At 73.0% G+C, this 56,289-nt stretch carries 51 protein-coding genes and 2 pseudogenes (1 of these 53 only partly in view); 27 read left to right on the top strand and 26 right to left on the bottom strand.

Annotated features, from left to right (window positions below; translation table 11 throughout):
• Window positions 1–397 carry the 3' portion of a glycerophosphodiester phosphodiesterase gene (locus ACF1CT_RS35920; RefSeq protein ID WP_391788221.1) on the top strand. 287 nt of this gene lie to the left of the window's left edge, so the window shows 397 of its 684 coding nt (coding positions 288–684); the start codon falls outside the window, past its left edge; its stop codon occupies window positions 395–397.
• Window positions 398–409: 12 nt separating this feature from the next.
• Here ACF1CT_RS35920 and ACF1CT_RS35915 read toward each other — a convergent pair whose 3' ends face one another.
• Window positions 410–973, bottom strand: coding sequence for a GNAT family N-acetyltransferase (locus ACF1CT_RS35915; protein ID WP_391788220.1), 564 nt, complete (start codon window positions 971–973; stop codon window positions 410–412).
• A gap of 265 nt (window positions 974–1,238) precedes the next feature.
• Between ACF1CT_RS35915 and ACF1CT_RS35910 the strand changes: the two genes are divergently transcribed.
• Window positions 1,239–1,625, top strand: coding sequence for a VOC family protein (locus ACF1CT_RS35910; RefSeq protein WP_391788219.1), 387 nt, complete (start codon window positions 1,239–1,241; stop codon window positions 1,623–1,625).
• A 274-nt stretch (window positions 1,626–1,899) separates the two neighbouring features.
• Here the strand turns inward: ACF1CT_RS35910 and ACF1CT_RS35905 are convergent, their stop codons facing one another.
• The gene (locus ACF1CT_RS35905; protein ID WP_391788218.1) at window positions 1,900–3,318 is read right to left on the bottom strand and encodes a PLP-dependent aminotransferase family protein; all 1,419 of its coding nucleotides are present in this window, start codon (window positions 3,316–3,318) and stop codon (window positions 1,900–1,902) included.
• 105 nt (window positions 3,319–3,423) lie between these two features.
• On the opposite strand from ACF1CT_RS35905, the gene ACF1CT_RS35900 reads away from it, so the two are divergent.
• From ACF1CT_RS35900 to ACF1CT_RS35870, 7 genes are all read left to right on the top strand, one after another.
• Window positions 3,424–4,677 (top strand): Tm-1-like ATP-binding domain-containing protein, encoded by a 1,254-nt coding sequence (locus ACF1CT_RS35900; protein ID WP_391788217.1) that lies wholly within the window; start codon window positions 3,424–3,426, stop codon window positions 4,675–4,677.
• Between the two features lie 139 nt (window positions 4,678–4,816).
• The gene (locus ACF1CT_RS35895; protein ID WP_391788216.1) at window positions 4,817–5,641 is read left to right on the top strand and encodes a phosphoenolpyruvate hydrolase family protein; all 825 of its coding nucleotides are present in this window, start codon (window positions 4,817–4,819) and stop codon (window positions 5,639–5,641) included.
• 161 nt (window positions 5,642–5,802) lie between these two features.
• On the top strand, window positions 5,803–6,387 hold the full coding sequence (locus ACF1CT_RS35890; protein WP_391788215.1) for a DUF5134 domain-containing protein: 585 nt from the start codon (window positions 5,803–5,805) through the stop codon (window positions 6,385–6,387).
• An 86-nt stretch (window positions 6,388–6,473) separates the two neighbouring features.
• On the top strand, window positions 6,474–7,409 hold the full coding sequence (locus tag ACF1CT_RS35885; RefSeq protein WP_391788214.1) for a M56 family metallopeptidase: 936 nt from the start codon (window positions 6,474–6,476) through the stop codon (window positions 7,407–7,409).
• Window positions 7,410–7,442: 33 nt separating this feature from the next.
• Window positions 7,443–8,141: a phosphatase PAP2 family protein gene (locus ACF1CT_RS35880; protein ID WP_391788213.1), complete on the top strand. Its 699-nt coding sequence runs from the start codon at window positions 7,443–7,445 to the stop codon at window positions 8,139–8,141.
• Between the two features lie 19 nt (window positions 8,142–8,160).
• Window positions 8,161–8,862: an HAD family hydrolase gene (locus tag ACF1CT_RS35875; RefSeq protein ID WP_391788212.1), complete on the top strand. Its 702-nt coding sequence runs from the start codon at window positions 8,161–8,163 to the stop codon at window positions 8,860–8,862.
• A gap of 69 nt (window positions 8,863–8,931) precedes the next feature.
• On the top strand, window positions 8,932–9,111 hold the full coding sequence (locus ACF1CT_RS35870; protein ID WP_391788211.1) for a hypothetical protein: 180 nt from the start codon (window positions 8,932–8,934) through the stop codon (window positions 9,109–9,111).
• An 839-nt stretch (window positions 9,112–9,950) separates the two neighbouring features.
• Here the strand turns inward: ACF1CT_RS35870 and ACF1CT_RS35865 are convergent.
• Entirely contained in the window at window positions 9,951–10,334 is a 384-nt protein-coding gene (locus ACF1CT_RS35865) for a hypothetical protein (RefSeq protein WP_391788210.1), read from the bottom strand.
• A gap of 252 nt (window positions 10,335–10,586) precedes the next feature.
• Here ACF1CT_RS35865 and ACF1CT_RS35860 point away from each other — a divergent pair, with 252 nt between their 5' ends.
• Window positions 10,587–11,150 carry a GNAT family N-acetyltransferase gene (locus ACF1CT_RS35860; RefSeq protein ID WP_391788209.1) on the top strand — a complete coding sequence of 188 codons (564 nt, stop codon included), beginning with the start codon at window positions 10,587–10,589 and terminating at the stop codon, window positions 11,148–11,150.
• On the opposite strand, the gene ACF1CT_RS35855 is transcribed toward ACF1CT_RS35860, so the two are convergent.
• Window positions 11,138–11,854 (bottom strand): cupin domain-containing protein, encoded by a 717-nt coding sequence (locus tag ACF1CT_RS35855; RefSeq protein ID WP_391788208.1) that lies wholly within the window; start codon window positions 11,852–11,854, stop codon window positions 11,138–11,140. The two genes, ACF1CT_RS35860 and ACF1CT_RS35855, sit on opposite strands and share 13 nt — an antisense overlap.
• Before the next feature lie 190 nt (window positions 11,855–12,044).
• Here ACF1CT_RS35855 and ACF1CT_RS35850 point away from each other — a divergent pair, with 190 nt between their 5' ends.
• Window positions 12,045–13,133, top strand: coding sequence for a WD40/YVTN/BNR-like repeat-containing protein (locus tag ACF1CT_RS35850; protein ID WP_391788207.1), 1,089 nt, complete (start codon window positions 12,045–12,047; stop codon window positions 13,131–13,133).
• Between the two features lie 50 nt (window positions 13,134–13,183).
• Here ACF1CT_RS35850 and ACF1CT_RS35845 read toward each other — a convergent pair whose 3' ends face one another.
• Window positions 13,184–13,861, bottom strand: coding sequence for a uracil-DNA glycosylase (locus ACF1CT_RS35845; RefSeq protein ID WP_391788206.1), 678 nt, complete (start codon window positions 13,859–13,861; stop codon window positions 13,184–13,186).
• A 319-nt stretch (window positions 13,862–14,180) separates the two neighbouring features.
• Here ACF1CT_RS35845 and ACF1CT_RS35840 point away from each other — a divergent pair, with 319 nt between their 5' ends.
• Both ACF1CT_RS35840 and ACF1CT_RS35835 read left to right on the top strand, forming a co-directional pair.
• Window positions 14,181–15,188, top strand: a complete 1,008-nt coding sequence (locus ACF1CT_RS35840) for an N-acetylglucosamine kinase (RefSeq protein ID WP_391788235.1) — start codon at window positions 14,181–14,183, stop codon at window positions 15,186–15,188.
• A 99-nt stretch (window positions 15,189–15,287) separates the two neighbouring features.
• Complete coding sequence (locus ACF1CT_RS35835) at window positions 15,288–16,211, top strand: sirohydrochlorin chelatase (protein WP_391788205.1); 924 nt, start codon at window positions 15,288–15,290, stop codon at window positions 16,209–16,211.
• A gap of 105 nt (window positions 16,212–16,316) precedes the next feature.
• Here the strand turns inward: ACF1CT_RS35835 and ACF1CT_RS35830 are convergent, their stop codons facing one another.
• The 4 genes from ACF1CT_RS35830 to ACF1CT_RS35815 form a co-directional block, all read right to left on the bottom strand.
• Window positions 16,317–17,402: a lactonase family protein gene (locus tag ACF1CT_RS35830; RefSeq protein WP_391788204.1), complete on the bottom strand. Its 1,086-nt coding sequence runs from the start codon at window positions 17,400–17,402 to the stop codon at window positions 16,317–16,319.
• 304 nt (window positions 17,403–17,706) lie between these two features.
• Entirely contained in the window at window positions 17,707–19,212 is a 1,506-nt protein-coding gene (locus ACF1CT_RS35825) for an FUSC family protein (protein WP_391788203.1), read from the bottom strand.
• A gap of 477 nt (window positions 19,213–19,689) precedes the next feature.
• Entirely contained in the window at window positions 19,690–20,862 is a 1,173-nt protein-coding gene (locus ACF1CT_RS35820) for an acyltransferase (protein WP_391788202.1), read from the bottom strand.
• Window positions 20,855–21,832 carry an alpha/beta hydrolase gene (locus ACF1CT_RS35815; protein ID WP_391788201.1) on the bottom strand — a complete coding sequence of 326 codons (978 nt, stop codon included), beginning with the start codon at window positions 21,830–21,832 and terminating at the stop codon, window positions 20,855–20,857. Before ACF1CT_RS35815 ends, ACF1CT_RS35820 begins: the two co-directional genes overlap by 8 nt.
• 318 nt (window positions 21,833–22,150) lie before the next feature.
• On the opposite strand from ACF1CT_RS35815, the gene ACF1CT_RS35810 reads away from it, so the two are divergent.
• From ACF1CT_RS35810 to ACF1CT_RS35800, 3 genes are all read left to right on the top strand, one after another.
• The gene (locus ACF1CT_RS35810; RefSeq protein ID WP_391788200.1) at window positions 22,151–22,687 is read left to right on the top strand and encodes an Lrp/AsnC family transcriptional regulator; all 537 of its coding nucleotides are present in this window, start codon (window positions 22,151–22,153) and stop codon (window positions 22,685–22,687) included.
• A gap of 306 nt (window positions 22,688–22,993) precedes the next feature.
• On the top strand, window positions 22,994–24,190 hold the full coding sequence (locus tag ACF1CT_RS35805; protein WP_391788234.1) for a serine/threonine-protein kinase: 1,197 nt from the start codon (window positions 22,994–22,996) through the stop codon (window positions 24,188–24,190).
• Between the two features lie 263 nt (window positions 24,191–24,453).
• A complete protein-coding gene (locus ACF1CT_RS35800) occupies window positions 24,454–27,930 on the top strand; it encodes a M28 family peptidase (RefSeq protein ID WP_391788233.1) in 3,477 nt (1,158 codons plus the stop codon).
• Between the two features lie 58 nt (window positions 27,931–27,988).
• On the opposite strand, the gene ACF1CT_RS35795 is transcribed toward ACF1CT_RS35800, so the two are convergent.
• A complete protein-coding gene (locus ACF1CT_RS35795) occupies window positions 27,989–29,434 on the bottom strand; it encodes a helix-turn-helix domain-containing protein (protein ID WP_391788199.1) in 1,446 nt (481 codons plus the stop codon).
• A 500-nt stretch (window positions 29,435–29,934) separates the two neighbouring features.
• On the opposite strand from ACF1CT_RS35795, the gene ACF1CT_RS35790 reads away from it, so the two are divergent.
• Window positions 29,935–30,099, top strand: coding sequence for a hypothetical protein (locus ACF1CT_RS35790; RefSeq protein ID WP_391788198.1), 165 nt, complete (start codon window positions 29,935–29,937; stop codon window positions 30,097–30,099).
• Between the two features lie 186 nt (window positions 30,100–30,285).
• On the top strand, window positions 30,286–31,602 hold the full coding sequence (locus ACF1CT_RS35785; RefSeq protein ID WP_391788232.1) for a geranylgeranyl reductase family protein: 1,317 nt from the start codon (window positions 30,286–30,288) through the stop codon (window positions 31,600–31,602).
• Between the two features lie 30 nt (window positions 31,603–31,632).
• On the opposite strand, the gene ACF1CT_RS35780 is transcribed toward ACF1CT_RS35785, so the two are convergent.
• The gene (locus ACF1CT_RS35780) at window positions 31,633–32,448 is read right to left on the bottom strand and encodes a LysR substrate-binding domain-containing protein (protein ID WP_391788197.1); all 816 of its coding nucleotides are present in this window, start codon (window positions 32,446–32,448) and stop codon (window positions 31,633–31,635) included.
• 58 nt (window positions 32,449–32,506) lie between these two features.
• Between ACF1CT_RS35780 and ACF1CT_RS35775 the strand changes: the two genes are divergently transcribed.
• Together ACF1CT_RS35775 and ACF1CT_RS35770 are read left to right on the top strand one after the other, a co-directional pair.
• On the top strand, window positions 32,507–32,929 hold the full coding sequence (locus ACF1CT_RS35775) for a DUF5997 family protein (protein ID WP_391788196.1): 423 nt from the start codon (window positions 32,507–32,509) through the stop codon (window positions 32,927–32,929).
• 70 nt (window positions 32,930–32,999) lie between these two features.
• A complete protein-coding gene (locus tag ACF1CT_RS35770) occupies window positions 33,000–34,187 on the top strand; it encodes an amidohydrolase (RefSeq protein ID WP_391788195.1) in 1,188 nt (395 codons plus the stop codon).
• On the opposite strand, the pseudogene ACF1CT_RS35765 reads toward ACF1CT_RS35770, so the two are convergent.
• From ACF1CT_RS35765 to ACF1CT_RS35730, 8 genes and pseudogenes are all read right to left on the bottom strand, one after another.
• Window positions 34,133–34,557 (bottom strand): annotated as a pseudogene (locus tag ACF1CT_RS35765) (response regulator transcription factor); the annotation flags it as partial. The gene ACF1CT_RS35770 and the pseudogene ACF1CT_RS35765 sit on opposite strands and share 55 nt — an antisense overlap.
• Before the next feature lie 178 nt (window positions 34,558–34,735).
• Window positions 34,736–35,614 carry an urease accessory protein UreD gene (locus ACF1CT_RS35760; RefSeq protein WP_391788231.1) on the bottom strand — a complete coding sequence of 293 codons (879 nt, stop codon included), beginning with the start codon at window positions 35,612–35,614 and terminating at the stop codon, window positions 34,736–34,738.
• A 59-nt stretch (window positions 35,615–35,673) separates the two neighbouring features.
• The gene (gene ureG, locus ACF1CT_RS35755) at window positions 35,674–36,354 is read right to left on the bottom strand and encodes an urease accessory protein UreG (RefSeq protein ID WP_391788230.1); all 681 of its coding nucleotides are present in this window, start codon (window positions 36,352–36,354) and stop codon (window positions 35,674–35,676) included.
• Between the two features lie 69 nt (window positions 36,355–36,423).
• Window positions 36,424–37,122: an urease accessory protein UreF gene (locus ACF1CT_RS35750; RefSeq protein ID WP_391788194.1), complete on the bottom strand. Its 699-nt coding sequence runs from the start codon at window positions 37,120–37,122 to the stop codon at window positions 36,424–36,426.
• A 65-nt stretch (window positions 37,123–37,187) separates the two neighbouring features.
• Window positions 37,188–38,912, bottom strand: coding sequence for an urease subunit alpha (gene ureC / locus ACF1CT_RS35745; protein ID WP_391788193.1), 1,725 nt, complete (start codon window positions 38,910–38,912; stop codon window positions 37,188–37,190).
• The gene (locus ACF1CT_RS35740; protein WP_391788192.1) at window positions 38,912–39,313 is read right to left on the bottom strand and encodes an urease subunit beta; all 402 of its coding nucleotides are present in this window, start codon (window positions 39,311–39,313) and stop codon (window positions 38,912–38,914) included. Before ACF1CT_RS35740 ends, ureC begins: the two co-directional genes overlap by 1 nt.
• A gap of 18 nt (window positions 39,314–39,331) precedes the next feature.
• On the bottom strand, window positions 39,332–39,637 hold the full coding sequence (locus tag ACF1CT_RS35735) for an urease subunit gamma (RefSeq protein ID WP_391788191.1): 306 nt from the start codon (window positions 39,635–39,637) through the stop codon (window positions 39,332–39,334).
• A gap of 556 nt (window positions 39,638–40,193) precedes the next feature.
• Window positions 40,194–40,982: an SAM-dependent methyltransferase gene (locus ACF1CT_RS35730; RefSeq protein WP_391788190.1), complete on the bottom strand. Its 789-nt coding sequence runs from the start codon at window positions 40,980–40,982 to the stop codon at window positions 40,194–40,196.
• Between the two features lie 233 nt (window positions 40,983–41,215).
• Between ACF1CT_RS35730 and ACF1CT_RS35725 the strand changes: the two genes are divergently transcribed.
• Complete coding sequence (locus ACF1CT_RS35725) at window positions 41,216–41,833, top strand: helix-turn-helix domain-containing protein (RefSeq protein ID WP_391788189.1); 618 nt, start codon at window positions 41,216–41,218, stop codon at window positions 41,831–41,833.
• 68 nt (window positions 41,834–41,901) lie between these two features.
• On the opposite strand, the gene ACF1CT_RS35720 is transcribed toward ACF1CT_RS35725, so the two are convergent.
• Together ACF1CT_RS35720 and ACF1CT_RS35715 are read right to left on the bottom strand one after the other, a co-directional pair.
• Entirely contained in the window at window positions 41,902–43,779 is a 1,878-nt protein-coding gene (locus ACF1CT_RS35720; RefSeq protein ID WP_391788188.1) for a transketolase, read from the bottom strand.
• A gap of 164 nt (window positions 43,780–43,943) precedes the next feature.
• Window positions 43,944–44,714 carry a dienelactone hydrolase family protein gene (locus ACF1CT_RS35715; protein WP_391788187.1) on the bottom strand — a complete coding sequence of 257 codons (771 nt, stop codon included), beginning with the start codon at window positions 44,712–44,714 and terminating at the stop codon, window positions 43,944–43,946.
• Window positions 44,715–44,996: 282 nt separating this feature from the next.
• Here ACF1CT_RS35715 and ACF1CT_RS35710 point away from each other — a divergent pair, with 282 nt between their 5' ends.
• The 4 genes from ACF1CT_RS35710 (at window position 44,997) to ACF1CT_RS35695 (ending at window position 50,113) form a co-directional block, all read left to right on the top strand.
• The gene (locus tag ACF1CT_RS35710) at window positions 44,997–45,395 is read left to right on the top strand and encodes a DUF6221 family protein (RefSeq protein WP_391788186.1); all 399 of its coding nucleotides are present in this window, start codon (window positions 44,997–44,999) and stop codon (window positions 45,393–45,395) included.
• A 134-nt stretch (window positions 45,396–45,529) separates the two neighbouring features.
• Window positions 45,530–46,315, top strand: a complete 786-nt coding sequence (locus ACF1CT_RS35705) for a class I SAM-dependent DNA methyltransferase (RefSeq protein WP_391788185.1) — start codon at window positions 45,530–45,532, stop codon at window positions 46,313–46,315.
• A 145-nt stretch (window positions 46,316–46,460) separates the two neighbouring features.
• On the top strand, window positions 46,461–48,542 hold the full coding sequence (locus ACF1CT_RS35700) for a DUF4139 domain-containing protein (protein WP_391788184.1): 2,082 nt from the start codon (window positions 46,461–46,463) through the stop codon (window positions 48,540–48,542).
• Window positions 48,543–48,550: 8 nt separating this feature from the next.
• Window positions 48,551–50,113 carry a DUF4139 domain-containing protein gene (locus tag ACF1CT_RS35695; RefSeq protein ID WP_391788183.1) on the top strand — a complete coding sequence of 521 codons (1,563 nt, stop codon included), beginning with the start codon at window positions 48,551–48,553 and terminating at the stop codon, window positions 50,111–50,113.
• A 192-nt stretch (window positions 50,114–50,305) separates the two neighbouring features.
• Here the strand turns inward: ACF1CT_RS35695 and dpgD are convergent, their stop codons facing one another.
• Entirely contained in the window at window positions 50,306–51,139 is an 834-nt protein-coding gene (gene dpgD / locus ACF1CT_RS35690; protein WP_391788182.1) for an enoyl-CoA-hydratase DpgD, read from the bottom strand.
• Window positions 51,140–51,474: 335 nt separating this feature from the next.
• Entirely contained in the window at window positions 51,475–52,890 is a 1,416-nt protein-coding gene (locus ACF1CT_RS35685; protein ID WP_391788181.1) for a phytoene desaturase family protein, read from the bottom strand.
• Window positions 52,891–52,977: 87 nt separating this feature from the next.
• Here ACF1CT_RS35685 and ACF1CT_RS35680 point away from each other — a divergent pair, with 87 nt between their 5' ends.
• A complete protein-coding gene (locus ACF1CT_RS35680) occupies window positions 52,978–53,850 on the top strand; it encodes a nucleotidyltransferase domain-containing protein (protein WP_391788180.1) in 873 nt (290 codons plus the stop codon).
• A pseudogene (locus ACF1CT_RS35675) lies at window positions 53,847–53,948 on the top strand (VOC family protein); the annotation flags it as partial. The gene ACF1CT_RS35680 and the pseudogene ACF1CT_RS35675, both read left to right, overlap by 4 nt.
• A 35-nt stretch (window positions 53,949–53,983) precedes the next feature.
• On the opposite strand, the gene ACF1CT_RS35670 reads toward ACF1CT_RS35675, so the two are convergent.
• From ACF1CT_RS35670 to ACF1CT_RS35660, 3 genes are all read right to left on the bottom strand, one after another.
• Window positions 53,984–54,865: an inositol monophosphatase family protein gene (locus tag ACF1CT_RS35670; RefSeq protein ID WP_391788179.1), complete on the bottom strand. Its 882-nt coding sequence runs from the start codon at window positions 54,863–54,865 to the stop codon at window positions 53,984–53,986.
• 120 nt (window positions 54,866–54,985) lie between these two features.
• The gene (locus ACF1CT_RS35665; RefSeq protein ID WP_391788178.1) at window positions 54,986–55,369 is read right to left on the bottom strand and encodes a Zn-ribbon domain-containing OB-fold protein; all 384 of its coding nucleotides are present in this window, start codon (window positions 55,367–55,369) and stop codon (window positions 54,986–54,988) included.
• Between the two features lie 117 nt (window positions 55,370–55,486).
• The gene (locus tag ACF1CT_RS35660; RefSeq protein WP_391788229.1) at window positions 55,487–56,158 is read right to left on the bottom strand and encodes a TetR family transcriptional regulator; all 672 of its coding nucleotides are present in this window, start codon (window positions 56,156–56,158) and stop codon (window positions 55,487–55,489) included.
• Between the last annotated feature and the right edge of the window lie 131 nt (window positions 56,159–56,289).

Here is a 56,289-nt window from a genome sequence, read left to right as displayed (position 1 = left end):
CGTGCAGGCGGAGATCAAGGATGTGGCCGCCGCCCGCGCGCTGGCGGACGTGATGCTGCGGCGCGGCCTCGTCGAACGGGTCGAGGTGTCGTCGTTCCACGACGAAGCGATCGCCGAGATCGCCCCACTGGTGCCCGGGGTACGGACCGTGCTCATCGCGAGCCGTTGGCAGGGCGACGTGGTGGACCGGGCGAAGGCGGTGGGCGCGGCGACGCTGGCGCTGAACATCCGCCGCCTCACCCTGGAGGTGGTCGAGCAGGCGCACGCCGAGGGGCTGAGGGTCATCGGCTGGGTGGTGAACACCCACGACCATCTGCGGCTGGCACATGCCCTGCGGCTGGACGCCGCCACCACGGACCACCCGGAGATTCGCCGCGTCGGCCGGTCCACGATCTGATCAGGAGCCCGGTCAGCGCTCCGGCCGGACCAGATCCTTGATCAGGAGTTCGAACGCGAGGTCGTCGCGCTGAGGCACGCCGAAGCGCTCGTCGCCGTACGGGAAGGGGCTGAACTCGCCCGTACGGCGATAGCCGCGCCGCTCGTACCAGGCGATGAGCTCCTCACGCAGGGAGATCACGGTCATGTGCATCTCCGTCACCCCCCAGCTCTCGCGCACCACGCGCTCCGCCTCGGCGATGACCACCTTGCCGAGACCGGCACCCTGCAGTGCGGGACGGACGGCGAACATCCCGAAGTAGGCCGCGTCGCCGCGGTGTTCCAACTGGCAGCAGGCGACGAGCTCTCCCCCGTGCTCCACCACGAGGAGACGGCTGCCGGGGGCCTCGACGATCTGGCGGACACCCTCCGGGTCGGTCCGCTGCCCCTCCAGGATGTCCGCCTCGGTGGTCCATCCGGCGCGGCTGGAGTCCCCCCGGTACGCCGACTCGATCAGCCGGACGAGGACGGGCACATCGGCGTCGACCGCGTCGCGGAACGTCAGCTGTCCGGATTCCCCGGCGAGGGTGGTGTCCATGGCGGTGGCTCTCCGTTTCTGCGCTGCGACCGTGCCGCAGCAGCGTATCCCGGTGCCGACGCGCCGGGCCACGCCCGTGAACCGGGAGACCGGGAGGGCCTGCGGCGCCACACCGGGCCCTCCGCCCCGGACGTGCGGGCCGGCGCACTCGCGGACGGGCCCGTACGGGAGTGCGCCGCACGCGAGTGCGCAGGACACGACGGCGCGCCGAATGCCCTCCTCGCCTCCACCGCCCGTCACGGACGGGGTCGTTAGAGTCCCGCTCATGGTTCACGTACTGAGCAGCCGGATCCTGTTGCGGCCGACCGATCCCGATCGGTCACGGAGCTTCTACGGCGATTCCCTGGGGCTTCCCGTCTACCGGGAGTTCGGGACCGGGCCCGAGCGGGGCACCGTCTACTTCCTCGGCGGCGGCTTCCTTGAGGTCTCCGGGCGCGCGGCCGAGCCCCCGGTGCCGGGGCTCTCGCTGTGGCTCCAGGTCGCGGACGTCCGGGCGGCGCACGAGGAGCTGTCGGCCCGGGGGGTGGAGGTGTCGAGGCCGCCGTTGCGCGAGCCGTGGGGGCTCGTCGAGATGTGGATCCGAGATCCGGACGGGCACCGCATCGTCGTGGTGGAGGTACCGGCGGACCACCCGCTGCGCCATCGTCCCTGAGACGTCGTCCGTTCTCGCCGGCTGGACGGTGGCGGCCACTGCCGTCGAGCGGCCGACTGCCGATTCCACCCGGACCGCGGGTTCCTGCGGCGCGCGCCACGGACACCTGGGGGCCGCCGGGGGCAGCGCCCGGCAGGGGGCGCGCGAGAAGGGGGCGCGCGAGAAGGGGCCGGACGCGGTCACGAAGCCGACGGCGGACAAGGGGCCCGGCGCCCTCCGGCTGTTCGGCGGGACCGCCGGGCTGTACGGGGATCCGGCGTCCGGCGACTGGCGGTCAGTGCGGGGCGCGGCAGCGTTCGGCGCAGTCGACGAGCACGGGCAGAGCCCTCTCCAGGCGGCCGTCGTGATCCGCGAAGGGGAGGCGGATGTGGTGCCGGAAGCCGTCCACGGCGGAGAACGCGGGGCCGGGAACGATCAGTACGCCCGCGCGGCGGGCCATCTGGGCGGTGGCCTCGGCGTCGGTACCGGGCATCTCCACCCAGAGCGCGGAACCTCCGGCGGGTCGTTCCCACCGCCAGCCGGTCGGCCGCGCGCGCAGGAGCCGCTCGGTCTCCGCGAGGCGCTCGCGCAGCCGGGAGCGGCGGCGGGCGCGGGCCTCGGGCAGATGCCGGAGCAGTTTCACCGCCAGCATCTGCTCGACCACCGGGCAGGACAGATCGACGGATCTCTTGATGTCGGCAAGCCGGCGGATGACCGTGGTGGAGGCGCGGATCCAGCCCAGCCGCAGGCCGCCCCAGAAGAGCTTGGACAGGGTACCGACGGTGGCGGCGCCCGCGGCGGGCAGCCGGGCGGCCAGCGAGACCGGCGCCTCGTCGTGGTCCAGTGACAGTTCCGCGTAGGCGTTGTCCTCGACGGTGTACAGGCCCTGCTCGGCGAGGACGGTCGCCCAGGCGCGGCGGGTGCGTTCGTCCATGCCGCGGCCGGTGGGGTTGTGGACGGAGGGCTGCAGGTAGACGAGACGGGGGCGGACGTGCCCGGCGAGTCGGGCCAGCGCGGCGGCGTTGTCGCCGTGGGCGGCGTCCGCGGGCAGCGGTACCAGGCGGGCACCGCGGGCCCGTAGCGCCTCCAGCGCCCCCCGATAGGTCGGGTCCTCCACGATCACGGTGTCGCCGGGCTCGACCAGCCCCTGGGTGATCAGCCAGACGGCCTGCTGGGAACCGGCGGTGACCAAGATCTGTTCCGGCGAGGTCGGCAGGCCCGCCGCACGGTGGTACTCGGCGACCGCCTCGCGCAGTGCGGGCAGCCCGTACGGCTGATACCCGTCGTCGGCCAGGGCCGCGGTGAGGTCGCGGGCGGTCAGCGAACCGACCGCCGCCGCGACCGAGGGCAGGCCGTCCAGCGCGCCGCTGGACAGGTCGATGACCCCGTCCCTGGTACCGAAGCTGGCCAGGCGCCCCTCGGTCGCCGGTTCCCCCACTCCCCCCGATCCGCGCAGCCGGGAGCCGCTGCCCTGCCGGCTCTCCAGCCATCCGCCGGCCTCCAGCAGACCGTACGCGGCCGTCACCGTGGAACGGCTGACGCCGAGCGCCGTCGCGAGCGCACGCTGCGACGGCAGCACGGTGCCCGCCGCGACGTCTCCGCGCTGCGCCAGCTCGCGCAGCGCCTGGGCGAGCAGCCGCGGCAGCGCGTCCGCGCCGCCCTTGGACCACCCGGTCAGCAGACGCGACAGACGAGTGGGAGGAATGCGGTCCATGCACCCATCATCGCCTGTCACAGGCCAATTGCCGTCAAGTGGCCTTTGCCGCCCCCGGACCCCTGGCACATGATCGGGAGAAGGCCATTGCAAAGGAGCAAGAACATGGCGACGGTGGTGCTCGTCGGGACGCTGGACACCAAGGGGGCGGAGTACGCGTGGCTGTCCGCGCGGCTGCGCGAGGCGGGTTGCGAGGTCGTGCTCGTCGACGCGGGCGTGCTGCCGCCGCCGCAGGGCGGCCCCGCAGGTGATGTCGACGCCGCAGCCGTCGCACGGCGGGCCGGGCACGACCTGGACGCGCTGCGCGCCGCCGGGGACCGCGGCGCGGCCGTGACCGCCATGGCCGAGGGCGTCGAACTCGTCGTCGGCGATCTGCACCGGGAGGGCCGGCTGCACGCGGTCCTCGCGGTGGCCGGCAGCGGAGGGTCGTTCATCGCCGCCCGCGCCATGCAGGCGCTGCCCGTCGGCGTTCCGAAGCTGCTGGTGTCCACCATGGCGAGCGGGGACGTGTCGCCGTACGTGGGCAGCAGCGACATCACGATGATGTACAGCGTGGTGGACGTGGCGGGTATCAACTCGGTGTCGTCCCTGATCCTGGGGAACGCGGTGGCGGCGGCCGCCGGCATGGCCGCCCACCACGAGCGCGCCATGAGCGGACCGCCCCCGCAGGGGCGGCCGCTGATCGGTGCCAGCATGTTCGGCGTGACCACGCCCGCGGTCGACGCCGCCCGGCGGCGCCTGGACGAACTGGGTTACGAGGTTCTCGTCTTCCACGCCACGGGAGCGGGGGGACGGGCCCTGGAGAAACTCGCCGCCAACGGCTTCCTCGCGGGCGTCCTGGACCTGACCACCACCGAACTCGCGGACGAACTGGTCGGCGGCGTGCTCAGCGCCGGGCCGGACCGGCTGACCGCGGCCGGCGCGGCCGGGCTGCCCCAGGTCGTCGCGCCGGGCGCCCTGGACATGGTCAACTTCGGTGCCCGGGAAACGGTGCCGGGACGCTTCGCCGAGCGCGATCTGCTCGTGCACAACCCCACTGTCACCCTGATGCGCACCACGGCCGACGAGATGACGGAACTCGGCGCCCTCATGGGCCGGAAGCTCGCCGCGGCGCACGGGCCCGCGGCGGTCCTGTGGCCGATGGGCGGCGTCTCCGCCGTGGACGCGCCCGGTGGCCCGTTCCAGGACCCGGAGGCCGACACGGCAGGGCTTGCCGCCCTGAGCAGGGCGTTGGAGGGCAGCGCGGTGGAACTGCGCGAGGTCGACGCACATCTCAACGACCCGGCCTTCGCCGTGGCCGCCGCCGACCTCCTCCACCGGCTGATCGGCGAAGCCGACCGCGCGCGCCCGAACACCTGACCTTCCCGCGCCCGCCCGGCCCGGACACTCCGGAGCCGCGTGATCGGCCGCGCGGCGCGGACCCCGAGAACCCGCACGCCCGTCCGCGCCGCGCCCCCGCAGAACCCCTGCCGAAATCGCTACCGAACAGGAGCCTTCCGTGAACCGCAACCAAGCCCTGGCACGCCTCACCGAACAGGTCCGGGCCGGCAAGGCCGTCATCGGCGCGGGCGCCGGCACCGGTCTGTCCGCCAAGTGCGCGGAGGCCGGCGGCGTCGACCTGCTGATCATCTACAACTCCGGGCGCTACCGGATGGCCGGCCGCGGCTCGCTGGCCGGTCTGCTGCCCTACGGCGATGCCAACGCCATCGTGCTGGACATGGCCGGGGAGGTCCTCCCCGTGGTGCGGGACGTCCCGGTGCTCGCCGGAGTGTGCGGCACCGACCCGTTCCGGATCATGGGCAACTTCCTCGACGAGCTGAAGGCCGTCGGCTTCACCGGTGTGCAGAACTTCCCGACCGTCGGTCTGTACGACGGGAAGTTCCGCGAGAATCTTGAGGAGACCGGCATGGGCTTCGGTCTGGAGGTCGACATGATCCGCCAGGCCCACGAGCGGGACCTGCTGACCGCGCCCTACGTCTTCGATCCCGAGCAGGCCGCCGACATGGCGCGGGCCGGTGCGGACGTCCTCGTGCCGCACGTCGGGCTGACCACCAAGGGGTCCATCGGCGCCGCCACCGCGCTCACCCTCGACCAGGCGGCGACGGCGGTGCAGGCGATGCACGACGCCGCGAAGCGCGTCAATCCCGACATCATCGTGCTCTGCCACGGCGGACCCATCGCCGAGCCCGAGGACGCCCGCTACGTCCTGGAGCACACCACCGGGATCGCCGGGTTCTTCGGCGCCTCCTCGATGGAACGGCTCCCCACCGAGCGCGCCATCACCGAGCAGGCGCGCGCCTTCAAGTCCCTCACGACCGGCTGACCGAACCGGAGGGGCGACACGGCGCACGAGCCGGACCCGTGGAGCGCGCGAAGGAGAACACTCCCTCGCGCGCTCCCCTTTTGCCCCAGTGCGCCGCGTACGCGTGTGCGTGCCCGGGCATCGACCCAGGGGACGACTGGTACGTCCAGGGGAGGTGCGCCGTGCACGGACCGGCGATGTCCGGCTGGCTGCTGATGGCGTTGTGCGTGGCGACGGGCGCCTACTGCCTGCTGCGCACGCGCGGCGAGACCGGGGAAGGGCGCAGGACGGCCCGTGCGGAGGCGCTGATGGGCTTCGGCATGGCCGCCATGGCGGTGCCCACGGCCGTCATGACGCCGCCCGCGTGGGGATGGGCAGTGTACGCGGTGCTGTTCGGCGCCGCCTCGTTGCGCGCGCTGTGGTTCTCCCGGCGCGACGGCCACCATCTGCACCACCTGGTCGGCTCGGCCGCGATGGTCTACATGGCGGTGGCGATGTCGCCGGGCGGTGGCGCCGCGCACGGTGGTCACGCGGGTCACGGCGGGATGGCGTCGGCCGGGGGCGTACCCGCGCTGACCGGTCTGCTGCTCGCGTACTACGCGTTCTACGTACTGCGGTCGGGGGCCCGGCTGATACCGGTGGCCGCCATGGCGGGCGACGTGGGCGGGGGGTCGGCCGGGATCGGCTGGGCGGCACGGCCCGAGCTCGCTCTCGCCTGCCGGCTGACGATGGGAATCGCCATGTTCGCGATGCTGCTCACGTTGTGAGACACGGCTCGGGCCAAACCGTGGCGTGCGTCACTTGCCTCGCACGGCCATACCCGTGGGTACCGCGCCGCTCATAGGCTGACGCCATGTTGGTCTCCCTCGCGCTGCTCCTGCTCGGTGCACTGGCCGCTGTCGTGACCCCGCGGCTGATAGCGCGGGCGCGGTGGCCGGAACGGGAACCCGTCGTCGCGCTGTGGGTATGGCAGTGCGTGGTGGCCGGAGTGCTGCTGTCCTTCGCGCTGTCCATGACGTTCAGCGCGGCTGCCGCCTGGCAGGCGGTGCGCGGGCATGTGTTCGCGCCCGCGCCGCGCGCCGTGGTGGAGGCGTACGCGCTGGGCGGGCACGGCCGATGGTCGGCGGCCATGGCCGTGCTGCTGGCACTCGGCGGGGTGTGGACGGCGGCGATGCTGGTCCGCGAGATTCACCGCGCCCAGGTTCGTCGCAGGCGGCGCCGGGCCTCGTTGCTGGTGCGTTCGCCGCTGATGCCCGGGGAGGAGCCGGGCAGCGGACGGCTCGTCGTGCTGGAGGGAGAGCGTCCGGACGCCTGGTGGCTTCCGGGCGCGGCGCCTCAGCTGGTCATCACCACCGCGGCGCTCGGTCGCCTGAAGGGCCGTCAGCTCGATGCGGTCCTCGCTCACGAGCAGGGGCACGCGAGGGCCAGGCACGACTGGCTGCTGCGCTGTTCCGACGCGCTCGCCACCGGATTCCCGCAGGTACCGGTGTTCGCGGCCTTCCGCGACGAGATGCACCGACTCGTCGAACTGGCCGCGGACGACATGGCGTCGAAGCGGTTCGGGCGGCTGACCACCGCGCTGGCCCTTGTCGAACTCAACGAGGACCGGGGCGTGTTCGGGCCCTGTCCGACACCCGATGCCCAACTGCCGCAGCGGGTGAACCGGCTCCTGACTCCGGTGGAACGGCTCACCGCGGGCCGTCGGCTCCGGCTGACCGCCGCGGCGGCCCTGGTACCGGTGGTCCCGCTTCTCGTGGCCTTCATTCCGGGACTCAGCGCTCTGCGATAGCCGCGGACCGCGGTTTTCCGCGAAGATCCCTTCATGCCGTCCCCGTCATCCGTTCCACCGGTCGGCGCGAGCACCCGTGTCACACCGTTCGGCACGGCGATGGTCTGCGCCCTCCTCTTCACCGTGCTGCTCGTCCTGGTCACCGCACGCTGGTCGCCGCTGATGGCACTGGACCGGTCGGTGGCGCGGGGCCTGCACCGCGACGCCGTCGCGGAACCCGGTCTCGTCCGCGTGAACCGGATCCTGACCGACTGGGTGTGGGATCCGTGGACCATGCGCGCGCTGGTCGCGGTGGCCGTGGTGACGCTGTGGTGGCGCGGAGCCCGGATGATCGCGGCCTGGGTCGCCGCGACCGAGGCCGCGTCCTCCGTTCTCCAGCAGGGGCTGAAGTCCGCGGTCGGCCGGGAGCGCCCTCGATGGCCCGATCCGGTGGACTGCGCCCACTACGCCGCGTTCCCCTCGGGTCACGCGATGACCGCGATGGTGAGCTGCGGTCTGCTGCTCTGGCTGCTGCGTCGACGTGGCGCGAGCCCTCTGGTGTGGCGGGCGGCACTGGTGGCGGCGGGGGTCTCGGTGACCGGGGTCGGCGTCACCCGGCTGTATCTCGGGGTGCACTGGCTGAGCGACGTGCTGGGCGGCTGGCTGCTGGGAGCGGCCCTGGCCGGATTCGCCGTCGCCGGTTACGACCGGTACGAGGGGCGCCGAAAGGCAGTCTTGCCGCGTCGCCCATGAACCGGGAAGGATCGCGTCCATGCGGATCAAGGGTGTGCTCTTCGACTTCTCCGGGACCCTCTTCCGGATCGAATCGGTGCGGTCCTGGCTGCACGCGGTCCTCACCGAGCGGGGGCCGACGATGGACGAGGCCGAGTTCGAGCGGTGCGCGCGGGAGCTGGAGGCCGCCGGGGCGCTGCCGGGAGGTCCGGTCCCCCGGCACGTCCCCGCCTCGCTCGCCCCGCTCTGGGCCACCCGTGACGAGAGCGCGGAACTCCACCGGCGGGTGTACACCGGGCTGGCCCGACAGGTGCCCCTCCCGGATGCGGGGCTGTACGACGCGTTGTACGAGCGGCACATGTCACCCGACGCCTGGCGGCCGTATCCGGACGCGGCGGAGGTACTTGGCGCGCTGCGCGAGGCCGGCACGCGCGTCGGTGTGGTCAGCAACATCGGCTGGGATCTTCGCCCGGTCTTCCGGGCACACGGCCTGGACTCCCTGGTGGACGCCTACGTGCTGTCCTTCGAACACGGTGTCCAGAAGCCGGACGCGCGGCTCTTCCACACGGCCTGCACACTCCTGGGACAGAATCCGGCGGATGTGGTGATGGTCGGCGACGACCGTCACGCGGACGGCGGGGCGGCCGCACTGGGCTGCGACGTGCGGTTCGTGCGCCATCTTCCGGTGGAGGAGCGGCCCGACGGACTGCGGATGCTCCAACTGGTGCCCGGCGTTGCCTGAGGAACATGTGAGAGATGTCCCTGACACACAATGGGTCGGATTTTCACATCAGGGCCTTAGCCTGTATGTATGTCCCGTTCTCCTTGCCCCTCCGATGCCACGCGCACTGCCGCTGTGGTGAACAAAGAGATCCGTGAGCTGTGGCAGCGCTCGGGCGGCTGCCTGTCCCCGGAGGACGAGGAACACTACCAGCGGCTGCTGGTGGAATGGGCTGCGGCGACCGGTGGGAGTTCCAGGCCCGCCGCGTGACGCGTACATGCACTCCGGGCCCCGCCCGCTGATCCGGCACGGTCCCGGCACGAGGTCCTGGGCCCTGGTCTAGGACGTGTCTGACAAGGGCCACGGCGATCAGCACACAGCCCAGCCCTCCCGCGGCCCCCGCGATCGCCGCCCAGCCGAACCGCGTCGCTCGTTCGGCCCGCCGGATCGCGTCGTGCCGGCCGCTGTCGTCGTACCAGCCGTGATCAGTCATGATCGCCCCCTCCACAACCCCGCGGCCCGGCCGGTTCGCCCGGAAAACGAAGGAATCGGCCCGAGGACGACGCGGTGCCCCTCCCCCGGACGGCCTCCCGTGCCGCGACCGCACGGACGCGCGGAGGACCACCGAATCCCATCGCCCCGGTGCGCCTGCCTGCCCTCGGCGTCGAGAACAGTACCGAGAAGCCCCCGGGAGGAACGCCTCCGGGCCGTCGCGGCGCAGACCGTTCGTCCTGGCCGTGGGGCGGTGGAACTGCCGCACGGTGCCGCTTTCGCGCGGCACCCGGAAGTGGTGTGTGCACGTGGACCCGGACACCGGCAGATCGACGCGGGAGCGGGTCGGCCCGGATTCCGTCGCGGCAGGCTCGCGGACCGCGCGCGGCCTCATGGGGTCGGCGAGCGCGGGGAGGACACGGCCGGGCGCCCGAGGCACGCCGGTCCACGCCGTGCGCCCGGAGCCCCTTCGCCACCCGCACGGCCCCGTCGACGGCCCAGCCCTCCCGCTCGTCCTCGCGCCCCGTGCACCCCGGCCGCCTCGGAACCGCGCCGAGAGCCCGGTGGGCGCCCTCGCGGAGCAACCCCGCGCGCGTCTCCGGTCCACCGCGCGCGGATCAGGTGGCACGCCTCCTGAGCGCGATGGCGGCGTCCGCGTCGTATGCCTGGCTCCAGCCGCGTCCGGCGCCGGATCTCCACGTGACGTGGGCGGTGGCTCCGTCGACCCGTACGCCCTCCACCGTCATCACCCGGTCGCCGTCCCGCACGTCCCCCCGGCGCAGCTCACGCGCCTCGACGGTCACCGGCCCCGACGCGTGCGCGTTCTCGGCCTCGTCCGCCGCGCGCGCGAGGGCCGCCGCCAGCTCCCGGGCACGGCCGGGGGTACAGATCAGGGACAGCTCGCCGGACCGCGACGCCGCCCGGACCCCGACCGCCGTCCCGGCGCAGACCACCTCCAGGGTCGCGGCACGTCCGTCATGGTCCTCGACACCACTCGTCATCGCTCCGCGCTCCTCGCTCGATGCCCTCTCGTGCCCCTCGCCCGGCACACCCCGCCGCCCGGCGCGGGACGCCTTCGGCCCCGCCACCCGGAATTCCAGCACACCCGTACCGGTCCGACGCGTCCGGTCCGACGCACCGGCGTCCCGGACAACCGTCCGTGCGCCCCGTCCGCCAGGGCCGCGTCCCGGCACCGGACCCGGGCGGATCAATTCCGTTGCCGACCGGGCGCGTGCCCTCTACCGTCCCACGTCATGTCGACGCCCACATTGCGCACCGAGCGGCTGCTGCTGGAGCCCTACTCCCCCGCGGACGAGAACTTCTTCGTGAGACTGTTCCAGGACATCCGGGTGTCCCGGTGGATAGGCGACGGGCCACACACCGAGGCCGAGGATCGCGCCCTGTTCGAACGCGTCTTCAGCAAGGTGTACGCAGGGGACCTCTTCGACGTGTGGGTGGTGCGGCACGGCGGCCGTCCGATCGGGCACGCGGAGATCAAACCGTCCCCCTCCCCGGACGTGGACGGTCACGAAATCGTGTACGCCCTGGATCCGGACGCGTGGGGGAACGGCTTCGGTACCGAGATCGCCCGGACACTCACCTCGTACGGGTACGACGTGCTCGGGCTGTCCGAGGTGTACGCGACGGTGTCCGTCGAGAACGCCGCGTCGTTGGCGCTGCTGGACCGGATCGGGTTCCGGCACGTGCGCGACACGGTGGAGGACGACGGCAGCACGACCCACGTCCTGGTCCGGCCCGGCCCGAGCACCCCTCTCCGCAGCGACGGCGACACCGGGGCGGCCGGTCAGCCGCGGTAGACGTCCAGCCGACCGCACATGCCGAACCTTCCGTGCGCGGAGGGCTGTTCGGCATGGACGACGGCATCGGCGAGGTGCCCGCAGTCGCCGCCGCCCAGGGCGTCGAGCCGACTGCCGGTCGCCGCGGCAGCGGCGGCGGCGCCCTTCCGCCAGCGCTCCCGCCACTCCTCGATCCCGGGGCGCACGAGAGCGGCGGCGGACCGGTGGAAGGCCGCGAGCGGTGCGGGATCACCGGCCTCGGTGGCCCGGCACAGGGCGAGGAAACCCTCGACGGCGAGGTCCCGGCGCGCACGCGCGGCTCGTTCCCGCTCCGGCTCGTCGCCGTCGGCGGGAAGGGCGACCGCCGCCCGGTAGCGGTCGGCGTCCGCCAGGTGACGCGGCGGCAGGGTGAGAACGGCGTCCCCCGCCTCGGGCAGCCCGCTGTTCTCCATGAGGACGACGATCCTCAGGTCGTCGTCGTTGACGAGGCGGTGGATCGTGCCGGGCGTGAACCGGACCAGGGCGCCCGGGGTCAGCGGCGTCTGCCGGAATCCCGAGGTGGTGAGCGTCTGCACCGAGCCCGCGCCCCCGACCACCGCATACGCCTCGGAACAGGCGAGATGGAGATGCGGCGTACCGCCGCGCAGGCCGTCCGTCGCGGGCCAGTCGTAGACGCGCAGGTGGGAGACGGCGACCCCGCCCGGCAGTCCTTCGAAGGTCGTCACGGGTACTCCTCGGTCCACCGGTCGTCGCGCCCACCCATCGCGCAAGCGCTTTCCATCGTGCTGCACCGTACCCCCACGACCGCGGGAGCAACAGGGGCCCACCACGGTGCGCCGCCCTGCGGGGCTCTGCCGGTGGCGGGGTGCAGACTTGCCCGTATCCGGCACAACGGAATTTCGGGAGGTTTCAGCCATGACCGAAGTACTGCTCACCGTGGGCACCCGCAAGGGACTCTTCATCGGCCGGGCGCACGGGGGCACCTGGGAGTTCGAGGGCCCGCATTTCAACGCCCAGGCCATCTGTTCGATCGCGATCGACACCCGCCGGAAGGTCCCCCGGCTGCTGGTCGGCGGGACCAGTTCGCACTGGGGGCCGTCCGTCTTCCACTCCGACGACCTGGGCCGCACCTGGACCGAGCCGGTCCAACCCGCCGTCACGTTCCCGCGGTTCACCGGCGCGTCCCTCGAACGGGTCTGGCAGCTGCACCCGGCGGGCCCCGAGGCACCCGATGTCGTCTACGCGGGAACGGAGCCGGCCGCGCTCTTCCGCTCCCCGGACGGAGGGATCTCCTTCGAGCTCATCCGTCCCCTGTGGGAGCACCCGACGCGCTCCTCCTGGGTGCCGGGCGGCGGCGGCGAGGGACTGCACACCGTCCTGACGGACCCGAGGGACGCCGGGGCCGTGACGGTCGCCGTCTCGGCGGCCGGGGTCTTCCGCACCAAGGACGGCGGGACGAGCTGGGAGCCGTCGAACAAGGGCGTGTCGGCGGTCTTCCTCCCCGGCCCGGCCCCGGAGTTCGGTCAGTGCGTCCACAAGGTGGCCCGGGACGCGGTCGACCCCGACCGGCTCTACCTCCAGAACCACTGGGGCGTGTTCCGGAGCGACGACGCGGGGGACGACTGGACGGACATCGGCCGGGGCCTGCCCTCCGATTTCGGATTCGCCATGGCCGCACACCCGCACCGCGCGGACACCGCCTACGTCTTCCCGATCAACGCCGACACCGATCGGGTACCGGCCGGGCACCGTTGCCGGGTCTTTCGCACCGAGGACGCGGGGCGCTCCTGGGAGCCGCTGTCGGCGGGGCTGCCCGAGGAGACGCACTACGGCACGGTGCTGCGGGACGCGCTCTGCACGGACGACGCCGACCCGGCCGGGGTCTACTTCGGGAACCGCAACGGCGAGGTGTACGCGAGCGCCGACGACGGGGACAGGTGGCGACAGCTCGCCCGCCACCTGCCGGACGTGCTCTGCGTCCGGGCCGCGGCGGTGGGGCCGTGATCCTTCCGGATCGCCGGGAGGTTCCACCGCGCGGCCGTCGGCGACCGCGGTTACGGCAGTTGCCAGTCCACCGGCTGGGCTCCCTGGCGGAGCAGGAGTTCGTTGGTGCGGCTGAAGGGACGCGAGCCGAAGAAGCCGCTGTCCGCCGACCTCGGCGAGGGATGCGCGGACTCGATCGCCGGGTAGTCGCCGAGGTTCGGTCGCAGGTTGCGCGCGTGACGCCCCCACAACACGGACACCAGGGGCTTGTCGCGCGCCACCAGGGCCCGGATTGCCTGCTCGGTCACTTCCTCCCAGCCCTTGCCCTGATGCGCCGTCGGCCTGCGGGGCGCCGTGGTGAGCGTCCTGTTCAGCAGCAGCACGCCCTGACGTGTCCAGGGCGTCAGGTCGCCGTTGGACGGGCGCGGAAGGCCCAGGTCCGTGTGCAGTTCCCGGAAGATGTTCTCCAGGCTGCCCGGAAGCTGGCGTATTTCGGGAGCCACGGAGAAGCTCAGCCCCATGGCCATCCCCGGTGTCGGATAGGGGTCCTGACCGACGATCAGGACGCGCACCTCGTCAAAGGGCTGCTGGAACGCCCGGAGGACGTTCGCACCGGCCGGCAGGTAGGTGCGGCCCGCCGCGACCTCCGCGCGGAGGAAATCGCCCATCGCCGCGACGCGTCCGGCGACAGGGGCCAATGCCTCGGCCCAACCGGGCTCGACTACTTCGTTCAAGGGTCGTGGTGCCACGGAACATCACTCTACCGGCGTAGCCGACACCTTTCGGACACCGATCCCCACAGGACCGACGCCTCAGGTGCTCAGGTGCTCACGTGCTCACGTGCTCACGTGCTCACGGCGAGCTTCCGCACGACCGGCGCCTTCGCCAACGGCTCGGGATAGGCTGCCGCCGTCAATTCTCCTCGTACTGGAGCCGTTCCATGAGGTCACGCGGGCAGACGCCGGAACGCGGCGGCACTCGTCGCGCTCGCGGGAGGCGGTCGTGACGGCCGGGACCACCGCGACTTGCGACGTGCCGGGCCGCGCGTCGGGCCCCTTCGTGCTCGGGGTGGACTCGGGGGGCTCCGGGCTGCGCGTGGCACTGGGCACCGTGGAGGCGGACGGCGCTGTGGAGACGACGGTCTGCGACCGGCCGGTGCGAACCGGTCCGGCCGGGATCGACGCCGGACACCTGCTGGAACAACTGCTGCCCGCCGCCCGCCGCATGCTGGAGCGGCACGGCGCCGGGGCAGGACCCGGGATCGTCTCGGTCGCGATCGGTGCCGCCGGGATGGCCACGCTCGGCGGGCAGTTGCGCGCCGAACTGCCCGCCGCCCTGGAACGGGAGCTCGGGGTGCGGCGGTCGGCCCTCGCCGCCGACGCGGTGACCGCGTACGCCGGCGCGGTGGGACAGCGGCCGGGCGCGGTCGTGGCGGGCGGCACGGGCATGATCGCGCTGGGTACGGATCTGACGGACTGGCGCCGGGCCGACGGCTGGGGGCATCTGCTGGGCGACTGCGGAGGCGGCGCCTGGATCGGGCGGGCCGGTCTCGACGCGGCCATGCGTGCCCATGACGGCCGGCGCGGCGGGTCCCCCGCCCTGCTGGCCCGGCTGGAGGCGGTGTTCGGGCCCGCGCCGGAGCTGCCCGGGCTCCTGTATCCGCGTACCGACCGGCCTGCCGTACTTGCCTCGTTCGCACCCGAGGTCGGGGCGTGCGCCGGGCACGATCCGGTCGCCGCGGGCATTCTGCGAGAAGCCGCCGGGCACATCGCGGCGGCGGCCGCGGCCGTGTGCCCGAAGGCGGGAACCGACGGCGATCCCTGCGAAGTGGCCCTGACGGGGGGCCTGTTCCGGATGGGCGATCCGCTGCTCGTCCCCCTGCGCGAGGAGTTGTCCCGGCAGGTCCCGCAGGCACGAGCGGTCCCCGGTTCGGGTGATCCGCTGGACGGCGCGCTGTCCATCGCGCGGGCGTTGGCCAAGGGGGACCTGCGGTTGCCCCGTCATCCGGCACTGCTGTGCGTACCGGGCGACGGGCCTGAACAGCGGCCTCGGACAGGAATCGACAGATCGGAATAGTCAGCCGGTAAGCCTCTCATCGGATAAAAGCGGACAGATGACGCCCGACTGGGCCCTCCCCGAACGGAGAGGCACCCAAAACCAGTAGCATGCGGCGCCATGAGCACCCCCACTGGGCCCGCTTCCGGCCTGCCTGTACGAATGCCGCGACCTCGCCAGTCCGGACGGCACCGCCGCCCGGAGCCCGTGGTCGCACCCGAGGGCGCCGCCGCGCTCGTTCTCGCCGTTCCCGGTACCCCTGCCCCGGCCACGCACAGCCTGGCCGAGGACATCATCAGCATCGCCCGTTCCGAGCTGCCCGGGCTGAACGCCCGGATCGGTTACATCGACGGCGACGACGCCGAGTTCCCCACGCTCTCGGCCGTGCTCGCCCACAACGCAGCGGAGCGGGTGGCGCGCTACGAGCAGGCGCGGGCCGCGGGCCGTGAGGTCGCCGAGCCCGAGGGTCCGTCCGCCGTCGTGGTGCCCCTGCTCGCGGGGCCGGACAACGCCCTGATCCGGCGGATACGACAGGCCGTGATGGACAGCGGTACGCAGGTGGAGCTGACAGATGTGCTCGGCCCCCATCCGCTGCTCGCCGAGGCGCTCCACGTCCGCCTCTCCGAGGCCGGTCTGGCCCGCGCCGACCGTGCCCGGCTCTTCACCGTGGCGACCGCCGCCGACGGCATCGTGCTGGCCACCGTGGGTGGCGAGGAAGCCGTGCAGGCGGCCGGGATCACCGGCATGCTGCTCGCCGCCCGGCTGGCGGTTCCGGTGATGGCGGCGGCGCTGGACGTGGACGGCTCCGTCGCCTCGGTGGCCGAGCAGCTGACGGGATCCGGGTCGGCGCAGCTCGCCCTCGCCCCGTACCTCGTCGGCCCCGAGGTGCCGGAGGGGCTGCTCGACGCCGCGGCGAAGGAGGCGGGGTGCTCCGCGGCCGAGCCGCTCGGCGCGTATCCGGCGATCGGCAAGCTCGTGCTGTCGATGTACATGACGGCGCTCGGCATCACACCGGCCGTGCCGCAGGGTGCTCAGGCGCACTGAACCGGTGGCCGGGCGGGCCCGGCCACCGGTCGCGTGAACGCCGGACGGCCCCGGGGGAACCGGGGCCGTCCGGCGTTCACGCGATGTGCGGGAAGCGACGGGCCGTCAGGCGAAGACCACGCAGGACGCGGCGGGAACGGTCAGCGAACCGGCTCGGCGCGGAACTCCGGTCGCCGGGTCGACGGCGAACCAGCTGACGTCCCCGGAACGCTCGTTGGCCGCGTAGAGCCACCGCCCGGTGGGGTCGAGCACGAGATCGCGCGGCCAGTGCCCGCCGCAGTCCACCGTCGTGACCGGGGTCGCCTTCCCGCCGGTCGCGTCGAGGGCCAGGACGCAGATGCTGTCGTGCCCCCGGTTCGCGGTCCAGAGGAAGCGGCCGTCGTGCGAGACGACCACTTCGGACGGGTAGGTCACCGTGCCCTCCCCGGCCTCCGTCCCCTCGGGCAGCACGGACACCTCGTCGAGGGGCTCCAGGATTCCCGCGTCGGCGTCCCACCGGCACACGGTGACGGTCGGTTCGAGCTCGTTCAGCACGTAGACATGGCCGCCCGCCGGGTGGAAGGCCAGATGGCGAGGGCCGGTGCCCGGTCGCAGGGACGTCTCGCCGTGCAGGCGCAGCGCCCCGGTGGCACCGTCGAGCGCGCAGATCCTCACGGAGTCGGTCCCGAGGTCCACGCTGAGCACCCAGGTGCCCGAGGGGTCGGACAGTACCTGGTGCGCGTGCGGGGCGCGCTGGCGGTCGGAGACCGGGCCGCTTCCCTCGTGCGCGAGGACGGAGCCGACGGGACCGACCGAACCGTCCGGCAGCACGGACAGGACGCTGACGCTGCCGGAACCGTAGTTGGCGGTGAGCAGGTGGCCTCCCGTCCGCGCGAGGTGGGTCGGCGCCGCGCCGTCCACGGGCCGGATCTCGCCGATCGGCCGCGGCACGTCTCCGGTGACGTCGAGGGCCGCGGCGGCGCCGCGCTCGGTCTCGCTGACCGCGTAGAGCACCTTTCCGCCCGGCTCCGGTCCGTCCCCCAGAACGAGGTACGAGGGGTCGGGCACGACGTCCGTCGTACCGAGGACGGAGAGCTCCCCGGTCTCCCCGTCCACGGCGGCGGCGGTGATTCCCCACCCGCCCGCCGAGGTGAACGACCCGATGTATGCCCGCCCCGCGCCGTCTTCCCGGCCCGTCGCACCGTGTGTCACCGCACTGCCCCTCTCCGGCCCTCCGCCGACCGATCACGATCCCGCGTTCCGTCGCGGTCCTGCTGGGGGCGACGGTAGCAGTCGGCCGGTCCAGGTCTGGACCAGAGCTTCGGGGCATCGGGGGCGGAGACCGGACCGTCCCGGAGCCTGTCGGGTGAGCTGCGACCGGGCGGTCGCGCACCGGCACGCACGCCTCCCGCGCCGGCGCCGGTCGCCGACGCCCCGCGTCGGCTCCCTCCCCCGCCCGGGAACCGCACGCACCGGACCGCGTCCGCCATCCGGTCCGAGGTCGTCCGACAGGCTCTCAGGCGCCGATCAGCGGGGCCCGCGGTGCGCTGCGCAGCGGCGCGGCGAGTTCGGCCAGGGCCCGTTCCAGGCCGTGGAGATGGGCGAGCGCGGGCTCCGTCGCGGCACTCTGCGGCGGGATGCCCGGTACGTCCGCCCGCCGTTCCGGATCCGGGGCGGTGAGTGCCTCCACGGACGCCTCGACGCGTCGGCACGCGGTGGCGAGGCGGGCGTCGTGGGACGCCTCCGGGTCCGCGGCGACGGAGGCCAGTCCGCGCACCTCCTTCGCGCACGCGTCCAGGAGGGCGAGTACCTGGTCGGCCCTGGCCCTGCGGGCGCGCAGCGGGCTCAGCGGATGCACCAGCGGCGCGAGCGACATCCGGACCCGGCCGAGGAGCGCCTCCAGTTCGGCGATGCGGGGCGCGGGGTCGGCGTTCGACGAGCCCGCGAGGCGGGCCGTCGCCTCGGCGGTGCAGGCGTGCACGCAGCGCAGGGCCCGTTGGATCCACGCGTCGGTCGTGGCGTGGGTGGTGACCGGGAGCACGAGGAGCACCGCGAGCGCGGCACCGAGCGCTCCGGCCGCGGTCTCCGTGAGCCGCAGCAGGAGCAGGGCCGGGTCGAGCACTCCGAGCAGCCCGTAGAGCGCTCCGGCCATCACGGTCACGGAGAACATCATCCAGGTGTACGAGACCGCGGCGGTGTAGAAGATCCCGAAGACGCCGAGCGCGACGAGGACCGCGCTCGGCACCGCCGCTCCGTGCAGGGGCACGACGAGGGTCAGTCCGACGGGGACGCCGATCAGTGTGCCGAGGACCCTGCGGAAGCCGCGCACCAGTGTCTCGCCGCGCGAGGCGGTGTTGACGAAGACCCACCAGGTGGCGCCCACCGCCCAGTACCAGCGCTGGTCGGAGAGGATCAGTCCCGCCGCGAGCGCGACGGCGCCGCCGGCCGTGGCCTGGATCGCCTGCCGTGTGGTCACCCGGGCCAGTCCCCTGCCGGACGCCGGGGCGGGGACGACGGGAACCGGGCGCCGTCGCTCGTAGCACCACAGGCCGAAGCGGACGGTCGACGAGGCGAGCAGGGAGAGGGCCACGGCCGAGTACAGCTCGGGGAGTTGAGCCGGCACCGTGTGGAGGAACTGGGTGGTGAAAAAGGCCATGAACGCGAAGACGCCCAGCGCATGGCCTCGTGGTCCCCACCGTCGCGCGTACACCCCGAGGCCCACGACGGCGAGGAACACCGCGCTCCGCGCCGCCGGACGGTCGTGCAGCACCGCGGCGAGAGCGAGCACGGGGAAGCCGGCGACGGGCAGCAGCGCCGTGGTGACCGCCTGGCCCCGCACCGTGGGGTCCAGCACCGTGAACAGGGCGAGCAGGGCGGCGAGCCCGCCGGTGATCGCCGCGACGAGCGAATGGCCCGCCAGGCCGCACACGGTGACGGCCAGGCCGATGCCGAGGACGGCCCGCAGACCGCTGCGCAGCCGCAGCCGTCCCGGATCCGGGGAAACGAACATCCTCTTCAGCACCGCATGCTCCCGTTCACGCACCGGTCCCGCACCCCGGCATGAAAAAGGCGCCGCGGAGATCCGCAGCGCCATCGACGGGGTACATCACAGCATCCGTGCGGCCCGTGGCTCAACCGAGGGCTGGATGGGTGAGCCATTGGCCCAGTCGGTGAGCGCCGCGTCGTGCCATGGGTGGGCCAACGGACCGGATCCCGTTGTCCGGGTCACCCGGCCGTCCGGACATGTGCCGCCCCGGCGCGCGAGGACAGGGCGTCATCGCGCGTCCGGGGGCTGGCCCGACGGTCCGACGGGGGGCCGCGCCAGAAGTGCCGCCGTCACCGCGTACCCGCCGTCGGGCGTGGCCCCGGTGACGGACTCGCCACCCGGCATCGCGACGCGCTCGCGCATGCCGTGCAGATCGTGGCCGGCTCCGGTGCGGTGTTGGTGACGCGGACCGTGGGCCCGGACGTACGGTGGCCGGTCGTTGCGGGACGGCTCTCAAGGCGCTTTCCCCGTGCGTCGGGTCGTCGGCAGGCCGGACCCGTTCTTCCGCACGACGACGCTCCCGTGCCGCGGCCGCCGCTGCTCGTATCCGCGGAACGCCGCCCAGCAGATCAGCAGGGCCCCGGCGAACGCGGGCAGCCAGGCCAGGCGCGCGAGTATCCAGCCCGGGGTGTCGGGGGCGGTGTGCAGGCCGGGCAGGGGCCCGCCCAGCAGCAGGCCGGTCGCCGTGACCGCGATCATCGCGGTCTGATGCCACAGGAATATGGTCATCGCGGAGAGGTTCGTCATCGCCACCAGCGCCCAGAGCGCCGGCCGGCGCAGCAGACGGCGCAACGGGGCGAGGAGCAGCAGGGCCGCCCCGCACTGGGCGAGGCCGAAGACGACCGCGACGAGGGTCGGCGGGTCGAGGTTCGAGATCTTCTCGCCGGGCACTCCGACCATGGTGGCGGGGTAACCGGCCCACAGGACCAGTCCGGTGGTGGCGGCCGCGCCGCCGAGCAGCAGGGTCCATCCGGTCCTGCGCCCGCACAGTTCCCCCCGGGCCCAGGCCGCCCCCAGGCAGTACGGAACCAGCCAGGCCGCCGGTACGTTGACCCAGGCGAGGCCCGCGGGCCGGTCGAGGCCGAACCGGTGGACGTCCACGATCAGCACGACGGCGAACGGCCACAGCGGATGCAGCCTGACCACCAGGGGCGTCGCCGCGGTAAGGGCCGCGAACACCGCCACGAACCAGAGCGGGGACCACACGAGTCCGCACAGCGTGCGCACGGTGTCCTGGTCCGCGCCCAGGGCGAGCGTCGCTCCCGTCACCACGGCCCACACGAGCAGCACGACGGCCATCGGCCGCAGCAGCCGGAGCAGCCGCGCGCGCAGCCACTGGCCGTAGCCGTCCCCGCGGGTCCGGGCAGCGGCACAGCTCTTCGCGCCGACGTGCCCACCGACCAGGAAGAAGACGGCGAGGGTCTGGAACACCCAGGAGACCGGGGCGAATTGTGGCATATGGCGCAACGGGCTGGCGCCGTGCAGGGTGCCGCTGTCAGAGACCAACGCGGTAACCAGCCAATGGCCGAGGACCACTCCGGCGATGGCGAGGGCGCGCAGGGCGTCGACGGCACGGTCGCGGTCGGCGGGGGTGGCGGAGTCGATCCGCCGGACGAGATCACGCACGGCGCCCTCCCGGAGGTGTCACGGACGGACCCGTTCCGGTCACGATCCGGGCGATATTGCGCAGCGGGACGGAACCGGGCGTCAGGTAGTCGCCGTGACCGCCGTCGCCCGCCTCGAAGTGCCGGGCGCCGAAGGCGGGATCGACCGGATCGGCGCCGAATCCGAGGTCCGCGAAAGGCAGTCCGAGCCGCATGTGCGGTACACCGGCGATCCAGTCGTCGCCGCCGCGGCCGGCCCAGACGGTGGCCCTCGCACGCAGATCGGCGGCGGTTGGGTAGCCGGTGCCGGGGCTTGCGTACAGCACGATGTCCGCGACCCGCAGCCCGTGCGCGGCCCGGGCGCAGACGACGGAACCGTAGGAGTGGCACAGAAGGCTGGTCCTGGCCCCGGGCCTCAGCCCACGCAGTTCGTCCACGAAGCGCCGCAACGCCGGCGCGGCTTCAGAAGCCCGCCCCGAGGTCAGCGCGGCCGGGCTCACCGTCGCCGGGGTCCGGTAGCCGAGCCAGGCGATGACGGCCGACCCGTCGCCCAGTTCCTCGCGGAGCGCGGCGGCACCGTTGCGCAGCCGCCCGTAGTGGTCGACATCGGTGCCCGCGCCGGGGACCAGCACGGCGATCCGTTCGGCGTGCGACAGGTCGCCGAACACCTCCGCGCCACGTCCGCCGTCGCGGCCGTCGAAGGAGAGGAAACGGCGTCCCGGTTCCGCCATGGCCCGCAGCGCGTCGGCCCGTTCGCGGTCGCCGTGCGCGGTGGCGGCCCGCTCGGCGGCCCGGATGTCCGCCCGGGTCCCGGCATAGCGCCCGGCGAGGGCCGCGGGCTCCGCGGTGCGCAGCGGGCCCCTCACGGCGGGAGCCGGGGCCGGCACGGCCGTGGGACCCGCGGCTCCCACGACGGGTACGGCCACCGAGGCGGCGACCAGCACGGCGAGCACACCGCGGCGCAGGCGGGAACCGTGTGGAGGGGACGGCATGACGGTCTTTCCTTCCGTACCGGACGGCTCGGTCGCCATCGGGTACCGAAGCTAGGGACGCGTCCCCGTAGTCGGCGTCCCGCCGGAGGGTGAAGCTCCTTCGTAGCTCCGGGGGACTACAGGTATGACGGGGCCGTCGCCCCCGGGCCGGCCCGCCCGGCTCGTCCGGCTCGTCCGACCCGTCCGACCCGTCCGTCCCGTACGGCTCCCGTTCGACCCACCCGGCGGGTGCGGACTGTCCGACCTGTCCGGCAAGGGCCCTGACGGGGCATTGGTACAGTCGCTGACCGGATCGTTCTGGAGGAGGCCGACGGAGCCATGGCGGTGGACGCCCTCGACACCCGCATCCTGCGGTTGCTCATCGAACAGCCGCGCACCAGCGTCCGGGAGTACGCGCGCATTCTCTCCGTGGCCCGGGGCACCCTGCAGGCCCGCATCGACCGGCTGGAGCGTGCCGGGGTGATCACCGGTACGGGGCCGTTCCTGTCCCCCGCCGCGCTGGGCCACCCGGTGCTGGCCTTCGTCCACCTGGAGGTCACCCAGGGGCACCTGGACGAGGTCGGCGAGGCGCTCGCCTCGGTGCCGGAGATCGTCGAGGCGTTCTCGACGACGGGCGGCGGCGATCTGCTGGCCCGGGTGGTGGCCCGCGACAACGGGCATCTGGAGGATGTCATCCAGCGGCTGATCCGGCTGCCCGGCGTGGTGCGGACACGCACCGAGGTGGCGTTGCGCGAGCGGGTGCCGCACCGGCTGCTGCCGCTGGTCGAATCGGTGGGCCGGACCGCCGCCTCCGGCGGTGCCGTTCCCGCCTCCGGCGGTGCCGCTTCACCGGCGCGGGTGCCCGAGAGGCGCTGAGGCCCGCCCGTGACCGGGTCGGCCGGCCCGGAACCGCCGCGCGGCGGGGCCGTCGGCGGCGGGTACGGTGCCGTGCGCCGACGCCCTCTCCGGGCCCCGCGGACCGTCCGGACCCCGGTGTCGGGTGCACGGCGTGCGGACGCGCTCCGGCGGCCCGATATCCTGATCATGCCGCGCGCCCCCACCTCGCCCCGATCCCGGTCGGGTCGCGGCCGTGGCAGTCGGAGCGGCCCACAATTCGAGATTGGTGCACAGGTGCTGGTAGCTGGTCGGTACCGCTTGACGTCCCCCATCGGCCGCGGCGGCATGGGTGAGGTGTGGCGTGCCGAAGACGAAGTGCTCGGCCGCGCGGTGGCCGTGAAGCTGCTGCTGGGCGGCCACGCGGACGAGTCGGCCACCGCGCGGTTCCGTCTGGAGGCCCAGACCGCGGCCCGCCTGAGTCACCCTCATCTGGTGGCGGTGTTCGACTTCGGAGCCTGGGAAGATCGTTTCTTCCTCGTGATGGAACTGGTCGAGGGCACCAGCCTGGGCGGTCTGCTCGCGGCCGAGGAACGGCTCGGCGTCGAGCGCGTCGCGCGCATCGCCGGCCAGGCGGCCGCCGGGCTGGCGGCCGCTCACCGGCAGGGCGTCGTACACCGGGACATCAAGCCCGGGAACCTGATGCTGGACGCCGAGGGGTCCGTGAAGATCGGCGACTTCGGCATCGCCCAGTTCGTCGACGACCCCTCCGCCGCACTCACCACGACAGGTCAGATCGTCGGCACCAGTCTCTATCTCGCCCCGGAACGGGCGCTGGGCCGCACGGCCGGCTCGGCGTCCGACATGTACTCCCTCGGCTGCGTGATCTACCAGTTGCTGCTGGGGGAACCGCCGTTCCGCTCCGACACCGCGACCGCGACGCTCTATCAGCATGTCGACACGGCACCCGTGCCGCTCGGACAGCGCGGGGTCGACCTGCCCCCGGCCTTCGACTCCTATCTGCTGGGCCTGCTCGCCAAGCAGCCCGAGGAGCGGCCGAGCGCCCAGCAGGTCGCCGACTGGTTCCAGAGCGACGCGTGGCGGGGACAGCCCGAGCCCCTGCCCATGTACGCCCCGCCGATCGCTCCGGCGGCACCCGGCCTCCCCTACGCCCCGCCGCCGGTCCCTCCGTCGGCCGCCGCTCCGGCACCCGGCACGGCGCAGGAGGCCGCGGGCGTGGGCACGTACCGCCTGCCGCAGGCCGGCGGGCACCGGAGACGAGCGGCACCCGCGCCCGTCCGGCGACGCACCGGGGCCCGTGAGGCGATCAGGCGCCGGCCCCGGGTGGCGAGCGCCATAGCCGGCACTGTCGCCTTCCTCGCCGCCGTGTACCTGGGGATGAACCTGTTCTCCCCGGATTCCGACACGTCGGGCACACCGGACACCGGCCCCACCGCGCACACCGGGCCCGCCTCGCCGCCGGGGCCGGGGGCCGGGGCGGACAACGGGGACAGCGGGGACGACGGCGAGGACGAGCAGGACTGAGCCGGGTCCCCGCCGCCCGGGCCGGCGGGCGCGCCGGGTCCCGGGCGGGGCGGTTGTGCGATCCCACCACCGGGGCTTGACCAAACTTGCCAAGTCCCCCGGCGGGCACCGCAGTTCGTTGACGAGGTCATGGCGACATGTGAGTGTTCGGTCGCTCGATCACGGACGACGGCGACGCGGGCTGCCGAAGCGGAGGCGTCACCGTCCGCCGCTGCCCGTGATCGAGGCCCCCGACTCAAGGAGCCTCGATGAAACGCAGACCGATGACGGCCGGGACAACCCTGGCCGTCCTCGCCGGAATGCTGGTCGTCACCAGTGGCCAGACGGCTTCCGCCGAACCCTCCCCGCCCGCACCGACCGCGCTCCAGACCGCGGTGTCGGCGGCCGACCGGGCCGCCGCCAGTGGCCTCGACACCCTGGCGAAGGGTCCCGACGAGCGCTACGAGCGCCAGATGGTGACCCCCTGGGTCAAGGGCATGTACTCGGTCGCGTACCAGCGCACCTACCGCGGCCTGCCGGTCGTCGGCGGGGACGCCGTCGTGATGGCCGACTCCCAGGGCCGGGTGCGCGGCACCCAGTCGGCCCTCCCCCGGCAGATCAACGTACCGACCACCCCCACCGTCTCCGCCGCGAAGGCCGAGACCGTCTCCCGCAAGCGGCTCACCACCGTGCAGCGGGTGGAATCGCACCGCCTGGTGGTGCGCGCGGCGGGCCGGACCCCGCGCCTGGCCTGGGAGACCGTGCTCACCGGACGCAGCGCCAAGGCCCCCAGCCGCCTGCACGTCTTCGTCGACGCGGGCACCGGCAAGGTGCTCGACAGCTACGACGACGTCAAGGCCGGTACCGGCAACAGCCAGTGGAACGGTCCGAACCCGCTGACCATCGACACCACCGCCTCGGGCGGCAGTTACTCGCTGCGCGACCCGAACCGGCCCGGCCTGAGCTGCGCCGACTACAGCACCGGCGGCGTCTTCACCAAGTCGAGCGACTCCTGGGGCACCGGCAACGCCTCCAGCAAGGAGACCGGCTGTGTCGACGTCATGTGGGCGGCCCAGCACGAGTGGAACATGCTCAAGGACTGGCTCGGCCGCAACGGGCACGACGGCAACGGCCGCAGCTGGCCGGTCAAGGTCGGCCTGAACGACGTCAACGCGTACTGGGACGGCTCCACGGTCTCCATCGGCCACAACAACGCCAACCAGTGGATCGGCGCGATGGACGTGGTGGGCCACGAGTTCGGCCACGGCATCGATCAGTACACGCCCGGCGGCGCCAACCACGAGTCCGGTCTCGGCGAGGCCACCGGCGACATCATGGGCGCGCTGACCGAGTCGTACACCAATGAGCCGGCCCCGTACGACGATCCCGACTACACCGTCGGCGAGAAGATCAACCTGGTCGGCAACGGTCCGATCCGGGTGATGTACAACCCGTCGCAGACCGGCGACCCGAACTGCTACAGCGCCTCGATACCCAACACCGAGGAGCACGCCGCCGCCGGCCCGCTGAACCACTGGTTCTACCTGCTGGCCGAGGGCTCCAACCCGGGCGGCGGCAAGCCCTCCAGCCCGACGTGCAACAACTCCGCGGTCACCGGCGTCGGCATCCAGAGCGCGGGCAAGGTGTTCTACGGCGGCATGCTGCTCAAGACGAGCGGGATGACCTACAAGCGCTACCGCACCGCCACGCTGACCGCGGCCAAGGGCCTCGACGCGAGCTGCGCCCTGTTCGACCGCACCAAGGCGGCCTGGGACGCCGTCAGCATCCCCGCCCAGAGCGGTGACCCGACCTGTACGAACAACGGCGGCGACTTCACGCTGTCCCTGGACCCGTCGTCCGGCTCCGTGAAGCCGGGCAACTCGGTGACGGCCGCGGTACGCACCACGACCAGCTCGGGGAACGCGCAGACGGTGCAGTTGTCGGCGAGCGGGCTGCCCGGCGGTGTCACCGCGTCCTTCAGCCCCGCCTCGGTGCAGTCCGGGGCCTCCTCGACGATGACCGTGTCCGCGACGTCCGCCGCCGCGCCCGGCTCGTACACCTTCACGGTGAAGGGTGACGGCACCCAGAGCCACACCGCGCAGTACACCCTGACCGTGAACAACGGCGGCGGCACCCCGGGTGGCGGCGCGCCGGACATCGACGTCGCAGCCGTACAGGGCCACCTGGCGCAGCTGAGTACCATCGCCTCGCAGAACGGTGGCAACCGCCGTGCAGGCAGCGCCGGTTACACCGCCTCGCTCGCCTATGTGAAGGGCAAGCTGGAAGCGGCCGGCTACACCGTCTCCGAGCAGCCCTGCACCAGTTGCACGTACAGCGGCAACAACCTGATCGCCGACTGGCCGGGCGGCCCGTCCGACCAGACGACCATGTTCGGCGCCCACCTGGACGGTGTCTCGGCCGGTCCCGGCATCAACGACAACGGCTCCGGCACCGCCGTCCTGCTGGAGAACGCGCTCGCGCTGGCCAAGGCGGACCCGACGATGACCAAGCACGTCCGCTTCGCCTGGTGGAACGGCGAGGAACAGGGAATGCAGGGTTCGAGGTACTACGTCGGGCAGCTCACCGCCGCCCAGCGCAGTGCCATCAAGGCGTACTACAACTTCGACATGATCGCCTCGACCAACGCCGGTTACTTCATCAACAACGTCAACTCGGCGGCCGCGGCCCCGATGAAGGAGTACTGGGACTCCCTGAACCTGGCCCCGGAGGAGAACGTCGAGGGCCAGGGCCGGTCCGACGACTACTACTTCCAGCAGGGCGGCATCCCCACCTCGGGCTACGCCACCGGCGCGAGTGACACCAAGACGTCGGCGCAGGCCGCCAAGTGGGGCGGAACGGCGGGCCGTTCCTACGACCCCTGCTACCACTCGTCCTGCGACACCACCAGCAACATCAACGCCACCGCGCTCGACCGCAGCGCCGACGGCATCGCGTACACGCTGTGGAAGACCTCCGTCGGCAGCACCGCCCCGGGCGACGACTTCTCCGTCTCGGTGAACCCGGTCTCGGGCAACGTCCAGCCGGGCGGCTCGGCCACCGCGACCGTGTCGACCGCGACCACCGCGGGTTCCGCCCAGACGGTGCAGCTGACCGCCTCGGGCGCGCCGAGCGGCGTCACGGTCTCGTTCGCCCCGGCCTCCGTGCAGTCGGGGGCGTCGTCGACGATGACCGTCTCCGCCGGGGCCCAGACCGCGGCCGGTACGTACACCGTCACGGTGACCGGCACCGGTACCGCCACCCACAGCACCACGTATTCGCTGGTCGTCGGTGGCGGCGGCACCTGCCAGGCACGTCAGGCCGTCGCCAACGGCGACTTCGAGGCAGGGGTCGCGCCCTGGACCCAGACGGACGGCGTGATCAACAACCGGACGTCCGAGAAGCCCGCGCACGGTGGCGCGTACATGGCCTGGCTCGGCGGCTGGGGCTCCACGCACTCCGACACCGTCTCGCAGTCCCTGACCGTGCCGTCGGGCTGCTCGACGTACAAGCTGTCGTTCTACCTGCGCACCGACACCGCCGAGGCGGCGGGGAGCCCGGCCTACGACACGCTCACCGTCAAGCTGGGGACGAAGACGCTCGCCACGTACTCCAACGTGGACGCGACGAACTCCTACGTCCAGAGGAGCTTCGACGTCGGCGCGTTCGCCGGTCAGACGGTCGTCCTCGGGTTCACCAGCAGTGAGGACGCCTACCTGCAGACCAGCTTCGTCGTCGACGACGTGACGCTGAACGCGAGCTGACCTGTCGTCAAGGAGCCATCGGGGCGGGGCGTGCGCGTGCACGCCCCGTCCCTCGCGTTCAGCGGACGGCGGCCTCCAGCCTGCGCAGGAACTCGTCGGCCTCCGGGCCCGCTCCGCGTCCGGCGGCCAGCCTGCTGTGCAGGCCGCGCAGTTCCCTGCCGAGCAGGGTCGCGGCGGTCACCTCGGTGGTGTCGAGCACGGGCCCGGCGATGGCGACCGCCGCCTGCGGGTCCCGGGCGCAGGCGTGGGCGTCGGCCATCCGCACCGTGAACAGCGTGCGTGCCGAGTGCATCCCGGGCGGGAGCAGTTCCAACGCGCTGCGGGTCGCCGCGACCGCGCGCAGGGCGAGTCGTCGGTCCCCGGTCGCGGCGGCGAGGTCCCGCAACGCGCCCGCGGCGCCGGACTCCACCCGCAGGCGCACGGAGGCCACGGACAGCCAGGGCGCCTCCGCCTCGTCCCGCTCGCCCGCCCGGTCCATCTGCGACCAGGCACGTTCGATGTGACCCAGTGCCTGCCGCGCGTCGCCCCGTACCGCGTGTCCGCGCGCCAGGTACAGATCGCTCAGGGCTCCCGCCCAGTGCCGTCCCGCGGCGGCCTGCCGGATCGCGCCCCCGTAGGAGAGCGCGGAGGGGCCGTCGCCCTCCAGCCGCGCCAGGGTGCTCATGTCGCCGAGCGCGGCCACCTGCGTTCCGACATGGCCGGCCGTGTCCGCCCAGACCAACGACCGGTCGAGCCAGGCCATCGCCGTGGCGTTGCGGCCCCACAACAGCCGCAGACAGCCCGCCGACTGCGCGTACTCGGCGGCCAGCGGGGCGAGTTGGCGCTGGTACGGTGCGGCGGGCAGCGCCATCCAGCGGAGCATGGCGTGCAACGTGCGTTCGACCACGACGGTCGCCCCGGGCCAGGCCCGTTCCTCGTCGGCGCGCAGACAGACGGCGAGCAGCGCCGTCAGCGCGTGCACGGTGTCGACGTCCAGCGGCGGGCACGAGACGGCGGCCGGGCCCAGCTCGCAGAAGTCCGCGTGCAGCGCGACGACATCGGCGAGCGCGGGCACGGCGCAGCCGTCACGGCCGTGGACCGGGCACACCAGCCCGTACGTGGGCAGTGTCGTGGGCACGACGGTGTCCGGCGGCAGCAGGGAGAGCAGGTCGCCGCCCACCGGTTCCCCGGGCAGGGGTACGGTGCGCGCGGGGGGCGTGGCGCCACGCGCGGTCCCGCCGCCGTCCCTCGCTCCGCCCGGCGCCTCGGACTCCGCCGCCTCGCAGGCGGCGAGAAGGTCTCCCCCGGCGGTGAGCAGTTCGTCCAGCCGACGGGCGAGCGGCAACGGCGTCTTGCGGGTGCCGTGCTCCAGTTTGCTGATGGCGGTGTGGTCGTAGCCGACACGGGCGCCGACCTGGGCCTGGGTGAGCCCGGCACGCCTGCGCCACTGACGCAGCCGGGTTCCGAAGGCCCGCCACACCTCCGCGGTACGGGCGTCCGGTGCGGAGCCCATGCCTTCGGTCACCCGGAACTCCGCAGGACCGCGCGGGACGCCCCTACCGTGCCATGTTCATGGCTCATGGCGGGAGGATAGCGAGCGCGTGCGCGCCTTGTCCCCCGGGGTGGCGGGAACGTGGCGCCTTCCCGTTCCCCGTCGGATGCGCCCCTGTGCGGACCGCTGTCCCCCGGTACCGGTTCCGGGGCCCCTCGTGCCGTCCGGGACCCGTCCGCTCCGGTCGCGGAGGGCCCCGGCGGATGGCCCGTTCGCACAACGTCCTTGTGCCGAACCCGGGTTGAGGTGTTCGGCGTCGCATGAAAGGGCAGTTCGCCGGGCATAGGGACGGTATCCGAGTGGAGGTGGTGGCAGTGGGCCGCATCAGGATCGTCCGACGTCCGCAGCCTCCGTCGAGGCCGCACCCCCTCGACCTCCGGACCCCGTCCGGGCGCCCCCTGCCGTACTGAGGGCTGTCCCGCAATCCCTGGCGGGCGCGCGACGACAGCTACGGCACCACCTGCACCGGCCTGGTGCTCACCGCCGTGCTCGCGCTGCCGGCCATCGCCCAGCACCTGTACCTCTCGGTCAGTTCGGTCGAGAAGCATCTCAACTCCGTCTTCGGCAGGCTCGGACTGGCGCGCGCCTCCGGATACGGCAGACGGGTGCTCGCGGTCCTGCGCTACCTGGAGTCGTAGCCGCCCGGAGGAGCGACCTCCACTGCTTCCCCGTACGGCGGTTGACACCGTGTCGGCCGGTCGCCCGGCGGCGGGCCCCGTTCCGCGACGGCCCTCCCTGATCGATGATGAGGCCCAGGGCCGCCGTCCCCGGGACGGCGGCGGCCGTCCCAGGATCAGGATGAGGGGTTTGCGATGAGCGAAACGATGCCGGACCGGCCCGGCCCGGGCCACCGAACCGTTCCCGGGCCGGACGAGGAGGCCCAGGTGATCGTGGTGGGGGCGGGGCCCGCGGGCTCGGCCGCGGCCTTCCATCTGGCCAGGGCGGGTGTCGACGTGCTCCTCCTGGAGAAGTCCCGTTTCCCCCGCGAGAAGGTGTGCGGGGACGGTCTGACCCCACGCGCGGTGAACCAGCTCATCAGGATGGGCGTCGACATCGAGGCGCCGGGGTGGATCCGCTCACGCGGAATGCGCTGGATCGCCGGGCATCACCGGGTGCACATCGACTGGCCCGCGCTCGGCCGCTTCCCGGACTTCGGGCTCACGCGCAGCCGGCACGACTTCGACGACATCCTGGCCCGGCACGCCGTGGCCGCCGGTGCCCGGCTGCGCACCGAGGTGAAGGTGACCGGGCCGCTGACCGACCGGGCCGGCCGGGTCACCGGTGTCGCCGCCACGACCGGTTCGAAGGACCCGCTGACGTTCCGCGCGCCGCTCGTCGTCGCCGCCGACGGTGCCTCGGCCCGCCTGGCCCTCGCGATGGGTCTGCAACGGGACAGCCGTCGGCAGATCGCGACCGCCGCCCGCCGCTACTACCGCAGTCCGGAGCGTTCCCAGGAGGAGTACCTGGAGCTGTGGGCCGACCTCCGCTTCCCGGGCGGCGACCACTATCTGCCCGGATACGGCTGGATCTTCCCCATGGGCGACGGGCGGGTCAACGTCGGCCTCGGTGCGCTGCCGCACCGGCGACACGGCAAGGCCGATCTGCGCGCGACCCTGGACCGGTGGCTGGCGCGCACTCCGCACGCGTGGGGGCTGCGCGAGGAGAACGCCGAGGGTCCCGTCCGGAGCGCGGCGCTTCCGCTCGGGTTCAACCGCCATCCGCTCTACACCCGCGGGCTCCTGCTCGTCGGCGATTCCGGCGGCATGATCAGTCCGTGGAACGGCGAGGGCATCGGGCAGGCGATGGAGGCCGGCGAGGTAGCGGCGGAAACCGCCGCGCTCGCACTCGCGCTTCCCCGCGGGCCCCGGAGGGAGCGGGTGCTGCACGGCTATCCCGTCGAGATGAATCGCCGCTGGGGACGCTACTACCGGCTGGGCAACACGGCGGCCGATCTCGTCTTCAGCAGGTCCGGTTTCCAGCCGGTCCTCAACCGGTACGTCATGGGGTCGCCGTTCCTGCTCAACACCCTGGCCCGGCTTCTGTCCAACCTCACGGACCGGCCCTCGCGCGACCTGATCGACCACCTGCTCAACGGCGTGGTGCGGATCGTCCCGGAACCCGTGGTGCGGCGCGTGCGCTGATCCCTCCGGATGCCGCGGGACGGGCGGAGTTCAGGACCGGCGGCGGGGCCTTCCGCGCCGGGCGCCCCCGGTGCCGCCGGATCCACCGGAACCGCCGCGCGTGTTCCGGCCGCCCGATCCGCTCGCGGCGGGCTTGCGCCGTGCGGTGCCCGCGCCCGTCCGCTTGCCCTTCGCCTGCCCGCCCTTCCGGTGCTTGTCCGCCGGCTGATCGCCCTTCGTCCCCTCCTGGGGCCGGGGACGTCCCCGGGTGCTGTTGACGGTCCGCCCGCGGACGATCCCGATGAACTCCTCCACCAGGTCGGTGGTCTCCTCCTCCGGCCACGACAGCGCGACGCCGGACCGGGGAGCGTCGGACACGGTCCGGTAGGTGAGGTCCTTGCGGTGGTACAGACGGGCGAGCGACTGCGGGACCACGAGGAGCCCCACTCCCGCCGCCACCAGTTCGACGGCGTCCGCCGTCGTGGCGGGACGCTCGACCGCGGGCCGCCCCGGCAGCCGCTCCCACACGAGGGTGTCGTCGAGCGGGTGCAGCACGACGTCGTCGACGAGCTCCTCGGTGGACAGCTCGTCGACCGTCGCGACGACATGGTCCTTCGGGACCACCACGACCGTCGTCTCCGTGTAGAGGGGGATGGCGCTCAGGCCCGTCCTGTCGGTCGGCAGCCGCAGCAGGCCGGCGTCGGCACCGCTGTCGCGCAGCGTGTCGGCGGCCTCGGCGGCGGGCACGGCGACGAGGGTCAGCGGGATGTCGGGCAGCCGCTCGTTCCAGATCCGCACCCACTTGGTGGGCGTCACCCCGGGGACGTACGCGAGCCGGAACGAGGAGGGTTCTTCGGAGCTGGTCACTCGGCCAGGTTACCGGCCCTGGTCAGAGGTGGTGCACATGCTCGATACCCTTGACGTCATGACGTCGCACAAGACCGCCCAGACGATGAAGCCCGCAACCGCGGCGAAGAAGCTGGGTGTGTACCTAGAGGCCACCCCCGCGAAGTTCCAGGAGGGCGCCGTCTCGCGCACCGAACTCAACGCGCTGCAGTCCGATCCGCCCGAGTGGCTGCGCGAACTGCGACGCGACGGACCGCACCCCCGGCCCGTGGTGGCGGCGAAGCTGGGGATCTCCATCTCGGGCCTCGCCCGGGGCGGGGTCACCGATGCCCTGACCACGGAGCAGATCGAGGCGCTGAAGCAGGAGAGTCCGGACTGGCTGGTGCGGGAGCGCGCCACCCAGGCCGAGGTCCGCAAGGAAGCGGTGCGCCTCAAGGAGAAGCAGGCGCAGAAGGCCGAGGACGCGGACCGCGACGACAAGGCCCGCGGACCGCGCGGCTGACTCCTTCCGCCCCGTTCCGGTCTCCCGTCCCTGCCTCGGCACAATCGAATATTTGGAATACCATTTCTTCATGACTCATGTGACGCTGACGAACGTCCGCCCCTGGGGCGCGGAACCCGTGGACATCGTGATGTCCGGTCCCGAGATCCTCGCCGTGGTCCCCGCCGGCCGCGCGGACCACGGCGGTGACCGTCTCGACGGCGGCGGCCTCCTCGCGCTGCCCGGTCTCGTCAACGCGCACGCCCACGTGGACAAGAGCTGGTGGGGGAAGCCATGGGTCTCCTACGCCGGCGAGGGCACGACGCGGGGCCGCATCGCGCATGAACGCGCCGTGCGGGACAGTCTTGGTATCCCGGACGCGGAATCGACGACCGCGGTGCTGCGCGAGTTCCTTCGGCACGGTACGACGGCGGTGCGCACCCATGTGGACGTCGACCTCGGTGTCGGGCTGCGGGGCATCGAGGCCGTCCGCGAGGCGGTGGACGCGCTCGACGGGGCGATCGAGGTGGAGATCGTCGCGTTCCCGCAGGACGGGGTGGTGCGCCGCCCCGGTGTGCTGGAGCTGCTCGACCGGGCGGCCGGAGCGGGGGCGACGAGCATCGGCGGAATCGACCCGGCGTCCATCGACCGCGATCCGGTCGCCCAGCTCGACGGCCTGTTCGACATCGCCGAGCGTCGCGGGGTGGGTCTCGACATCCATCTGCACGACGGCGGGGAACTCGGGGCGTTCCAGTTCGAGCTCATCATCGACCGCACCCGGCGCTCCGGCCTGCACGGCAGGGTGACGATCTCCCACGGCTTCGCCCTCGGGGAGCTGCCGGCGAACCGGCAGCGGGAGCTGCTCGACGGCTGCGCCGAGGCCGGAATCGGGTGGACGACCGTGGCTCCGCCCCGTACCGCCCCGCTCCCCTGGCGCGACATGCGGGACCTCGGCATCCCGATCGGCCTCGGGACCGACGGGATCCGTGATCTGTGGTCGCCGTTCGGCGACGGCGACCTGCTGCGCGTGGCGCTCGGCTTCGCGCGTCTGCACGGGCTGCGCACCGATGAGGAGCTGGCGCACGCGGTGGAGCTTGCCTCCACCCGCGCCGCCGGCTTCGTGCACCGCCCGGTCCACGACATCGTGGCGGGCGCGCCCGCCGACATCGTTCTGCTGGATGCCGAGAACGTCCAGGACGCCCTCGTCCGCGCTCCGCGACGGCACCTGGTGGTCTCCGGCGGCCGGGTGGTCGTCCGGGACGGCGAGCTTCGGGTCTGAGACCGGCGGTTGGTGATGTCCGGTGCGAGCAGCGCCTCGCCGGCCGCCACCCCCCTTACGTCATGGGTGAGTTCGGTGGCCGGGGCGTCCTTGAGCAGGAAACCGGACGCGCCGGCGCGCAACGCCTCGTACACGTGCTCGTCGAGGTCGAACGCGGTAAGGACGAGGACCTCGGGGCGTCGGGCGATGCCGTGATGCTCCGTGTCGCCTCGATCCCGCCGCCCCCCGGCATCCTGATGTCCATGAGGACCGCGTCGGGGCTCGGTTCGACGGCCTTGGTGACGGCGTCCGCGCCGTCCACGGCCTGTCCGACGATCTCGATGCCGGGCTCGGCGTCGAGCAGGACCGTGAAGCCCTGACGGACCGCCATCTGGTCGTCGGCGGTCGGCACGCGGGTGGTCGTCACGGACGGTCCTCCAGGGGGCGGCCGGTTCGGCGCGGCGCCGTCCGAGTGGCACCGCGATCACGTCGTATCCTCCGTCGAGGACGGCGTCGGGGGCCGGCCCGTCGCGCCGGGAGACAGCCGGCCCGGGGCGGGCGGGGGCCGGTCAGGACTTCCGCAGGTCCGGGGCCGGGACACCGATGAGCAGCCTCCGCACGGCGTCCCAGGCGGCGCGCATCGCGCGGGTGACGGCGGGCGGGTCGCCGCCGACGACGCGCACCCACGCCCCGCAGCCGTCCGGCAGCGTGCTCACGCCGAAGGCCGGGGCGACGGGGTTCAGCGCCTCGTGGAGGGTGTCGGCGACCAGGGACGCCGGGGCGAGCGGGGTGACGACGTACAGGGTGGCCATCAGGTCGTGGTCCGCGAGGACCGCCGGACCGGTGACCGGCCCCGGGCCCCGCGGATCGAGCCGGACGGTGTCCACGGCGAGGAGTCTCCCGTCGGGACGGCGGATCTCCAGATCGCTGAAGAGCATGCGGTAGGCGTGCCGTTCACCGCGGGCGAGCCGTCCGGCCGCGATCGTCTCCCCCAGCAGCACGGTGGCGGCCGGGTCCGCGGTCACCCGGGTGTGCTGGTAGAAGCGGGCGTCCCGGTACGGGATCACGGGATCGGGGAGGAACTCGACGTAACTGCCCTGCGCCGCGGTGATGTCGACGAGCTGGGTGGCGTGGTCGAACTCCATCCGGTGCACCTTGGTGGCGGCCTGCGTGGTGAGGTGGACCGCGGTGCCGGGACCGCAGTCGATGTCGATCCGGTGGCGATCGGCCTGCACGATCCCTCCCCCGGTCGTCATCAGGTACGTCACCGGCAGGTCGGGCCGGTGCGGATCGACGTACAGCGGGCGCGTGATCTGCAGCGGCGACTTCTGGTAGCGGTCGACGAGTTCGGTGCGGTCGCCGACGCGCGCGTAGCGCAGTTCGAGCAGGCCCACCTTGCCGGGGCGCCCGGCGGCCAGGGTGTCCGGCGGTCCGGTGAGCGCGAGCATCGCGGCCGGGACCCTTCGGGGTTCGTAGTGCGCGGGGTCCAGCCGCGCGGGCGCCTCGCTCACGCGGAAGCCGCCTCCCGCGCGGCCTCGTGGGACAGCAGGAAGTCGGCGACGGCACCGAGCCCCTCCCCCGTGAGGGAGTTGGTCAGCACCACCGGCCGGTCCTCCCGTACGCGTCGCGCGTCCGCCTCCATGACACCGAGATCGCACCGCACGTAGGAGGCGATGTCCACCTTGTTGATGACGAGCAGTTCGCACTCGGTGATGCCGGGGCCGCGCTTGCGCGGCATCTTGTCGCCTTCGGCGGTGTCCAGCACGAACAGGAAGAGATCGACGAGGGCCGGGCTGAAGGTGAGGGTCAGATTGTCCCCGCCGCTCTCGAAGAGCAGCGTGTCCACCTCGGGGAAACGTTCGAGGAGTTCGTCGGCGGCGGCCTGGTTCATCGACGGGTCGTCGCGGACCGCGGTGTGCGGGCATGCCCCGGTCTCCACGCCGACGATCTTCTCGGGTTCCAGGAACCCGGCCAGGGTACGCCGTACGTGCGCGGCGTCCTCGGTGGTGTAGATGTCGTTGGTGATGACGGCAGGGGTCCGGCCGCGCTCGATCAGCACGGGGACGAGTGCTTCGATCAGGGCGGTCTTGCCGGAGCCGACGGGGCCGGCGACACCGACACGCAGAACGCCGTCCCCGGGCCGCCGCGGGAGCCCGTCGTGGTCGTGGTGGTGGTTCCTGGCCTGCATGGGGTCGTGCATGGCGATCCTTGTCCGTGGTGTTGTCGTACAGGGGTGGGAGGGCGTGCGGAACAGCCCTCAGCTGGCGAACAGCCGTGCCTCCGCGCGCTCGTGACGGCCCGCCATGACATCGGCCACCGGTACGCAGCCGCCGATGTCCGCGAGTTCGCGGCGCAGAGCGGCTTCGACGGTCTCCTCGATCACTGGGGCGGCCCCGTGCAACAGGACCTGGGCCCGGCGGTGGTCGGTGAGCCTCAGCCGCAGGGCGGCCCCCGCGAAACCTGCGGCGAAGGCGAAGAGTTCGCAGGTCACCGCCGCGCGGACGGGGACTCCGTTGGCGGCGTGGACGACGGCGGCGACGACCGGCTGGCAGCCGCGCACGGCGCCCTTCCGCCGCAGGGACCGGTACCGCTCGATCTGTGGCGTTCCGTAGACCTCGGCGGCCAGGTCCAGCAGTTGCCGTCCGGTGCGGACGGTGGCCTGCCGGGCCTCCCGGCCCAGCTTTCCGGCGTGCAGCCGCTCCTCCACGGCCGCCGCCTCCGCCCAGTCGTCGGCGGTGACCGCGCGGTGGGCGAGCGCGAGGGCGGTCGCGTCGGCCGGTCCCACGCTGTGCCGCAGCAGGTCGTGCAGGAGCCCCGGCAGGCCGCGCGGGGTGACCGCGCGGGCCTGCTGGAAGCCCTCCAGGCCGTGCGAGAGGGTGTAGTAGCCGCTGGGGAAGGCCGAGTCGGTGAGCTGAAGTCCGGTCAGCAGCGCCGGGATCGGGATCGGTTCGTTCACGCCGGGTTTCCGTTCCCGCCGGAGCCGTCCGGGTGCGCCGGCGGCCGTCGGCGTCCGTCGGACGGTCAGACGATGTAGAAGAGGTGGTTGAGCGGGAGTCGCTCGGCGGGCTCGATGGTGGCGGGCTCGCCGTCGACGGTGACCTTGTAGGTGTCCGGGTCCACCTCGATGCGCGGCAGCGCGTCGTTGCGCACCATGTGCTGCTTGCCGATGGTGCGGCAGCGCCGTACCGGTTCGACGCGCCGTTGGAGCCCCAGCTCGCCGGGGACGCCCGCGGCGATGGACGCCTGCGACATGAACGTGACCGAGGTGCGGTGCCGGGCGCGGCCGTGGGTGCCGAACATCGGCCGGTAGTAGACCGGTTGCGGTGTGGGGAGCGATGCGTTGGGGTCGCCCATCTGCGCCCAGTTGACCATGCCGCCCTTGATGATCATCTTGGGCTTGGCGGCGAAGGAGTGGATGGGCCAGAGCACGATGTCGGCGAGTTTGCCGGGCTCCAGCGAGCCGATCACGTCCGCCGCCCCGACCGCCGTCGCGGGATTGATCGTCAGCTTGGCCAGGTAGCGCAGGACCCGCGCGTTGTCGTTGCGGGAGCTGTCCTCCGCCAGCGGGCCGCGCGCCTCCTTGCAGTGGTGGGCCGTCTGGAAGGCGCGGACGAAGGACTCGCCGACCCGCCCCATGGCCTGGGAGTCCGAGGAGAAGATGCTGATCACGCCGAGGTCGTGCAGTACGGTCTCGGCGGCGATCGTCTCGGCGCGCACCCGGCTGTCCGCGAAGGACACGTCCTCGGGGATGTCGCGCGACAGGTGGTGGCAGACCATCACCATGTCCAGCAGTTCGTCCACCGAGTTGACCGTGTAGGGCAGGGTCGGGTTGGTGGAGGCGGGCAGGACGTTGGCCTCGCCGGACACCCGGATGATGTCCGGTGCGTGGCCGCCGCCGGCCCCCTCGGTGTGGAAGGTGTGGATGGTGCGGCCGTCGATCGCGGAGAGGGTGTCCTCGTAGAAGCCGCCCTCGTTGAGGGTGTCCGTGTGGATGGCCATCTGCACGTCGTGCTCGTCGGCGACGCGCAGCGCGGTGTCGATCGAGGCGGGCGTCGCGCCCCAGTCCTCGTGCACCTTCAGGCCTGCCGCGCCCGCCTCGATCTGCTCGTTCAGTGCCTGGGGCAGGCTTCCGCTGCCCTTGCCCAGCAGACCCACGTTGACCGGCAGGTCCTCCACCGCCTCCAGCATCCGGTGGATGTTCCACGGGCCCGGGGTGCAGGTGGTGCCGTTGGAACCGTCGGTCGGGCCCGTGCCGCCGCCGAAGAAGGTGGTGATGCCGTTGGACAGGCCCTCCTGGGCCTGCTGGGGCGCGATGAAGTGAATGTGTGTGTCCACTCCCCCGGCGGTGGCGATGAGGTGCTCTCCGGATATCACCTCGGTGCCGGGGCCGATGACGAGTTCGGGGTCCACGCCGTTCTGCAGGTGCGGGTTGCCCGCCTTGCCCACCTTGACGATCAGTCCGCCGCGGACGCCGATGTCGCCCTTGACCACGCCCAGGACCGGGTCCAGGACCACGACGTTGGTGATGACGAGGTCCAGGGCGCCGTCGCGGCTGAGCGCGGACGGGTCCTGGGCCATGCCGTCGCGGATGGCCTTGCCTCCGCCGTAGACGGCCTCCTCGCCGTAGGAGCCGGCGTTGTGGTCGTACTCGACCTCGACGACGAGACCGGTGTCGGCCAGGTGGAACCGGTCGCCCACGGTGGGGCCGAACAGGTCCGTGTACTGCTTGCGCGGGATGATCGCCATCAGTTCTGCGCTCCCTCGCGGTCGGCGCCGTCGGCGTGGCCGAATCCGAGTTCGGCGGCCCGGCGGAGCGCGGCACGTCTGGTGCCCGGGGCGGACAGATCCCCGTCGACGAGCGCGGCGAAGCCGACGAGCCGTCCGGTTCCGGCGAAGGCGCACAGATCCACCTCACGGGTGTCACCGGGCTCGAAGCGCACCGCGGTGCCGGAGGGGATGTCCAGGCGCATCCCGTAGGCGGTTTCGCGGTCGAAGCGCAGGGCGCGGTTGACCTCGAAGAAGTGGTAATGGGAACCGATCTGGACGGCCCGGTCACCGGTGTTGGCGACGGTGATCCTGGCCCTTGCCCGGTCCGCGTTGATCTCCACGGGTTCGTCGCCGTAGAGGTAGTGGGCTCCGCCCGGCATCTGTCTCTCCCCGGTGTCTCAGACGTGGATCGGGTCGTGGCAGGTGACCAGCTTCGTCCCGTCGACGAACGCCGTCTCGACCTGGAGGACGTCGAGCATCTCCCGTACGCCGGGCATCACGTCGTCGACGGAGACGACGTCGCGGCCCAACTCCATGCATTCGGCGACGGTACGACCGTCGCGGGCGGCCTCCAGGACGGCCTCGGTGATCAGCGCGGCGGCTTCGCTGTAGTTGAGTTTGGTGCCCCGGTCCCTGCGGCGGCGGGCCAGGTCCGCGACCACGTACACATGGAGCTTGTCGATTTCCCGTGGTGAGAGATTCATCGCGTCACCTTGTCTTCTCGAAACGAGATGCCGGGCCGGACCGGGGGTTCGGGACGAGCACCACCTGCGCGATGCCGTGCAGATGCGCCCGCCGTACCCGGCCGGCACGGGCGAGAACCCGGTTCCTCGCCCGTGCCGCCTGTTCCGTCACAGGCGTCCGTGCTCCTCCGGGGCATGGCGCATGCGCCAAATCCCCCGTGTCCAGCGGGCTTTGACCTGATCAACAATCTGTTGAGACGGTACGCCCGGCGGAGGCGGATCCCGGGCACGAACAAGCGGATACGTGGTGTGACCGCACGTGCACCATCGGGCATGCGCACTGGTGGGGAGTGACGCGTCCGGGTCCTCCCGGGCGGATGGCACCTCCGCCGTCGCACAATTCTTGGTCAGAGGTTGAACATTCCGTACCTGTCATTTGACCGGGCCACCGGCCGAACCGCCGGTGGGGCGCACGGACTTCCGGGCAGCCGTACGCAACCGGCCCGGCACCCCCGAGGGGTGCCGGGCCGGTTGCGTACGGCTCGTGCGGGTCGCCGGCCGGCGGCCGGCGGCCGGATCAGGGCTTGCGGGCCACTCCGGCGTACATGTTCGTGGTGGTGTCGGGCAGTTCCTCGCCGGCCGGAGGCCGCCAGGACGTCATCGGCACGACGCCGGGTTCCAACAGGTGCAGGCCCGTGAACAGCCTCTCCACCTCCGCGCGATCGCGCAGGTACATGGGAATGCCCCGCTCCGTGTACTCGCGCGCGAGTGCCTCCGAGCCCGGGGCGAGATCGGCCGTGGCGAGCGTGACCGCCACATGGCTTCCGGACGCGAGCGGTTCCATCAGCGTCTCGATGAGGCCCTGCGCGTCCGCCACGAACTGCAGCATGGCGATGACCGTCACGGCGACGGGCCGGTCCAGGTCGAGCGTCCGGTGCAGGGCGGGGTCGGCCAGGAGGGCGTCCGGAGTGTTCATGTCGCTCTGGATGTAGGCGGTCCGGCCCTCGGGCGTGCTCCGCATCAGCGCGTCGGCGTGCGCCAGGACGACCGGGTCGTTGTCGACGTAGACGATGCGGGCCTCGGGGGCCACGCCTTGCACGACCTGGTGCAGGTTGGGTTCGGTCGGAATGCCGGTTCCGATGTCGAGGAACTGGCGCATCCCGGCCTCCGCCGCCAGCCAGTGGGCCATGCGGCGCATCGCCGCCCGATTGGCCAGCATGCTCGCCCGCAGACCCGGCCACGCCCGGAGCGACGCCTCGGCCGCCCGGCGATCCACCTCGTAGTGGTCCTTGCCACCCAGGATGCAGTCGTACACCCGCGCCGAATGGGCCCGGCTGCCGACCCGTTCGGCCTCCTGCTGGTTCATTCTCCACCACCTGAATCGTTGTCGGTCTCCGTGCGTGGTCAGCGTCACGGACGATACCTGCTCGGCCGGTCACCCGGACCACGCGCGGTGTCCGGCGCGGGACTTGGGGTGCGACGGCGGGAATCCGGGGCACCGGCCGGCCTTCCGGACGAACGCGCCGACCACGGCGCCACGTGGTGCGGAATCGACAACACCAGTTGCTCATTGTGGGACAGGGGATGTGAAATGGACGCATGGACGCGCATTTCCCGAACGCCGAGGACTCCTCCCTCGCCGACACACTGGCCCGGGTCGGCCCCCGCCTCCGGCGCATCCGCACCCGGCGCGGTGTGACCCTGACGGCGCTGGCCGAGACCACGGGCATCTCGAAGAGCACGTTGTCGCGTCTGGAGTCGGGGCAGCGCCGCCCGAGCCTGGAACTGCTGCTGCCGATCGCCCGGGCCCATCGGCTGCCGCTCGACGAACTGGTCGGTGCGCCGGAGGCGGGCGATCCCCGGATCCGGCCGAGGCCCCGCGTCCACCAGGGGCGCACGGTGATTCCCCTGACCGCCGGACCCGGCCCCCTGCAGGCGTGGAAGTCGGTGATCCCGGCCGAGCAGAACCGGCCCGAACCGTGCACGCACGAGGGCTACGAGTGGCTGTACGTCCTGTCCGGACGGCTGCGGCTCGTGGTGGCCGACCACGATCTGGTCCTGGGGCCGGGCGAGGCCGCCGAGTTCGACACCCGGCTGCCGCACTGGTTCGGCGCCGCGGGCGATTCACCGGTGGAGGTCCTCAACCTGTTCGGCCGCCAGGGCGAGCGGATGCACGTCCGCGCCCGGCCGCGCCCCCGGACGGAACCGGATTCCTGAACGGCGTCCCGCGCGACGTCGCGGACGCCGGGCGGGGCGTGCCGGGGGCCGGTGCGCCGGGCTTTCGCTCAGCCGGCGACGAGGTCCCGTGCGGCCCGGGCGATGTGGGTGCGGGAGATGCCCGCCGCGTCGAGGAGTTCGGCGGTGGTGCCGGACCCCGGCATGACGCGCACGGCGAGGTGGACGAGGGCGGGGGCGAGCCGCTGCACGGCAAGCGCGGACAGCACGGCCTCTCCGACACCGCCCTCGGGGTGGTGGTCCTCCACGACGACCAGTGCGCCGGTCTCGCGGGCGGCGAGGGCCAGTACGTCGAGGTCCAGGGGTTTGACGGAGTACAGGTCGACGACGCGGACGGCGATGCCTTCGGCGGCCAGCAGGTCGGCGGCGGCCAGGCATTCGTGGAGGGTGACGCCGGCTCCGACGAGGGTGAGCCGGTCGGCGTGGCTCGTGCGCAGGGTCTTGGAGCCGCCGACGGGGAAGGTCTCGTCGGGGTCGTAGAGGACGGGGTAGGCGCCCCGGGTGGTGCGCAGGTAGGAGATGCCGTCCAGATAGGCCATGGCGGCGGTCAGGGCCGCGGTCGACGTGGCGTCGCAGGGGTAGAGGACGGTGGAACCGTGCACGGCCCGCATCATGGCGAGGTCCTCGACACCCATCTGGGAGGGGCCGTCCGCGCCGATCTCGACACCGCAGTGGGTTCCGCACAGGCTCATGGAGATGCCGGAGACGGCCGCCATCCGGATGAAGTCGTGGGCCCGGGTGAGGAAGGCCGCGAAGGTGGTGGCGTAGGGCCGGTAGCCGCGTGCGGCCATGCCGACGGCGGTGGCGATCATCTGCTGCTCGGCGATGTAGGTCTGGAAGTACCGCTCGGGATGCGCCTTGCCGAAGTCCTCCGCGTGGGTGGAGTTGCCCACTTCCGCGTCCAGGGCCACGATGTCGGGCCTGGCGCCGATCGCCGCGAGCGCCTTGCCGAACGCGACACGGGTGGCGACGGTGTCACCGGTCCGGAACCGGGGCAGTTCGACCCGCACGGGCTCGACCGGGGCGGCGCGGGGCGTCTCGGGCGGCAGCTGACCGCGGACGGTGAGGTGGCGTACGCCGCCCAGTTCGGCGACGGCGCGTACGGCGAGGTCGTCGGGCAGCGCCTTGCCGTGCCATCCCTCGGCGTCCGCGATCTCGGAGACCCCGCGGCCCTTGACGGTCCGGGCGACGACGACGGTGGGGGCCTGTCCGTCGGCCGCGACGGACAGTGCCTGTTCGATGTCCGCGAGGTCGTGGCCGTCGACGACGACGGCGCGGCAGCCGAACGCCTCGGCCCGGCGGGCGTAGGCAGCGGTGTCCCAGCCCAGTTCGGTGGGGCCCCGCTGGCCGAGACGGTTGACGTCGATGATCGCGACGAAGTTGGCCAGCCGGTGGCGTCCCGCCTTGTCCAGGGCCTCCCACACGGACCCCTCGGTCATCTCGCTGTCGCCGCACAGCACCCACACGCGGTACGGGATTCGCTCCAGATCACGCCCGGCGAGCGCGATGCCGACCCCGTACGCGATGCCCTGGCCCAGCGAGCCGGTGGCGGCGTCCACCCAGGGCAGCACCGGGGTGGGGTGCCCCTGGAGCCGGGCTCCGGCGCGCCGGTAGGTGGTCATCAGCTCCTCCTCGCCGATCGCACCCGCGGCGAGGAACATCGCGTACAGCAGCGGGGAGGCGTGGCCCTTGGAGAAGATCAGGTGATCGTTGGCGGGGTTCTCCGGGTCCTGCCAGTCGTAGCGCAGGTGGCGGGCCATGAGGACGGCCATCAGATCGGCCGCGGACAGGCTGGAGGTCGGATGGCCGGAACCGGCGGCGGTGCTGGCCCGGACGGAGTCGACGCGCAGTTGCTGGGCCAGTTCGAATACCTCGTCCAGGCCGCTGTCCGGCCCGAGTACGACGGCGTGGGTGTTCTCGGCCGTCATCGCGGCCTCCTCTCGTCCGGGCCCCCCGTGTTCCCGGGCCGTCCTCGCCGTCGGCACGGCGTGGGCCGGCCGTCGGCCCACGCCGCGGGTGCCCGGGAGTTCTGGGGCGGAGCACGGTGCCGTGCCCCTTGCCGACCGTATGCCGAGGGCGCGGGGGCCGCGATTCAGGCGCGTGCCGCCTTGAGGGTGCGGTCCAGGAGTGCCAGCAGCGCCGTCCAGTGGCGTTCGTCGGCGGTGCGGTCGTAGGCGGCGGTGTCCGCCTGGGTGAACCCGTGAAGCGCCCCGGTGTAGACCTCACCGCGATGGCGCACCCCCGCCGCGGTGAGCGACTCGTCGAGGTGGGTGATCTGCTCGGGGGGCAGTGCGGGGTCCTGATCGGCGTGACCGAAGTACAGCTCCGCGGTGATCCGGTCGGCGAGCAGGTGCGGGCTGTCGTCGGATTCGGTGGCCAGCCGGGCGCCGTGGAAACCGGCCGCCGCCGCGACCCGGTCCGGGTACGTGCCGGCGGTGCGCAGGGCGAGGCCGGCGCCCATGCAGTAGCCGGTGAGGCCGACCGGCCCGTCGGCGGCCGCGGGACACTCCGCCAGCCAGGCCAGGTAGGCGTCGGCGTCGCTCATCGCCGCGTCGGGGGTCAGCGACCGCAGGATCGGTCCGAGTCGCTCGAAGAGCTCCGGGCGGGCGGCCGGGTCGATGAAGTCCGGGAGTTCGACGACCGGCGCCCGGCCGTGACGGTAGAAGACGTTGGGGACCAGGACGGTGTAACCGGCTCCGGCGAGACGGTCGGCCATGTTCCGCAACTGCGGGCGGAGTCCGAAGGCGTCCATGTAGAGAAGGACCGCGGGGTGGGGTTCCCCGTCGTCCGGATGGGCCAGGTAGGCGTCGGCGACGCCGTCCCTCGTGGTGATGTCCACGGACGTTCCGTGCACGGAGGTCATGGGCTGTTCCCTTCTCTCGTCCGCTGCCCCTCCGCGCCCGGACGGGGACGGAGGGCGGTGGTGGGCCGGTGGTCGATGCCACGACGAACACGGTGGCCTCGGGACGGGGCGTGCGCATCGTCCCGAACGCGCCCGGGCGACGACGACCACGTGATGAACGATATGCCGGTCCGCCCACTCGGTATCGTCGTGCGGCGGCCTCGGTGCGCGAACGGCCCGCGGGCGGGGCGGCAGGTGCCGCCCCGGCAGGGAACCAAGACGGTGTGAGGATTCGGAACCCCGATGACAGACAACTCCGACATGATCGACTTCGTCCGGGCCCGCCTGGCCGAGGAGGAGCGGACGGCCCACGCGGCGGGCGGGGACAACTGGCGGTGCCCCGACGGAGTGCCCGGCGAGATCCACGACCGGTCCGGCGCCATCGCGTTCACCATCCGGGGGCACGGCTTCGACCAGCACATCGCCTTCCAGGACCCCGCGCGCACCTGCCGTCGCATCGAGACGAGCCGGGTGCTCCTGGACGAGTACGCGGAGGTCGCGGACAAGGACACCGACCGCCCGGATGCCGACTTCACGTCCGGCCGCGCCGTCGGACTCGGCTTCGCCGTACGGCAGATGGCCGCGGAACACGCCGGTCACCCCGACTACCGGGCCCGCTGGCTGCCGCGCTTCATCCATTAGCCCCCGGCGGTCGCCGTCCCCGCCCCGTCGCCGTGGACGTGCCCCGGCCGGACCGGAGTCCGGACGGCACCCCGGAGCCGACGTCCGGAAACCCGGTCGACAGCGGATCACCGCGCCCGGCAGAGTAGCGGCCCGTGACGAGCAGTGAACTGTGGACCCGCGCGACCGCCGACCGCTACGACACCGAGGAGAGCGAGAGATCCTCGGCGGTGTTCCTCGCACCAACCCTCGCCTTTCTCGCCGGCCTCGCCGGAGACGGCCGAGCCCTGGAGTTCGCCATCGGAACCGGACGCGTGGGCGTGCCGCTCCGCGAGCGCGGAGTGCCGGTCGTGGGCATCGAACTGTCCGAGCACATGGCCGCGGTCCTGCGGAACAAGATCGACGAGGAGACGCTTCCGGTCGTGCTCGGGGACATGGCCACCACTGTCGTCCCCGGCGAGTTCACCCTGGTCTATCTGGTCTACAACACCCTCTCGAACCTGCTCACGCAGGACGAACAGGTCGAGTGCTTCCGCAACGCCGCACGCCATCTGGCGCCCGGCGGCCGGTTCGTCATCGAGCTGGGGGTGCCTCCGCTGCGGTTCCTGCCGCCCGGGCAGGTGGCGGTGCCGTTCGACGTCTCCGAACGCCACCTCGGATTCGACACCTTCGATCTGGCCGAACAGACACTCGTCTCGCACCACCTCACCCTCGACGGCACGGACGGACGCTACCGCCGCGGCAGTTCGCGTCACCGGTACGCGTGGCCCGCCGAGCTCGACCTGATGGCACGGATCGCGGGGCTCGAACGGGAACGGCGCGTCGCGGACTGGGACGGAACACCGTTCACCGAGAACTCCGCGCAGCACGTCTCCGTGTGGCGCAAGCCGGTCGAGTGCGCTCCCTCCCGGTCCCACCGGCCGGACCGGGACCGGGCCTGACGGCGGGCCGTCGGTCCCGCCGCGTGACGGCGGCCGTCGGTCCCGCCGCGGGCCGACACCGGGTTCGGCCGACTCGACGCGGACGCCGGGAACACCCGGACGCGTAGGCTGCGCTCAGCATGGACACGACGGGGGGGCGGGCCACATGGCGGCTGAATCGGCACGGAGGTGGGGGTCGACCCTCGACTCGGTCCTGGTGTACGCGCAGGGCGCGGTCTGTCGGCGCCTGGCCCGGGGCACCGTGCCGGCCGACGGCCGGGTGCGGGTGACGGGACTGCCGCGCGCGTTGGACCCGGACTCGCTGCGGGCCCGCGTCCCGGGCACTCCGGGCGTACGCGTCACCGAGGTCAGGACGGAGGTCGAGGCCGAGCCGCGCGGCACGGGCACGCCCGACGAACCGCTGCGCGAGGTCGAACGGCTGAACGACGCGTGCGCGGCTGCGCGGGGCCGCCGGGACCGGCAGCTGGGACTGATCGAGGAGACCGGGGCCCTCCGCCCGGTACCGCCTGCCCGCAGACGGGGGGACCCGCACCGTCGCACCCCGGTCGACGCGTGGCTGGAGCTCACCGAATTCGTCGACGAGCGGCTGGTGGGACTGCACCACCGCCTCGTCGAACTGGAGGAGGCGCTGCGCGACGTCGAGCACGAGTTCGCCGTCGCTGCCGACAGACTCGCCCGCGCCTCCACCGACACGCCGTCAGCCCACGTGGAGACCACTGTCTGCGCGGTCCTGACCCTCGACGGCTCCGGCGGCACGGAGGTCGAACTGGAACTGGAGTACGGGGTGCCGGGCGCCGTCTGGACACCGTCCTACCGCCTGGCGCACCGTCAGGGCGACGGCAGCGGCCGTCTGGTGCTGCGCGCCTCGGTCGCCCAGCGGACCGGCGAGGACTGGACGGGGGTGCGGATCGCCCTGGCCACCGCCGACCTCCGGCGCCGCACCGACCTGCCGATGCTCCGCTCGATCCGGATCGGACGCGGCCAGCCCGCCCCCGCGCCCTCCGGCTGGCGCGAACCCCCGGCCGGACTCGCCGACCTGTTCTCCGGATACGACGCGGCGGGCCCGGCCCCGGCCCCGGCCGCCGCGCCCGTGGCTCTCGCGGTCGGCTCCGCCCACGGTCCCGTTCCACCACCACCGCCTCCCCCGCCGCCGGCGCCGACGCCGCGGGGCTACGGCGGTCCACCGGCCGCGATCGGGGCGCCCGGCCGTACGGTCGGCGCCCCGCCGGGCGGCCTCGGCGGCGGGATGCCCGCCCCTGCGCGGCCGACCGGGGCCGGGCCCGGTGACAGGCCGCGTTCCCGCGGCAGGTCCTTCGCGGACGCCCCCGCCGCCCCGGCACCTCCGGCTCCCGGCCGGGCCGCACCGCCGCCTGCGCCACCAGTGACCGGTCCGCCGCGGCCGAGCGGCGCCGAACTCGACTACGCCGCCCTTGTCCTGTGCGGCCCCGACGAGCAGGATGGTCGCAGGGGCAGGCTGTTTCCCGGCTCCCCCCTCGACCCGGCGGCGGCCGAGTACCGCCGCCGTGCCGAAGCGGTGGCCGCGCTGCCGTTGCCCGGACAGGCCGTACGCCCCCGCGAATCGGCGGGCTCCTTCGACCACCGCTTCGATGCCACCGCCCGCGCCGACATTCCGTCCGACGGCACCTGGCACACCGTCACCGTCGGCGAGATCCCGGTAGGGCTGCGCACCGAATACGTCTGCGTGCCGTCCGTGGAACAGACCGTGTACGCGACGTTGGTGCTCTCCAACGCCACCGACCAGGCACTGCTGGCCGGCCCGGTGGAGGTCGCCGTCGACGACGAGTTCCTGCTGACCGCCGCACTGCCCACGCTCGCCCCCGGCGGTGTCCGCCGGATGGGGCTCGGGCCGGCCGAGGGCGTCCGGGTCACCCGCCGTACGAACCTGCGCGAGTCCACCTCGGGCCTGCGCGGCAACACCACCGTGCTCGACCACCATGTCCACGTGGAACTCGCCAACCGGCTCGCCGGGCCCGTCACCGTGGAGGTCCGCGAACGGGTGCCCGTCGCCTCCGATCCGGACGTCCGGATCGAGGAACGGGCAGGCTGGACGACGCCCGATGAGGGCCCGGAATCCGATCGGCACGCGCCGGGCACCCGCGTCCGGCGCGTGGAGCTGCCCGCGGGCGCCACTGCCGCCGTCGACGGCGGCTACGAGATCCGCATCCCGACCGGCAAGGCCCTGGTCGGCGGCAACCGCAGGAGCTGACACCCACCATGCCCACGGCCCCGAAGCCGATCGCCCTCCCCGTCACCGCCGTCACGTGCCTGGAGGATCGCGCCCTCGTCGAGCGCGCCGTCGTGCTCGACCTGGAGGCCGGGGTCCAGCGGCTGCGCCTCGGTCCGGTCGGCGCGACGGCCGTCGACCGGACCCTCCATGCCGAACTGACCGCCGATCACCCGGCGACCGTGCTCGACGTGCGGATCGTCCGCAGCTGGACACCGCGCGGGCCGCTGCCGCCCACCGGCGACGACTCCGCCCTCCGTCACCACGTACACGCCCTGGAAGAGGAGCGGCTGGCCCTGGGGCGGCGGCGCGACCGCTTGCGGACGCGTCTCGACCTGCTCGGCCACCTCGCCACCGATCTGCTGCGGGACATCGGCGAGGGCGCCGGCTGCGGGGAGGCCGACCTGCCCCGGTGGGCCCGGGAACTGGACCGGGTGGACGGCGAGCGCGACGGGTGCGGCGAGCAACTCCGTGGCGTGGAAGCCCGGCTGAACGCGCTGGAAGCCGAACTCGGTGAGGCCGAAAGCGCCGTGCTCCTCGCCGAGGAGGAGCCCGCCGAGCTGGTCGGCCACATCGAGTTGACCGTGCGGAGCGCGGTCGCGGGGCCGGTCCGGCTGCGCCTGAGCCACCTCACCCCGTGTGCGCTGTGGCGCCCCGCCTACCGGGCCGTGCTCGACGGTGACTCCCTGACGCTGGAGACCGACGCGATGGTCTGGCAGCGCACCGGTGAGGACTGGTCGGACGTACGGCTGACGTTGTCGACGGCTCGCTCGGCGGCGGCCACCGATCCACCGCGGCTGGGCGAGGACCGGCTGACGCTCAAGGACCGCTCCGCGGCGGAGCGCCGCACGATTGACGTCGAAGTGCGCGAGGAGGAGACCGGGGATCTCGGCCCGGCCCCGGTGCTCGGCCTGCCGGGGGTGGACGACGGTGGCGAGGCACGGGTGCTGGGGTCCCCCGTGCCGGTCTCGGTGCCCGGTGACGGTCGCGCCCACCGGGTGCCGCTCTCCGCGTTCACCACGGTCGCACGCAGTGAGTACGCCTGTGCACCGGAGTTGTCCCCGCTGGTCACCCAGGTCGCACGGTTCGACAACCTGTCCGGCCACGCGCTGCTCGCCGGGCCCGTGGACCTGGTCCGCGACAGCGGGTTCAGTGGCCGCGGCACGCTGGAGTTCACCGCTTCCGGCGCCCCCGCCCGGCTGTCCTTCGGCAGCCGCGACGACTACAGGGTGGTGCGGCAGGCCGAGGAGTCCCGCGCGTCCGCCGGTATCGCCCAGCGGACCGTCGTCACGCGCACGGTCCGGCTGCACCTGTCCCGGTTCTCCGCCCCGGGGGAGCACGGCGAGCGGGTGATCGCCCTGCGCGAGCGGATTCCGGTCTCCGAGGTCTCGGCGGTGGGAATCCGCCTGCGCGAGGACGCGTGCTCCCCGGCCCCCGACGCGGTGGACGCCGAGGGCATCGCCCGCTGGGACGTCCCCCTCCCGCCCGGCGGCCGCCGCACGGTCACCCTGGTCTACGAGCTGTCGGCGAGCGGCAGGGTCACCGGGCTGTGAGCGCGACGGGGGGCTCTGCCGACGTCGGCCGAGCTGCCGTCAGGCCTCCCGTCCGGGCCGGACCGGCGGCGACCGCCGCCTTCGTCCCGCCACCGCCGACGGCTGTTCGGCACGTGCCCTCCCTCGCCCCGGGCGGGACCGGGTCCGTGAGGGTGGTGCCGGGCACCGTCTCGTCCGGGAAGCGGCGGCCGGTCAGTCGCCCTGCCAGCGCGGCTCACGCTTCTCCACGAAGGCGAGCGGCCCCTCGATGGCGTCCTTGCTGTGCATGCGCTCCTCCTCCCAGCGGTACCGGGTGGCGAAGGCCTCGGGCAGGGACATGGTGAGCGACTTGGTCGCCGCTTCCTTGATGGCTCGCACCGACAGCGGCGCGCAGCGCAGCACGTCGGCCACCCAGCCCTCGACGCAGTCGTCCAGGTCGTCCGCGGGAACCACCTCGTTCACAAGCCCCAGATCGAAAGCCCTCCGCGCGCTCAGTGGACGGCCGGTCATCAGATGGCCGAGGGCGCTCTTGAACGGAAGCTGTCTCGCCAGGCGGAACACGCCACCTGCCCCGGCCATGAGCCCGAGCTTCGCCTCGGGCAGGGCGAACGTCGCGTCCTCCGAGGCGACGATCATGTCGCAGGCGAGGGCCAGCTCGAAACCTCCGCCCATCGCGTACCCACGGACCTTGGCGATGACGGGCTTCGAGAGGTCGAAACGTTCGGTCAGGCGCGGCCACCCGGGCTTCCCCCGGCTGCCGAAGGTGGCTGTCCCCGCGGTGCCGCCCCGGACGCGGCGCGCCAGTTCCTTGAGGTCCTGGCCGACGGAGAAGGCCCGGGTCCCGGCACCGGAGAGCACGGCGATCCAGACGTCGTCGTCGTGCTCGAAGTCGTCCCAGACATCCATGAGTTCCGCGTGCATACGCAGATCCATGGCGTTGAGGACCTCGGGGCGATTGAGCGTCACATGGGCCACCCGACCGGCCTTCGAGTACTCGACACGGGGCGCTTCCCCCACACCCCTGGCGTTTTCGTCCGTGCGCGGCATACCGCGGATCGTAATGCCTCCCCGAAATGTCTGACCAGTGTCCCGGAAGCCTGCTCGTCACGCGCGCGTGAGCGGCTCCGGTCGAGCCCGGCGACTCAGCGGAACTCCTCGGGGAGCACGCGGAACCCGGCCCGCGCTTTCGGCGGGCGTGCCGAAATCCCGCACACTCTCGTGCTTCTCGCAGGCCCCGGACCTCATCGGTCGAACATTTCGCCCCAAGACCCCAAGACCCCAAGACTCCGAGGTCCCGAAACCCCGAAAACCCGGGGCCCCGAAAATCCGGGACCGCGCGGCCCCGACCGCTTCAGCCCGCCCGGGTGCGACCCGACGGCCTCTCAGGCCTCCCGCAGCCGTCGCCAGACGGCCTTCGCCGCGTGGTGGCCGGACATGCCGTGCACACCGGGGCCGGGCGGGGTGGCCGAGGAGCACAGGAACACGGCCGGATGCGCCGTCGCGTACGGCACGCGGGCGAGCTTGGGCCGGATCACCGTCTGGAGTCCCGCGAACGCGCCGCAGGCGATGTCGCCGTCGACGTAGTTGGCGTTGCGCGCGGCGATCCGGGGCGGTCCGGCCACCGACCGGGCGAGGACGAGGTCCCGGAATCCGGGGGCGAAGCGTTCCAGTTGACGCTCTATCACCTCAGTGGCGTCGCCCTCCCAGCCCGACGGGACGTGTCCGTACGCCCAGAAGACGTGCCGGCCCTCGGGTGCCCGGGAGGGGTCGATCAGGCTGGGCTGCGCGGTGATCAGGAACGGCACGCTCGGGTCACGGCCCGCCACCGCGGCGCTCAGCGCGGCGTCGATCTCCCCGGCCGTGGGGCCGAGGTGGACCGTTCCGGCCCTGCGGGCCTCGGGCGCGGTCCACGGGACCGGGCCCGACAGCGCGTAATCGATCTTGAAGCAGGAGGCGCCGTAGCGGTAGCCGCTGTAGGCACGGCCCAGCCCCGCGATGCGGGCCATCGCGGTGGGCGAGGTGTCGAAGACGTAGGCGCGTGCGGGCGGGAGTTCGTCGAGCCGTCTGACCTCGGTGCCGGTGTGAATCGTGCCGCCCTGTTCGCGCAGGTAGGAGGCGAGGGCGTCGGAGATGGCCTGGGATCCGCCACGCGGCACCGGCCAGCCCTTCTCATGCGCGGCCAGGGCGAAGAGCAGGGCGATTCCGCCGGTGGCGACACCGCTGACCGGCGCTATGGCGTGGGCTCCGAGCCCGGCGATCAGACCGCGCGCCTTCGCGCCGCGGAAGCGGCGGGAGAGCAGTGTCGCGGGCTGGAGCGCGTCGAGACCGAAGCGCGCCCATCGGTACGGGTCGCGGGGCAGGCCGTCCCAGGGAGTGCGCAGGAAGTCCTGGGCGAGGGTGTCCCAGTGCCCGAGGAACGGGGCGACGAGTCTGCGGTAGGCCCCCGCGTCCCGGGCGCCCAGCGACATGGCGCTCTCCCCCACCGATCCGGTGAGCACCGCGGCCGTCCCGTCGGGGAACGGGTGGGCGAGCGCCAGCTCGGGCTGGAGCCACTCCAGGCCGTGCCGGGCGAGCGGCATGGTGGCGAAGGCGGGCGAGCCGATGCCCAGCGGATGGACGGCGGAACAGGGATCGTGGCGGAAGCCGGGCAGGGTGAGCTCCTCCGTGCGGGCCCCGCCCCCTACGGTCCCGGCCGCCTCGAAGACCTCCACGGCGAAACCTCGCCGGGCCAGTTCGACGGCGGCGGTAAGTCCATTGGGCCCCGCCCCCACGACGACGGCATCAAGCATCGACGGCACCTTCGGGCTCCTTCGTCAGCCGGCGGCCGGAAGACCCAGGATATTCCGCGGCACCGACAGCGTGGCCGCGGGTAGGGTCACCACGCGATGAACACACCGAACTCCGCCGCTCCGCGCGCATCGGGGACGCGGCCAGGCCCGGCCGTGCCCGCCCGGATCGCGGACCTGGCCTCCCGGCTCGCCTCCGTGCCCGGTGTGCGAGCCGTCTCCCTGGGCGGCAGCCGGGCCCGCGGCACGCACCGCCCGGACTCCGACTGGGATCTGGGCCTCTACTACCGGGGGACTCCCGACGTGTCCGCGCTGACCTCGCTGGCGTCCGAGGCCCAGGGCTCCCCGGTGGAGGTCGCGGGGCCCGGCGGCTGGGGCCCCTGGGTGAACGGTGGTGCCTGGCTGACGGTGGACGGCGACGCGGTGGACTTGATCCTGCGCGATCTGGACCGGGTGGAGGCGGTCTGGACCGACTGCCGGGAGGGCCGTTTCGAGGTGAACGTGCAGGCCGGCCATCCGCTCGGCTTCTGGTCGCCCGCGTACCCCGGCGAGGTCGCGCTGTGCCACGTGCTCGCCGACCCCCGGGGCGACCTGACGGCGCTTCGAAACGAGACCCTCGCCTACCCGGAGCCGTTGCGCACGGCACTGGTGGAGGCGTCGTGGGAGGCGGATTTCTCGGTGGCGAACGCCCGCAAGTCGGCCGCCGCCGATGACGCGCTCCATGTCTCCCTGTGCCTGTCGCGCGCGTTCGGCGTCCTCGCGCAGTCGCTCCACGCCCACCACCGCGCCTGGTGTCTGAACGAGAAGGGCGCGGTGGCCGCGGCGGCCGGTATGCCGGACACGCCCGCGAATTTCGCCGCGCGGGTCGGTGAGGCGCTGCGGGGTCTGGACGGGGAGGCGGTGGACCGGGCCGCGGAGCTGGTCAGGGACGTCCGGTCGGCCCTCGCGACGGACGGGAGGAACCACGCGTGATCGCCGACCTCCAGTGTGTGGTGCTCGACTGCGCCGATCCCGCGCGTCTCGCCGTGTTCTACCGAGGTCTCCTCGGCGGAGACGTCGACCGGCCGTCCCGCACTGCGGCGTCCGGGCGCGGGCGGGTGGCGGGTCAGGCCCCGTCGCGCAGTGCCTTCAGGACGCGTTCGGCGGTCGCCCCGTCCCGTGCGGCCGTGAACGGCAGGGCGTTCCCGCCGGTGATCCTGAACGGGGTGCCGTCCAGCGTGGCCTGGGCGCCGCCGGCCTCGGTGACCAACAGCAGTCCCGCCGCGTGGTCCCAGGCGTACTCCCAGGTGAAGGCGACCGCGTCCATCTCGCCGCGCGCGACGGCGAGGTATTCGAGGCCTGCCGAGCCGCAGGGCCGGGCATCGATGCCGTCGGTGCGCAGGCCGAGCAGGGCGCGCTTCTGGGCTTCGGTGGTGTAGTCGGGGTGCGACATGGCCACCCGCAGAGCGGTGCCGGGCGCGGGCGAGCCCGAGCTGATCGGCTCGCCGTTCAGCGTGGCGCCCCCGCCGCGGACCGCGACGGCCATCTGGTCGAGGGCCGGGGCGAAGGTCCACGAGGCGAGGAGTTCGCCGTGCCGGGCGAGGGCGACCAGGGTGCAGAAGCCCGGGTCGCCGTGAACGAACTGCCGGGTGCCGTCGACCGGGTCGACGATCCACACCGGTGCGTCGCCCCGCAGCGCGTCGTACACCGCCGGATCGGCGTGGACCGCTTCCTCCCCGACGACGACCGAACCGGGCAGGAGCCGGGTCAGTGAGGCGGTGAGGTGTTCCTCGGCAAGGCGGTCGGCGATGGTGACGAGATCGTGCGGGCCGTTCTTCTCGACGATCTCGTGCGCGGCGAGCTGTCGGTGGCGCGGCATGATCTCGGCCGCGGCCGCCGCGCGCACCGCCGCCTCGACCTCGGTCAGCCGTCCGGCGCACCCGATGTCCGTGGCGCCCCCGGCCGTGTCGGCGATGCCTGCGAGTCCGTCGAGAAGTTCGTTCATCATGTCTCCAGCCAATCACGACGTCTCGAGGAGTTGACGAACGGCCCATGTCAGGAGGGCGGCCGGTCGGTGTACGGCGGCGTACGGACCGGGGAGGAGTGCGGCGGCGGTGTGGTGGGGGCATCAGAGCCAGTCGTCGTTCCGCGGCGGCTCGCAGAGCTCGAAGACCACCTCGCCCGTCTCCGGGTCGCTCCCGGTCAATGGCCGTACCCGTGCGCCGACCGGCACCCTGTGCGGCGCGGCGCCCACGACGCGGCAGCGGAACACGAAGCCCTCGGGAAGCCGGACGAGGGACTCGTTGCGCGCCGCCTCCGTGTAGCGGTGCACGACTCCGGATCTGACAACGACGCCCAGGCCCGCGCCGTGTTCGGGTTTCAGATCGCTCGACGCGCACACCGGGCACAGCAGCCGCCGGAAGGAGGCGGTGCCGCACCAGCGGCACCGGTGGTAGTGCAGGCCGGCTTCCTCACGCACCGCCTGCGCGGTGCCATGCGTTGACTGGGACACGTTCGACCCCCTGCGCTCGCTCGGACGCGCCGCACCTGCGTGTCGGCGCGTCCGCACCATAGGGCACTGAGTGCCGAACCGTAAAGGCACTCAGTGCCAGAAATCGTGATTCCGGCCTCAGTCCCGGCCGATCGCCGACTCGATCTGCTGCACCACACGCCACATGGGAGCCCCCTTGGCGGCGACCATCACCACCACGTCGCCACCGTCCGGGGCCCCCGGCGCTTCCGCGGTCTCCGCGCTCCCCCACACCTGCCGCACGAGCCCGAGGGCGTGATCCACCGCCGTCTCCGCGTCCCCCGCACCACCGGAACGCAGCCAGGCGCGCAACCCGTTGTTGTGGGCGGCGACCACGGAGGCGGCGATCACCTCGGCCCGCAGCGCGCCGTCCCCGGCCTCGCCGTAGCGTCCGCGGAGATAGCCGGCCAGCGTCTGCTCGTAACGGCGCACCACGGACAGTTCGTAGGTGCGCAGTCCGGGCACCTCCCGGGTGAGCCTGTAGCGCTGGACCGAGAATTCCGGGTTTGCGGAGTACATGCTCAGCACCAGCCGGGCCGCGTCGCACACCGCGTCGACGGGTTCCACGTCGCCGACCGTCGCCAGGAACGCCGTCATGTCGGCGAGGCAGCGCTCGTGGTCCGGGAAGACCGCGTCCTCCTTGGAGGGGAAGTACCGGAAGAACGACCGGCGCCCGACCCCGGCCCGGGCCACGATGTCGTCCACCGTGGTCTGCTCGAAGCCCCGCTCCAGGAAGAGCTGGAAGGCGGCCTGGGCCAGCACCTCCCGCATCGGGGCCTTCTTCGCGGGTCTGCGTGCGTCAGTCATGCGGGGAACGTAGCACCGAAAAGGCCTCTATGGCACCGCGTTCCTTTACAGAGGGTACTGAGTGCCATATCGTCGTTGGCACGAAACGCACCCAG

Source organism: Streptomyces sp. NPDC014734 (assembly GCF_043083325.1).
In the GTDB taxonomy this organism is placed as follows: domain Bacteria; phylum Actinomycetota; class Actinomycetes; order Streptomycetales; family Streptomycetaceae; genus Streptomyces.
This window is presented reverse-complemented; position numbering and strand designations above follow the sequence as displayed.

Coding starts and splice junctions, on each gene's coding strand:
- ACF1CT_RS35915 (WP_391788220.1), bottom strand. CDS start 973: ATGGACACCACCCTCGCCGGGGAATCCGGACAGCTGACGTTCCGCGAC.
- ACF1CT_RS35910 (WP_391788219.1), top strand. CDS start 1,239: ATGGTTCACGTACTGAGCAGCCGGATCCTGTTGCGGCCGACCGATCCC.
- ACF1CT_RS35905 (WP_391788218.1), bottom strand. CDS start 3,318: ATGGACCGCATTCCTCCCACTCGTCTGTCGCGTCTGCTGACCGGGTGG.
- ACF1CT_RS35900 (WP_391788217.1), top strand. CDS start 3,424: ATGGCGACGGTGGTGCTCGTCGGGACGCTGGACACCAAGGGGGCGGAG.
- ACF1CT_RS35885 (WP_391788214.1), top strand. CDS start 6,474: ATGTTGGTCTCCCTCGCGCTGCTCCTGCTCGGTGCACTGGCCGCTGTC.
- ACF1CT_RS35880 (WP_391788213.1), top strand. CDS start 7,443: ATGCCGTCCCCGTCATCCGTTCCACCGGTCGGCGCGAGCACCCGTGTC.
- ACF1CT_RS35875 (WP_391788212.1), top strand. CDS start 8,161: ATGCGGATCAAGGGTGTGCTCTTCGACTTCTCCGGGACCCTCTTCCGG.
- ACF1CT_RS35870 (WP_391788211.1), top strand. CDS start 8,932: ATGTCCCGTTCTCCTTGCCCCTCCGATGCCACGCGCACTGCCGCTGTG.
- ACF1CT_RS35865 (WP_391788210.1), bottom strand. CDS start 10,334: ATGACGAGTGGTGTCGAGGACCATGACGGACGTGCCGCGACCCTGGAG.
- ACF1CT_RS35860 (WP_391788209.1), top strand. CDS start 10,587: ATGTCGACGCCCACATTGCGCACCGAGCGGCTGCTGCTGGAGCCCTAC.
- ACF1CT_RS35850 (WP_391788207.1), top strand. CDS start 12,045: ATGACCGAAGTACTGCTCACCGTGGGCACCCGCAAGGGACTCTTCATC.
- ACF1CT_RS35835 (WP_391788205.1), top strand. CDS start 15,288: ATGAGCACCCCCACTGGGCCCGCTTCCGGCCTGCCTGTACGAATGCCG.
- ACF1CT_RS35815 (WP_391788201.1), bottom strand. CDS start 21,832: ATGCCGTCCCCTCCACACGGTTCCCGCCTGCGCCGCGGTGTGCTCGCC.
- ACF1CT_RS35810 (WP_391788200.1), top strand. CDS start 22,151: ATGGCGGTGGACGCCCTCGACACCCGCATCCTGCGGTTGCTCATCGAA.
- ACF1CT_RS35805 (WP_391788234.1), top strand. CDS start 22,994: ATGGGTGAGGTGTGGCGTGCCGAAGACGAAGTGCTCGGCCGCGCGGTG.
- ACF1CT_RS35800 (WP_391788233.1), top strand. CDS start 24,454: ATGACGGCCGGGACAACCCTGGCCGTCCTCGCCGGAATGCTGGTCGTC.
- ACF1CT_RS35785 (WP_391788232.1), top strand. CDS start 30,286: ATGCCGGACCGGCCCGGCCCGGGCCACCGAACCGTTCCCGGGCCGGAC.
- ACF1CT_RS35775 (WP_391788196.1), top strand. CDS start 32,507: ATGACGTCGCACAAGACCGCCCAGACGATGAAGCCCGCAACCGCGGCG.
- ACF1CT_RS35770 (WP_391788195.1), top strand. CDS start 33,000: ATGACTCATGTGACGCTGACGAACGTCCGCCCCTGGGGCGCGGAACCC.
- ACF1CT_RS35760 (WP_391788231.1), bottom strand. CDS start 35,614: ATGCTCGCGCTCACCGGACCGCCGGACACCCTGGCCGCCGGGCGCCCC.
- ureG (WP_391788230.1), bottom strand. CDS start 36,354: ATGCAGGCCAGGAACCACCACCACGACCACGACGGGCTCCCGCGGCGG.
- ureC (WP_391788193.1), bottom strand. CDS start 38,912: ATGGCGATCATCCCGCGCAAGCAGTACACGGACCTGTTCGGCCCCACC.
- ACF1CT_RS35740 (WP_391788192.1), bottom strand. CDS start 39,313: ATGCCGGGCGGAGCCCACTACCTCTACGGCGACGAACCCGTGGAGATC.
- ACF1CT_RS35735 (WP_391788191.1), bottom strand. CDS start 39,637: ATGAATCTCTCACCACGGGAAATCGACAAGCTCCATGTGTACGTGGTC.
- ACF1CT_RS35730 (WP_391788190.1), bottom strand. CDS start 40,982: ATGAACCAGCAGGAGGCCGAACGGGTCGGCAGCCGGGCCCATTCGGCG.
- ACF1CT_RS35725 (WP_391788189.1), top strand. CDS start 41,216: ATGGACGCGCATTTCCCGAACGCCGAGGACTCCTCCCTCGCCGACACA.
- ACF1CT_RS35720 (WP_391788188.1), bottom strand. CDS start 43,779: ATGACGGCCGAGAACACCCACGCCGTCGTACTCGGGCCGGACAGCGGC.
- ACF1CT_RS35715 (WP_391788187.1), bottom strand. CDS start 44,714: ATGACCTCCGTGCACGGAACGTCCGTGGACATCACCACGAGGGACGGC.
- ACF1CT_RS35710 (WP_391788186.1), top strand. CDS start 44,997: ATGACAGACAACTCCGACATGATCGACTTCGTCCGGGCCCGCCTGGCC.
- ACF1CT_RS35700 (WP_391788184.1), top strand. CDS start 46,461: ATGGCGGCTGAATCGGCACGGAGGTGGGGGTCGACCCTCGACTCGGTC.
- ACF1CT_RS35695 (WP_391788183.1), top strand. CDS start 48,551: ATGCCCACGGCCCCGAAGCCGATCGCCCTCCCCGTCACCGCCGTCACG.
- dpgD (WP_391788182.1), bottom strand. CDS start 51,139: ATGCCGCGCACGGACGAAAACGCCAGGGGTGTGGGGGAAGCGCCCCGT.
- ACF1CT_RS35680 (WP_391788180.1), top strand. CDS start 52,978: ATGAACACACCGAACTCCGCCGCTCCGCGCGCATCGGGGACGCGGCCA.
- ACF1CT_RS35670 (WP_391788179.1), bottom strand. CDS start 54,865: ATGATGAACGAACTTCTCGACGGACTCGCAGGCATCGCCGACACGGCC.
- ACF1CT_RS35660 (WP_391788229.1), bottom strand. CDS start 56,158: ATGCGGGAGGTGCTGGCCCAGGCCGCCTTCCAGCTCTTCCTGGAGCGG.